This is a genomic window from Prauserella aidingensis (assembly GCF_024171865.1).
In the GTDB taxonomy this organism is placed as follows: Bacteria; Actinomycetota; Actinomycetes; order Mycobacteriales; family Pseudonocardiaceae; genus Prauserella; species Prauserella aidingensis.
This window is the reverse complement of the sequence record NZ_JAMTCN010000012.1, coordinates 1-57,671: the sequence shown is the minus strand read 5'-3', so window position 1 is coordinate 57,671 and position 57,671 is coordinate 1. Positions and strand designations below refer to the sequence as shown.

Annotated in this window: 47 protein-coding genes (1 of these 47 running past the window's edge); 28 read left to right on the top strand and 19 right to left on the bottom strand. The window is 70.9% G+C overall.

Annotated features, from left to right (window positions below; genetic code table 11):
- Positions 1-850, bottom strand: the 5' portion of a protein-coding gene (locus tag LY13_RS14020) for a CoA transferase (protein WP_253828865.1). It extends 377 nt beyond the left edge of the window; only the first 850 of its 1,227 coding nucleotides appear in the window; the start codon lies at positions 848-850; the stop codon falls past the left edge of the window.
- Positions 851-999: 149 nt separating this feature from the next.
- Between LY13_RS14020 and LY13_RS14015 the strand changes: the two genes are divergently transcribed.
- From LY13_RS14015 to LY13_RS14000, 4 genes are all read left to right on the top strand, one after another.
- Positions 1,000-1,722, top strand: a complete 723-nt coding sequence (locus tag LY13_RS14015) for a GntR family transcriptional regulator (protein WP_253828864.1) — start codon at positions 1,000-1,002, stop codon at positions 1,720-1,722.
- A gap of 48 nt (positions 1,723-1,770) precedes the next feature.
- Positions 1,771-1,986, top strand: coding sequence for a hypothetical protein (locus tag LY13_RS14010; RefSeq protein ID WP_253828863.1), 216 nt, complete (start codon positions 1,771-1,773; stop codon positions 1,984-1,986).
- Positions 1,987-2,113: 127 nt separating this feature from the next.
- A complete protein-coding gene (locus tag LY13_RS14005; RefSeq protein ID WP_253828862.1) occupies positions 2,114-4,498 on the top strand; it encodes a phosphoketolase family protein in 2,385 nt (794 codons plus the stop codon).
- Positions 4,495-5,604: an acetate/propionate family kinase gene (locus LY13_RS14000; RefSeq protein ID WP_253828861.1), complete on the top strand. Its 1,110-nt coding sequence runs from the start codon at positions 4,495-4,497 to the stop codon at positions 5,602-5,604. Before LY13_RS14005 ends, LY13_RS14000 begins: the two co-directional genes overlap by 4 nt.
- A gap of 133 nt (positions 5,605-5,737) precedes the next feature.
- Here the strand turns inward: LY13_RS14000 and LY13_RS13995 are convergent, their stop codons facing one another.
- Genes LY13_RS13995 through LY13_RS13975 form a run of 5 tightly spaced genes read right to left on the bottom strand, consistent with a single transcriptional unit; the run spans position 5,738 to position 10,848 of the window.
- Positions 5,738-6,814, bottom strand: a complete 1,077-nt coding sequence (locus LY13_RS13995) for a GNAT family N-acetyltransferase (protein ID WP_253828860.1) — start codon at positions 6,812-6,814, stop codon at positions 5,738-5,740.
- The gene (locus LY13_RS13990; protein WP_253828859.1) at positions 6,811-7,854 is read right to left on the bottom strand and encodes a GNAT family N-acetyltransferase; all 1,044 of its coding nucleotides are present in this window, start codon (positions 7,852-7,854) and stop codon (positions 6,811-6,813) included. Before LY13_RS13990 ends, LY13_RS13995 begins: the two co-directional genes overlap by 4 nt.
- Positions 7,851-8,999, bottom strand: coding sequence for a hypothetical protein (locus LY13_RS13985; protein WP_253828858.1), 1,149 nt, complete (start codon positions 8,997-8,999; stop codon positions 7,851-7,853). Before LY13_RS13985 ends, LY13_RS13990 begins: the two co-directional genes overlap by 4 nt.
- Positions 8,996-10,051, bottom strand: coding sequence for a GNAT family N-acetyltransferase (locus tag LY13_RS13980; RefSeq protein WP_253828857.1), 1,056 nt, complete (start codon positions 10,049-10,051; stop codon positions 8,996-8,998). Before LY13_RS13980 ends, LY13_RS13985 begins: the two co-directional genes overlap by 4 nt.
- Positions 10,048-10,848 carry a hypothetical protein gene (locus LY13_RS13975; protein WP_253828856.1) on the bottom strand — a complete coding sequence of 267 codons (801 nt, stop codon included), beginning with the start codon at positions 10,846-10,848 and terminating at the stop codon, positions 10,048-10,050. The genes LY13_RS13980 and LY13_RS13975 overlap by 4 nt, the downstream gene beginning before the upstream one ends.
- A gap of 272 nt (positions 10,849-11,120) precedes the next feature.
- Between LY13_RS13975 and LY13_RS13970 the strand changes: the two genes are divergently transcribed.
- The 5 genes from LY13_RS13970 to LY13_RS13950 are packed head-to-tail and all read left to right on the top strand — an operon-like array spanning position 11,121 to position 17,200.
- A complete protein-coding gene (locus LY13_RS13970; protein WP_253828855.1) occupies positions 11,121-12,122 on the top strand; it encodes a glycosyltransferase family 2 protein in 1,002 nt (333 codons plus the stop codon).
- On the top strand, positions 12,119-13,336 hold the full coding sequence (locus LY13_RS13965; protein ID WP_253828854.1) for an ATP-grasp domain-containing protein: 1,218 nt from the start codon (positions 12,119-12,121) through the stop codon (positions 13,334-13,336). The genes LY13_RS13970 and LY13_RS13965 overlap by 4 nt, the downstream gene beginning before the upstream one ends.
- 11 nt (positions 13,337-13,347) lie before the next feature.
- On the top strand, positions 13,348-14,631 hold the full coding sequence (locus LY13_RS13960) for a hypothetical protein (protein ID WP_253828853.1): 1,284 nt from the start codon (positions 13,348-13,350) through the stop codon (positions 14,629-14,631).
- Between the two features lie 17 nt (positions 14,632-14,648).
- Positions 14,649-16,466: a carbamoyltransferase family protein gene (locus LY13_RS13955; protein ID WP_253828852.1), complete on the top strand. Its 1,818-nt coding sequence runs from the start codon at positions 14,649-14,651 to the stop codon at positions 16,464-16,466.
- A complete protein-coding gene (locus LY13_RS13950) occupies positions 16,463-17,200 on the top strand; it encodes a hypothetical protein (RefSeq protein ID WP_372493830.1) in 738 nt (245 codons plus the stop codon). The genes LY13_RS13955 and LY13_RS13950 overlap by 4 nt, the downstream gene beginning before the upstream one ends.
- Before the next feature lie 121 nt (positions 17,201-17,321).
- On the opposite strand, the gene LY13_RS13945 is transcribed toward LY13_RS13950, so the two are convergent.
- The 3 genes from LY13_RS13945 to LY13_RS13935 are packed head-to-tail and all read right to left on the bottom strand — an operon-like array spanning position 17,322 to position 20,287.
- Positions 17,322-18,953, bottom strand: coding sequence for an FAD-dependent monooxygenase (locus LY13_RS13945; RefSeq protein ID WP_253828851.1), 1,632 nt, complete (start codon positions 18,951-18,953; stop codon positions 17,322-17,324).
- Between the two features lie 39 nt (positions 18,954-18,992).
- A complete protein-coding gene (locus tag LY13_RS13940; protein ID WP_253828850.1) occupies positions 18,993-19,703 on the bottom strand; it encodes an alpha/beta hydrolase in 711 nt (236 codons plus the stop codon).
- Between the two features lie 17 nt (positions 19,704-19,720).
- Positions 19,721-20,287 (bottom strand): VOC family protein, encoded by a 567-nt coding sequence (locus LY13_RS13935; RefSeq protein WP_253828849.1) that lies wholly within the window; start codon positions 20,285-20,287, stop codon positions 19,721-19,723.
- Positions 20,288-20,649: 362 nt separating this feature from the next.
- Here LY13_RS13935 and LY13_RS13930 point away from each other — a divergent pair, with 362 nt between their 5' ends.
- The 4 genes from LY13_RS13930 to LY13_RS13915 all read left to right on the top strand — a co-directional run bounded on the left by LY13_RS13930 (position 20,650) and on the right by LY13_RS13915 (position 25,279).
- Positions 20,650-21,459 (top strand): IclR family transcriptional regulator domain-containing protein, encoded by an 810-nt coding sequence (locus tag LY13_RS13930; RefSeq protein WP_253828848.1) that lies wholly within the window; start codon positions 20,650-20,652, stop codon positions 21,457-21,459.
- A gap of 88 nt (positions 21,460-21,547) precedes the next feature.
- On the top strand, positions 21,548-22,717 hold the full coding sequence (locus tag LY13_RS13925) for a CaiB/BaiF CoA transferase family protein (protein ID WP_253828847.1): 1,170 nt from the start codon (positions 21,548-21,550) through the stop codon (positions 22,715-22,717).
- Entirely contained in the window at positions 22,714-23,526 is an 813-nt protein-coding gene (locus tag LY13_RS13920) for a citryl-CoA lyase (RefSeq protein ID WP_253828846.1), read from the top strand. Before LY13_RS13925 ends, LY13_RS13920 begins: the two co-directional genes overlap by 4 nt.
- 202 nt (positions 23,527-23,728) lie before the next feature.
- Complete coding sequence (locus LY13_RS13915; RefSeq protein ID WP_253828845.1) at positions 23,729-25,279, top strand: amidase; 1,551 nt, start codon at positions 23,729-23,731, stop codon at positions 25,277-25,279.
- 24 nt (positions 25,280-25,303) lie between these two features.
- Here LY13_RS13915 and LY13_RS13910 read toward each other — a convergent pair whose 3' ends face one another.
- Genes LY13_RS13910 through LY13_RS13890 form a run of 5 tightly spaced genes read right to left on the bottom strand, consistent with a single transcriptional unit; the run spans position 25,304 to position 30,738 of the window.
- The gene (locus tag LY13_RS13910) at positions 25,304-26,110 is read right to left on the bottom strand and encodes an SDR family NAD(P)-dependent oxidoreductase (RefSeq protein WP_253828844.1); all 807 of its coding nucleotides are present in this window, start codon (positions 26,108-26,110) and stop codon (positions 25,304-25,306) included.
- Entirely contained in the window at positions 26,107-27,108 is a 1,002-nt protein-coding gene (locus LY13_RS13905) for a PCC domain-containing protein (protein WP_253828843.1), read from the bottom strand. The genes LY13_RS13910 and LY13_RS13905 overlap by 4 nt, the downstream gene beginning before the upstream one ends.
- On the bottom strand, positions 27,105-28,658 hold the full coding sequence (locus LY13_RS13900) for an AMP-binding protein (protein ID WP_253828842.1): 1,554 nt from the start codon (positions 28,656-28,658) through the stop codon (positions 27,105-27,107). Before LY13_RS13900 ends, LY13_RS13905 begins: the two co-directional genes overlap by 4 nt.
- Positions 28,655-29,827 carry an acetyl-CoA acetyltransferase gene (locus LY13_RS13895; RefSeq protein ID WP_253828841.1) on the bottom strand — a complete coding sequence of 391 codons (1,173 nt, stop codon included), beginning with the start codon at positions 29,825-29,827 and terminating at the stop codon, positions 28,655-28,657. The genes LY13_RS13900 and LY13_RS13895 overlap by 4 nt, the downstream gene beginning before the upstream one ends.
- Positions 29,824-30,738 (bottom strand): IclR family transcriptional regulator, encoded by a 915-nt coding sequence (locus LY13_RS13890; RefSeq protein ID WP_253828840.1) that lies wholly within the window; start codon positions 30,736-30,738, stop codon positions 29,824-29,826. Before LY13_RS13890 ends, LY13_RS13895 begins: the two co-directional genes overlap by 4 nt.
- A 140-nt stretch (positions 30,739-30,878) precedes the next feature.
- Between LY13_RS13890 and LY13_RS13885 the strand changes: the two genes are divergently transcribed.
- The 4 genes from LY13_RS13885 to LY13_RS13870 are packed head-to-tail and all read left to right on the top strand — an operon-like array spanning position 30,879 to position 34,627.
- A complete protein-coding gene (locus LY13_RS13885; RefSeq protein ID WP_253828839.1) occupies positions 30,879-31,886 on the top strand; it encodes a DctP family TRAP transporter solute-binding subunit in 1,008 nt (335 codons plus the stop codon).
- A gap of 3 nt (positions 31,887-31,889) precedes the next feature.
- Positions 31,890-32,402, top strand: a complete 513-nt coding sequence (locus LY13_RS13880) for a TRAP transporter small permease (protein ID WP_253828838.1) — start codon at positions 31,890-31,892, stop codon at positions 32,400-32,402.
- Positions 32,399-33,847 carry a TRAP transporter large permease gene (locus LY13_RS13875; protein WP_253828837.1) on the top strand — a complete coding sequence of 483 codons (1,449 nt, stop codon included), beginning with the start codon at positions 32,399-32,401 and terminating at the stop codon, positions 33,845-33,847. Before LY13_RS13880 ends, LY13_RS13875 begins: the two co-directional genes overlap by 4 nt.
- Positions 33,848-33,862: 15 nt before the next feature.
- Positions 33,863-34,627, top strand: coding sequence for an SDR family NAD(P)-dependent oxidoreductase (locus tag LY13_RS13870; protein ID WP_253828836.1), 765 nt, complete (start codon positions 33,863-33,865; stop codon positions 34,625-34,627).
- Between the two features lie 30 nt (positions 34,628-34,657).
- Here LY13_RS13870 and LY13_RS13865 read toward each other — a convergent pair whose 3' ends face one another.
- On the bottom strand, positions 34,658-35,449 hold the full coding sequence (locus LY13_RS13865) for an IclR family transcriptional regulator (protein ID WP_253828835.1): 792 nt from the start codon (positions 35,447-35,449) through the stop codon (positions 34,658-34,660).
- 150 nt (positions 35,450-35,599) lie between these two features.
- Between LY13_RS13865 and LY13_RS13860 the strand changes: the two genes are divergently transcribed.
- The 7 genes from LY13_RS13860 to LY13_RS13830 all read left to right on the top strand — a co-directional run bounded on the left by LY13_RS13860 (position 35,600) and on the right by LY13_RS13830 (position 43,498).
- Complete coding sequence (locus LY13_RS13860) at positions 35,600-37,075, top strand: mannitol dehydrogenase family protein (RefSeq protein ID WP_253828834.1); 1,476 nt, start codon at positions 35,600-35,602, stop codon at positions 37,073-37,075.
- 103 nt (positions 37,076-37,178) lie between these two features.
- Positions 37,179-38,183, top strand: a complete 1,005-nt coding sequence (locus tag LY13_RS13855; protein ID WP_253828833.1) for an L-idonate 5-dehydrogenase — start codon at positions 37,179-37,181, stop codon at positions 38,181-38,183.
- 49 nt (positions 38,184-38,232) lie between these two features.
- Positions 38,233-39,633, top strand: coding sequence for an MFS transporter (locus LY13_RS13850; protein WP_253828832.1), 1,401 nt, complete (start codon positions 38,233-38,235; stop codon positions 39,631-39,633).
- An 85-nt stretch (positions 39,634-39,718) separates the two neighbouring features.
- Entirely contained in the window at positions 39,719-40,963 is a 1,245-nt protein-coding gene (gene manD / locus LY13_RS13845; RefSeq protein ID WP_253828831.1) for a D-mannonate dehydratase ManD, read from the top strand.
- Positions 40,964-40,983: 20 nt separating this feature from the next.
- Positions 40,984-41,631 (top strand): bifunctional 4-hydroxy-2-oxoglutarate aldolase/2-dehydro-3-deoxy-phosphogluconate aldolase, encoded by a 648-nt coding sequence (locus LY13_RS13840; RefSeq protein ID WP_253828830.1) that lies wholly within the window; start codon positions 40,984-40,986, stop codon positions 41,629-41,631.
- On the top strand, positions 41,628-42,602 hold the full coding sequence (locus tag LY13_RS13835) for a sugar kinase (protein WP_253828829.1): 975 nt from the start codon (positions 41,628-41,630) through the stop codon (positions 42,600-42,602). The genes LY13_RS13840 and LY13_RS13835 overlap by 4 nt, the downstream gene beginning before the upstream one ends.
- A 140-nt stretch (positions 42,603-42,742) precedes the next feature.
- Complete coding sequence (locus LY13_RS13830; RefSeq protein WP_253828828.1) at positions 42,743-43,498, top strand: thioesterase II family protein; 756 nt, start codon at positions 42,743-42,745, stop codon at positions 43,496-43,498.
- 60 nt (positions 43,499-43,558) lie between these two features.
- Here the strand turns inward: LY13_RS13830 and LY13_RS13825 are convergent, their stop codons facing one another.
- The 3 genes from LY13_RS13825 to LY13_RS13815 all read right to left on the bottom strand — a co-directional run bounded on the left by LY13_RS13825 (position 43,559) and on the right by LY13_RS13815 (position 49,404).
- Positions 43,559-46,351: a helix-turn-helix transcriptional regulator gene (locus LY13_RS13825; RefSeq protein WP_253828827.1), complete on the bottom strand. Its 2,793-nt coding sequence runs from the start codon at positions 46,349-46,351 to the stop codon at positions 43,559-43,561.
- Between the two features lie 391 nt (positions 46,352-46,742).
- Positions 46,743-47,396: a response regulator transcription factor gene (locus tag LY13_RS13820; protein WP_253828826.1), complete on the bottom strand. Its 654-nt coding sequence runs from the start codon at positions 47,394-47,396 to the stop codon at positions 46,743-46,745.
- A gap of 127 nt (positions 47,397-47,523) precedes the next feature.
- Positions 47,524-49,404 carry a sensor histidine kinase gene (locus tag LY13_RS13815; protein WP_253828825.1) on the bottom strand — a complete coding sequence of 627 codons (1,881 nt, stop codon included), beginning with the start codon at positions 49,402-49,404 and terminating at the stop codon, positions 47,524-47,526.
- Between the two features lie 90 nt (positions 49,405-49,494).
- Between LY13_RS13815 and LY13_RS13810 the strand changes: the two genes are divergently transcribed.
- From LY13_RS13810 to LY13_RS13800, 3 genes are all read left to right on the top strand, one after another.
- Positions 49,495-50,451, top strand: coding sequence for an ABC transporter ATP-binding protein (locus tag LY13_RS13810; protein ID WP_253828824.1), 957 nt, complete (start codon positions 49,495-49,497; stop codon positions 50,449-50,451).
- Positions 50,448-51,287, top strand: coding sequence for an ABC transporter permease (locus tag LY13_RS13805; RefSeq protein WP_253828823.1), 840 nt, complete (start codon positions 50,448-50,450; stop codon positions 51,285-51,287). The genes LY13_RS13810 and LY13_RS13805 overlap by 4 nt, the downstream gene beginning before the upstream one ends.
- 69 nt (positions 51,288-51,356) lie before the next feature.
- Positions 51,357-51,509: a hypothetical protein gene (locus LY13_RS13800; RefSeq protein ID WP_253828822.1), complete on the top strand. Its 153-nt coding sequence runs from the start codon at positions 51,357-51,359 to the stop codon at positions 51,507-51,509.
- 158 nt (positions 51,510-51,667) lie between these two features.
- Here LY13_RS13800 and LY13_RS13795 read toward each other — a convergent pair whose 3' ends face one another.
- Positions 51,668-52,849, bottom strand: a complete 1,182-nt coding sequence (locus LY13_RS13795; protein WP_253828821.1) for a macrolide family glycosyltransferase — start codon at positions 52,847-52,849, stop codon at positions 51,668-51,670.
- Positions 52,850-53,136: 287 nt separating this feature from the next.
- Here LY13_RS13795 and LY13_RS13790 point away from each other — a divergent pair.
- The coding region (locus tag LY13_RS13790; RefSeq protein ID WP_253828820.1) for a type I polyketide synthase at positions 53,137-57,671 on the top strand (4,535 nt) is incomplete at its 3' end.

The following is a 57,671-nucleotide window of genomic DNA, read 5'->3' as shown; positions in this document are numbered from 1 at the left end:
CGGCCAGATCGGCGCTGAGCGCGGGTTCGAGCGCGGCGAAGACCTCCGTGGTGCCGGTGGCGGTGCAGAGCGCGCGCCACTGTCCGGTGGTGAGCGCGACGACGATGACCCGCCGGTCGTCGGCCGTGGCGAAGTCGACGCCGAAGCTGCCGTAGGTGTGGTTGCCGATGCGTTCCCGCGCGCGGCCGGCCCGGTGGGCTTCGGCGAGCCAGCCGAGGTCGCCGACGGCCGACAGGGCCACGTCGGACAGCGCGATGGTCGACGACGTCCCCTCGCCCGTGCGTGTGCGGCGGTGCAGCGCCGCGAGGATCGCGGTCACCGCGTACTGGCCGCACAGGAAGTCCCAGGCGGGCAGGGCGTGGTTGACCGGTGCGGCGTGATCGGGAGGGCCGGTGAGGTCGGGAACGCCCACGGCGGCGTTGACGGTGTAGTCGACGCCGGGTCTGCCGCCCGCCATGCCCTCGACGTGCACGTGGATCGCATCGGCCCGCCGGGCCGACAGCTCGTCGGACGTCAGCCGGGCGCGGCCCGCGACGTTGTCGAGGTAGATCCCGGCGTCGGGGCCCGGCTCGGTGGCCAGTGCGACGAGCAGGTCCCGGCCTTCGGGGGAGCGGTAGTCGAGGGCGAGGGACCGTTTGCCCTTGTTGAGGTTCGCCCAGTACAGGCTCGTGCCGTGGGCGTCGACCGGCCAGCGGTGGAAGTCGCCCCCGCCGCCGGGCGGGTCGACGCGCAGTACGTCGGCGCCGAGTCGGGCGAGTGCCATGCCTCCGGAGGGGCCCGCCACGAAACTCGCGCATTCGACCACGTGGAGTCCGTCGAGTGGCCGGGAGGCCGGGCCGGGTGCCGTCATGCCCGTGATCCGGTGTCGACCGGGCGCGGGGGCGCACTGGGCATGTGCTCGACCTCCAACGGTGCAGGCGGCGTGCTTTCCATTTTTTATAGCCCAAATATATGATCTGGGGAAGAGCGGAAGCTCGACGGATGTGAGTGAGGCGGGCCATGGCCAAGGCGGACACGTCGCGAGGGAAGACGTCGAGGGGAGAGCCTGCGGCGGGGGAGCGGACGCAGCGCACCCGGGGGAAGCGGTCACTGCCCGACCAGGTCGCGGCGCACGTGCGGGAGCTGATCATGTCCGGGCAGTTGCGGTTCCCCGAGTTCGTGCGGCTCGACCAGGTGGCGGGCGACCTGGGCATCAGCGTCACGCCGGTGCGCGAGGGGCTGTTGACGTTGCGCGCCGAGGGGTTGCTGCAGTTGGAACCGCGCCGCGGGTTCATGGTCGCCCCGCTGTCGGGAGACGACGTGCGCGACCTGTTCTGGGTGCAGGCCCAGTTGGAGGGCGAACTCGCGGCGCGTGCCACACCGCGGCTGTCCGACGACGATCTCGCCACTCTCGACGAGCTGCAGCGCGGGCTCGCTGGCGCGCTCGCCGACGGCAGGCTCGACGAGATCGAGGACCTCAACCACCGGTTCCACCACCTGCTCGCGATGGCGGGCCGGTCGCCGAAGCTGACCCGGTTTCTCGGCCAGGCCGTCAAGCACACGCCGTCGCGGTACTACGAGACGATCGACGGCTGGGTGCAGGCCTCCGTCGACGACCACTACCCGATCCTGGACGCACTCCACGCGCGTGACGCGGAGGCGGCGCGCACCGCGATGCAGGAGCACATCCGGCACGCCGGAGAGCTGCTCGGCAGGCACGTCGACCGTCGTCCCGAGGATTGACTCCGCGAACCCCTGTGGAACGGCCGTGATGGCCGTACGCTGGCCCGCATGAGGATCAGGAAGACGCTCGCCGCGCTGGCCGCGGTCAGCGCGCTGGGTGCGGTGGCCGCCTGCGACGAACCCGTCGAGGAGGACGGCAACCAGCAGGAGGAGAACGGCGGCGGCCAGTACGGCGACGACGAGGGCGGCGAAGGCGGCGAGAACGAAGGCGGTGACGAAGGCGGCGGTGACGAAGGTGAAGGCGGCGAGGGCGGCGACGACTGACGTCCCCGGCGAGGCGGGACGCGGCGGCCTCCGATCGGGCCACGCCTGCGGCCGTCCGGGTTGAGTCGCGGCAGCGTTCGGGTACCCGGCGGCGACCTGGCCGAACCCGACCGCGAGGGGACCCGACATGGCCGGACAGGCGATCGCGACCGATGTCCATCCGCTGCACGACGACGAGCTGACCGCACTGGACGCCTACTGGCGCGCGGCGAACTACCTGTCCGTGGGGCAGATCTACCTGCTCGACAACCCGTTGTTGCGGGAGCCGCTGCGCGTCGAGCACATCAAGCCGCGGCTGCTGGGGCATTGGGGTACCACGCCCGGTCTGAACTTCGTCTACGCGCATCTGAACCGGATGATCCGGCGGCGCGACAGCAACGTCATGTACGTCATCGGCCCCGGCCACGGCGGTCCCGGTCTGCTCGCGAACAGCTGGCTCGAAGGCACCTACCCCGAGGCCTATCCCGCGGTCGGGCAGGACGAGGACGGCATGCGCAGGCTGTTCCGCGAGTTCTCGTTCCCCGGCGGCGTGCCGAGTCACGTGGCGGCGGAAACGCCGGGGTCGATCCACGAGGGCGGTGAGCTCGGCTACTCGCTCGCCCACGCCTACGGCGCGGCGCTCGACAATCCGGATCTGCTGGTCGCGTGCGTCGTCGGGGACGGGGAGGCCGAGACCGGCCCACTGGCCACGAGCTGGCACATCAACAAGTTCCTGAACCCCGCCACCGACGGCGCGGTGCTGCCGATCCTGCACCTCAACGGCTACAAGATCGCCAACCCGGCGATCCTCGCGCGCATCCCGCGGGAGGAGCTCGATGCGTTGCTCCGCGGCTGCGGCTACGTGCCCTACTACGTCGAAGGCGACGATCCGGCGACGATGCATCGGGACATGGCCGCCGCGCTCGACCGCGTCGCGGGCGAGATCGAGCTGATTCAGCACGGTGCGAGACAGGGCGAACTCACCGGACGTCCACAGTGGCCGCTTCTGGTGCTGCGGACCCCCAAGGGCTGGACCGGTCCGTCCGAGGTGGACGGTGTGCCGGTCGAGGACACGTGGCGGTCGCACCAGGTCCCGTTGGCCGGGGTGCGGGACAATCCCGAGCACCGCGAGCAGCTCGAGTCGTGGCTGCGGTCGTACCGGCCCGACGAGCTGTTCGACGCACGCGGCACGCCCCGTCCCGAGCTGATCGCGCAGGCTCCCGCGGGCGATCGCCGCATGGGAGCGAATCCGCACGCCAACGGCGGGCGGCTGCTGAAACCGTTGCGGCTGCCGGACTTCCGTGACTACGGATCCGAGGTCACGACCCCGGGCGCGGCGACGTCCGAGCCGACGCGCGTGCTCGGCCGGTGGCTGCGTGACGTGATGCGCGACAACGACGACCGTCGCAACTTTCGGTTGTTCGGCCCGGACGAGACCGCGTCGAACCGGCTGGACGCGGTCTACGAGGTGACCGGGAAGCAGTGGCTCGGCGAGCTGCTGGACACCGACGAGCAGCTGGCCCGCGACGGTCGCGTCATCGAGATGTTGTCCGAGCACGTGTGCCAGGGTCTGCTCGAGGGGTATCTGCTCACGGGCAGGCACGGGGTGTTCTCGTGCTACGAGGCGTTCATCCACATCGTCGACTCGATGTTCAACCAGCACGCGAAGTGGCTCAAGACGAGCAAGCAGCTCGACTGGCGCCGGCCGGTCGCGTCGTTGAACTACCTGCTCACCTCGCACGTGTGGCGGCAGGACCACAACGGGTTCTCGCACCAGGACCCGGGCTTTATCGACCACGTGATGAACAAGAAGGCCGAGATCATCCGCGTGTATCTGCCGCCGGACACGAACACGTTGCTGTCGGTCGCGGACCACTGTCTGCGCAGCCGCGACTACGTCAACGTGGTGGTGGCGGGAAAGAACCAGACGCCGGAGTGGCTCGGCATGGACGACGCGGTGCTGCACTGCACCCGGGGCGCGGGCATCTGGGAGTGGGCCAGTTCCGACGACGGTGGAGAGCCGGACGTGGTGCTGGCGTGCGCCGGTGACGCGCCGACGTTGGAGGTGCTGGCCGCGACGTCGATCCTGCGGGAGCGGCTGCCCGACCTGAAGGTGCGCGTGGTCAACGTCGTCGACCTGATGCGGCTGCAACCGGCGGGCGAACATCCGCACGGGATGACGTCCGCGGAGTTCGACGCGTTGTTCACGACGGACCGGCCGGTGTTGTTCGCCTATCACGGCTATCCGTGGCTGATCCACCGGCTGACCTATCGGCGGAACAACCATCGGAACATCCACGTCCGCGGTTACAAGGAGGAGGGCACGACCACGACGCCGTTCGACATGCTCGTGCGCAACGACATGGACCGGTTCCGGCTGGTCATCGACGTGCTCGACCGGGTGCCGGGCCTCGGGACGCCGGCGGCGTGGCTGCGGCAGGACATGGCCGACACGCGCACGCGGCACGGTGCGTGGACGCGGGCCCGCGGCGACGACCTGCCCGAGGTGCGGGACTGGGTCTGGCCGTCGTGACGGGACGGCCGGACCACGTCCTGGTGGTCAACGCCGGGTCGTCGAGCCTGAAGGTGCGGCTGCTCGACGCCGCCGACGAGGTGGTCGACACTCTCGACCTCGACGACTGGGACGGGGAGGACACGGCGGAGCTGGAACGGTTCGTCCACGGGTTGTCCGCCGTGGACGCCGTGGGGCACCGGATAGTCCATGGTGGACGGCGCTTCCGTGAGCCGGTGCGGGTCGACGACGAGGTGCGCGACGAGGTCGCCGCGTTGGCCGAGCTGGCGCCGCTGCATCAGCCGCGCGGTGTGGCGGGCATCGACGCGTTGCGGCGGGTTCTGTCGGACACCCCCGCGGTGGCGTGTTTCGACACGGCGTTCCACGCCACGATCCCGGAGCCGGCCGCCACGTATGCGCTGCCCGCGGAGTGGAACCGCCGGTGGGGGCTGCGCCGGTACGGATTCCACGGCCTGTCCCATGCCTACGTCACGAGACGCGTGTCGCAGCTGGTCGGAACGCCCGCCGAGCGGCTGCGGATCGTGTCGTGTCACCTCGGGGCGGGTGCGTCGCTCGCCGCGGTGTCCGGTGGGCGGTCGGTCGACACGACGATGGGGTTCACGCCGCTGGCGGGCCTGGTCATGGCGACGCGCACCGGCAGCGTCGATCCGGGACTGGTGCTGTGGCTGCAGCAGGAGGCGGGTGTCGACGCCGAGTCCCTGTCGCATGCACTGGAGTTCGAGTCCGGACTCGCGGGACTCGCGGGCGGCACCGGGGACATGCGCGAGGTCATGTCCGGAATGGACTCCGGGGGCGACGCGTCGCGGTTGGCGTTCGAGGTTTACACCCACCGGCTGCGACGGGAGATCGCGGCGATGACGGGCAGCCTGGGTGGGATCGACGTGCTGGCGTTCACCGGCGGTGTGGGGGAGCACAACCCGCGCGTGCGTGCGGAGGTGGCAGGCGGGTTGGCCTACCTCGGTGTGGAGCTGGACGAGGCGGCCAACGAGGCCGTCGCCGAGGACGCCGACATCGCCGCGGCAGGCGCAGGCGTACGCACTCTCGTGGTCGGCGCGCGGGAGGATGTCGAGATCGCCGCCCACACCCGCCGCACGCTCGGTGCGTGACTCCGTGGCCGTCGACCCGCGGGGACGCGGCGTCACCGGCCGGTGCGGACGCCGACGGCGGGGCCGTGCTCGGTGCCCCCGCCGGCAGGCTCTCGCCACGGTCGGCCGCATCGCCGTTCCCGTGTTCGGTGGATCACCGCAGCGGGACGAGGGCGGCGTGCTGGGACACCGTCCTGGCGCCCAGTGTGTGTTTGAGGTCCACCATCTTCTTGCCCAGCACGAGGCCCCGTTTCCCGGAGGTCACCGCGAAGCGCACACCCTGGACGTACATGTCGAAGTAGACGTTCCGCCGTCCTCCGCGGTGGAGCGGCAGCACCGACCACGAGCGCATCACCGGCCACTCCGGATGGTCGAAGACGAGCGCCAGCGCGCGGAGCGCACCGGAGACCGGGTCGGTGTAGCGCACCCCGATGACGTCCGGTCTGCGCAACAGTGCCTCGAGGTAGCCGGTGAACATCGGCAGCGGCACGATCGGTACGTCGTGGTGTTTCTCCGCGTTGTACCGCAACAGCGCGGCGACCTCGCCGGGATCGGCGTCGGCCATCGACCCGACCCGAACCTCCAGGCGGGGATCGTCGGCGACGGCCCGCCGGATCTGCTCCAGGCTGCGCCGCCGGCTCGCGCGCAGGCCGGACCGCCACTGCTCCACGGACTCGAACCCGGCGGTGTCGAGCACGCTGATCGGCTCGGTGGCGCGCACGATGCGCAGCGGTGCACGCACGGCAGCGGCGTCGGCGTCACCGAGCTGCCGGGCCAGCAGCAGCCGGGCCCCCGTACCGAGGGTGCCGCGTATCGCGGGGGCGTAATCGGTGACCAGCCGCTGGGCCGCGCCGTCGGCGAACCACCAGCCCGCCGCGGAGGCGTTGTTCGGCGACCGGACGTCGAGCCCTCCGACACGTCCGCCGCGTGTCGTGCGCGCGAAACGGTGACGCCGGGTCGGCGGCCCGACCCACGCGGCCCACACGACGCCGCACGGGCCGTCGTCGCCGTGGAACACCGTGACGTACTGGGGTGTGCGGGCCGCCCACGCCTGCGCCGTCATCGCCTCCCACGACCAGTCGGCGTACAGCCCTGCGTCGGCCCGGAGACGTGGCCAGTAGGCGGGTTCGGGGTCGAACCGCGGGTCGAGCACCTCGTGGTCGGCGCTCGTCGCCGCATGGTCCGCCAGGCGGCGGGCGCGGTCCCGGTATTCGGTCGACGGCCCCGTCATCGGCACACCGGCCGCGGGACCATGACCGTCTGCAACGGTTGCGGCGCGAACCCGAGCGACCCCTTCACGTCCTGCATGCCGCGTCCCGACGAGATCGACGGCCTGTCGTTGTCGATCATGAAGCCGACCACCCTGGCGTAGGCGTCGAAGTACAGGTGCCGCTTGCCTCCCTTGTCCGGCGGCACGGCCGCCCAGTGCTGGTGCAGCGGCGTCACCACGTGGTCGAGCACGGTGGTGAACGCGAGCAGCCGCCCGGAGTCGGTGTCCCGGTACGTCAGCGTGGCCACGTCGGATCTGCGCACCAGTTCGTGCAGGTACTCGGCCGTCACGGCGCCACGGAGGTCGAGCGGCACTCTGCCGAACTTCGCCCGGTGCGTATGCAGGAGCGTGGCCAGTTCGGCCCCGGCGACGTCGTCCCTCGCACGTCCACATCGGATGGTCAACGACGGATCGGCGGCAATCTTGCGCCGCTGGCCGCGGATGCTGTGGCGCCTGCTGCGCGCGAGCGAGGTGACCCACTCGTCGACATCGGCGAACCCGTTCCGCAACAGGGTCGTGGGCACGGCGTCGCGCACCACTCTGCCCCGGCCGCCGACGTCGGGGAGCTCGGCGTCCCGGACGTACCGGTGGATCACGCCGCCGCAGCCGGGGCCGAGGAACGACACGACGGCCCGTTCGGCCGCGCGCGTGATCGCGCGCCGTGCCGCGGTGTCGAGCTCGGGCGCGAACACGCGGCCGGACGTGCCGGGCATCCACGGTTGGTGCACCTCGGCGAGGCGGGGCGCGAACCGCGCGATGCCGCCGACCGGCCTGCGGCGGTGCGGGTCCCCGGGGCGGGCCACGGTCACCGACAGCGCGGCGACCGGCTCACCCGCGTCACGGGCGACGACCAGCAGGTTCGGGCAGCGGGACGACGCGGTCTCGAGCTGCAGCATCCGGTACGACCACGGTGCCGGAAGGTGCCGGTCGGCGGCAAATCGAGCCCAGTCGGCCGGTTCCGGGTCGCGGCGCGGATCCAGGACGTCGATGTGCACCGTCATGTCGTGCTCCCCATGCGTTTCCGGTGGTGGCCCGTCGCGTCGCCGGCCGGAGTGCCGGTTCGTTGCAGCCGGTCGGCGAGAACCGGCCCGCCGCTCAGCAGCGGCCGCGGCGCCGCGACGGTGTGCAGTGCGCGCGTGCCGCGGAAGCCGAGCGCCGCCTTCTCGTCGAGCATCGCTCTGCCCGCGGTCAGTTCGGACACGCCACGCTCGATCGCCCGTGTGACGGCCTGTGCGTAGGCATGCCGGTGGAGGCCGGGCCTGCCGCCGTCGGCCCGGGACACGGCCGCCCAGTGGTGGAACGCGGCCGGGTGCCGCTCGTCGATCATCGTGGCGAACCCGAGCAGCCTGCCGGAGGGCGTGCGGTAGGTGCGGGTGAGGACGTTCGGCCTGCGCAGCAGCGCGTCCAGGTACGCGGGGGAGACGGGGCTGCGGGTGTCCATGTGCAGGCCCGCGAAGCGGGAACGCTGACCGCCCGCCCACGCCCGGGCGTCCTGCCGCGCCCGGTGTGCGTTGAGCAGCGCGGCGAGTTCGGTGGCGTCCAGATCGCGGCGTCCCGCTCCGATGTCGGTGCACACGCGCGGGTCCGCCTCGACCGCGTCGATGGTGCTCCGGACCTCGTCGTCGAGGCCGGCCCACCACTCGTCGACCGTGGCGGGCGGCCGGAGCACCGCGGCAGGGTCGATCTCCCGGCGCGCCCGCCCCGGCCCCGACATCGCGTCGGCCAGGTCGGCGGTCATGGCCCGGTAGAGGACGCCCAGCAGACCCGGGCCGATCCTGTCCGCCAACGCCCGTTCGAACTCGCGGATCGCGGCCCGCAGGTCGACACCGGAGCGGAAGACGGCGGCGGGATAACCGCTGTGCAGGGGGAGGTAGACCTCCGCCCACCGCGGCCGCCAGCGACCGAGCCGCCGCGGCGGCGGTCCGAAGCGGCTCGTGCGCCAACTGCGGCAGATCATGACCTGCAAGCCCCCGACGACGCGTCCGTCCTGGCGCACCACCGCGAGGACGGGCGGGTTGCGGGCGGTCCACGCCTCGAGCCGGAGGAGCGGGTAGCGCCACACCGGGTGCAGGCGCAGTGCGCCCGCGAAATCCGCCCAGCCCGGCGGTTCGGGATCCAACCGTGGGTCCACGATGTCGACGTTCACCGGCCCATCACCGGCCTCGGCGCGATGACGCCGTGGACGTCCCGCGGCGTGAACCCCAGCGACGTCTTGACGTCGAGTTTGCCCCGGCCCGAGGAGATCCGCGGCCTGCCGTGGGCGATGCACCAGCGCACGGCACGGACGTAGGCGTCGAAGTACAGACCCTGTCTGCCGCCCTCCTCGGGCGGCAGCGCCGCCCAGTGCTGCTTGACGACGACGTCGTGGTGATCGAGCAATGTGTTGAGGGCGAGGAGTCGTCCGTCGGTGTCGTGATAGGTGAGTGTGTGCACGTCGGGTCTGCGCACGAACGCCTCCACATACGGTGCCGCGATGGGTGAGCGCGTGTCGCCTGCCGGGGTCGGGAACCGCGCGCGATGGTCGTTGAGCAGGCCCGCCACGGCGGCCGCGTCGATGTCGGTGCGGCCTGGTCCGCCGCGGACGACGAGAGCCGGGTCGGCCTCGGCGCGCCGGTGCTGCCTGCGCAGCCCCGCGCGCCTGCTCTTGCTCAGCGACGCGAGCCACTCGTCGACCGAGGAGAAAGTGTTGTCGAGGACCGCGGACGGATCCGTGCGCCGGTGGATGCGGCCGCGGCCGATGAGCTCGGGCAGCAGGTCGGATCCGACCCCGCGGTAGAACAGCCCGGCCAGACCGGCACCGAGGCGGCGCGCGAGGGCGCGCTCGGCCGAGCGCACGGCCACGCGCAGGTGGTCGCCGGACACCCCGGGCCGCCGGACGACTCCGGGCAGGCCGCTGAGCCACGGCTGGGCGACCTCCGCCCACATCGGACCGCGGCGGGCGCGCCGGGGTGCGTAACGAGGAGTGCGGGTCGGCCGGCACACCAGTGCCGACAGCGCCACCACGATGCCGTCGGTGTCGTGCACGGTGACCAGTAGCGGGGGATTGCGCGTCAACCAGCCTTCGATGCGCAGCAGCTCCGGTTCCCACACGGCGTGCGGACCGGCGGTGCAGGCGAACTCGGACCACCCGTCGGGTGCGCCGTCGACGCGAGGATCACAGACACGGGCGTCGACAACGGTGTCGGAGCGGACCGTCATGTCTCGATCACGGGAGAGCCATGACGGGGACAGGCCTGCACCTCTCCCGGCACGCCGCCGCCGACGAGTACGTCGACCAGCCGCGGCGACGTGCGGTCGAGCACGGTGAACGCGAGCCCGCCCGTCGTCTCGCGCACGTAGACGTGCCTGCAGTCGACGTGCCATCGGCCGCAGTCGCGGAGCACGCCGAGGTAGCCGAGCAGCGGGTCGTGGAGCAGGCCGAAGGGACCGCCGGTGAGGCTGTCGATGCGGTGGTGCGGGACCCGGTCCGGCGGCGGCAGCTCGGTGGGCGGTTCGGCGGAGCGCAGTGCCGCGGACAGCGCGTCGAGGTTCTTGTCCTCACCGACGGCCAGTACCCGTTCGCCGCGTCGCAGCGTGTCGACGATCTCCCTCAGTACGGGCCCGTCGTCGAGGGGAGTGGCGGCGTCCGGGTGCAGCACGCAGCCACGGGACCCGGAGGGCAGTCCGGTGGGCGGGCGTGTGACGGCGGCGTCGACCACGACCACCAGGCGGTGCGAGCGCCGCTGGGTGGCGTGGGTGAGCAGGCCGGCGAGGCCGCGTGCCGGGTCGGGTTCGGTCGACCCGCCCGCGAGCGGTGCGGTGTCGACCAACCGGCGCTGCACCGTGTCGGCGGCGAGCGCACCGCCGTTGCTTCCCGTCCTGTCCGGAACGAGGACCGGGTCCGTGCGGCCGTGCAGCGCCCAGGTCTCGCGGTAGAGCGGGACCGTGGCGAAGGCCGAGGAGACGGCACGCAGATAGGCCGCCCGCCACAGCCTCGAGGCCAGCGAATTCCACATGGGTGGGCAGTGTGCCACCGAATGCCCGGATTCGGACCGCGAATTCCGGGATTGCGCCGAAAGGTCGTGCGCGTCCCCGTTTCGACTTCGGCCGAACGGGTCAATCCCAACTTTCCGTCTTGCTGTGGACATTTTGTCGGATATAACTCTCGGATCCGTTCCTGCTGGGGGCAGAGACTACTGACGAGTAGAAACGCGAGGGCATTCATGCCGTATTCGCCGAGACGGATTCTCGTGCGAGAAGCCGGTCCGGTCCTGGTGCGTGACCTGTGATGGAGCCGGACGCAGAGTGCGCGGACATCACGAGCGTCACGGTGGTGATTCCGTGTTATAACGAAGTGGACAATGTGCGTGCCTCCTACGAGGAAATCGTCGACGAGCTCGGGGACCTCGACCTCGAAGTGATCTATGTCGACGACGGGAGCACGGACGGCACGCTGAATATCATTCGCGGGCTCGCGGAACAAGACCCGCGGGTGGACTTCATTTCCTTCACGCGGAACTTCGGTTTCGAGGCCGCGTTTTCCGCCGGCTATCGCTACGCCGAACGGCCGTGGGTGCTGCACGTCGACGCGGACCAGCAGTTTCCCGCGGCCGAGGCAAGGGTGCTGATCGCCGAGGCCCGGCAAGGCTACGACGCCGTGTTCGGGGTGCGGACCAACCGCCAGGACCCGCTGCTCCGGCGGTGGGGCACCGCGGTGTTCCACTACCTCGCCCAGCGTGTGCTGAAGGTCGAGATACCCCGCGGCGCGACCGCGTTCCGCCTGGTCCGGACGGACCTCGCACGCCGCGTGGTCGACCTGGAGATCGGCACGCCGTACTTCATGGCGACCGTGCCGCAACTGACCAGCAGGTACACGACCGTTGCCGTCGGCCACCGCGCACGGGAGCGCGGCGAGTCCAAGGTCGGGTTCCGGTTCCTCGCCTCGCATGCGGTGGAACTGTTCGTCGGTTTCACCCGCAGGTTGCCGGGAGTCGCCGCCGGGCTCGCACTGGGCACCGCGGCGTTGTGTGGCGTGCTGGCCATCGGTGCCGCCACCGGGCTGCTCGGCGTCGCAGCGACCGCGACCGCGTTGTTCGCGGTGCTCGCGGTGATCACAGCGGTGCTGGCGGTGGGCGTCCGCTACCTGGTCACCGTCGGAGCCGGTCAGCCGCGGCCTCGCCGGTTCTACATCCGGGAGACGTCGCTGCGCGACCGGGTGGATCCCGCCGACCTCCTGCTCGACGAACGGCCGACGGCCCCGCGGCCGCGACGGGCGGAGGTGGCGTCGTGACGACACTGGTGGTGCTGGGCGGTGCCGACGGTTCGGTCGGCGTGTACCAGCGGGCGAGAACACTGGGCTACCGGACGATCTGCGTCGACATCCGGCCCACCGCGCCGGGTGTGCTGCATGCCGACGAGTTCGTCCAGCTGAGCGTGCGCGCACCGGAACGGATCGCGAGCACGCTCGCCGGGCGCGACGACATCGTGGGTGTGCTGTGTCCGGCCAGCGACGTCGGACTCCCCGCGCTCGCCTGGCTGACACGGCACTGGAACCTTCCCGCGCTGCTGCCGGATCTGGCGATGCGCGCCTCGGTCGACAAATCGGCCTTCCGGGAGCTGTGCGTGGAGCTGGGGCTGCCGGGCTACCGCGCGGTCAGTGGCGCGCCGGACGACGACCTCGTCAAGCGTGCGCGGGAACTGCGGTTTCCCGCGCTGGTCAAACCGGTCGACTCGTCGGGAAGCAGGGGCGTCGTCGCGTGTGCCGGACCGGGGTCGTTGCGGTCGGCGTTCGCCGAGGCGGTGGCGTTCTCTCCCGAGGGCAAGCTCGTCGTCGAGGAGTACCTCACGGGCGAACATCTGACCGTCGAGGTCCTCATGCGGCGGAGCCGGGTCGCGTTCCATGCCGTCACCGAGCGGACCATCACGCCGCCGCCGTACTTCGTGACGACGGCCCACCTCGTACCGGCGGAGCTTTCGTCCGAAGTGGATGCCGAACTCGTGCGCATGCTCGAAGCGATCTGCGAGCGGATCGAGTACCCCGACGGCCCGTTGACGCTCGACGCGGTGCTGGGGCGCGACGGCACGTTGTACCTGGTCGAAATGGGCGCACGGATGGGCGGAAACGGCCTCGCCGAGCTCGTCGAGTCGTGCTACGGCGTCGACATCATGGCGGCGACCATGGCCACGGCCGTGGGCGAGGAGCCGGTGCTGACGCCGCGCGACCCCGTGCCGACGATGGTGCAGGTGTTCGGCGCAGACCGGGCGGGCAGGCTCGCCGAGGTGACGGGCCTCGACGAGGTCCGCGCCCACCCGGCGGTGGTCGACCTCCGGCTGTTCGCGGAGGAGGGTACGTTCGTGCGCGCCTACGAACAAGCGGGCTACAAGCTGGGCTACGCCGTTCTGCAGGCGTCCACGATGGACGAGTTGCGCGACGCGGCCGAGGCGGTGCGGGGAGCGCTCAAGTTCCGCCTCGACGACGTCGCACAGGCGGTGCCGCGGCCGTGACGGGTGCCGCGGTGGGCGCTGTGCCCCGCCGGCTGATGATGCTCCGGCTGCTCCTCGGCCGGGGCTCGTTCCGCGCCAGCGTGCAGCTGATGCAGGTCGTGTTGGCGGTCGTGTGGGGCACGATCGCGTACGGCCCGTTCGCCAACGCCCTCGGTGCGTGCGCGTGGCTCGTGTTCCTGCCCAACGCGGCGGAGAAGAGCGCCCTGAAGCTGGCGCCGCGGGTGCGCGCCACCCGGGCGACGGTGGTCGCCCTGGCAGTGCGGTTCGCCGTCGCACCGGTTCTCGTGTTCGCGGCGGCGCTGCTCGTGACCGCCGTGGCGGCACCGGAGTCGGCACTGCTGCCGTATCTGGCCGCGGCCTGCTGGCACACGTGCTCCGGGATGCTGATGACCGTCTCGGGCCTGCACCGCCTCCGCGGACGGGCCGCCCTCGACGCGTGGGCCTTCACGGCGGGCGCCGTTCTGGTACTCGGCGTGACGCTGGCCACCTGGCTGGCGGACTGGTCGCCTCGCACGGTGCTGCTGGTACTGCCCGCGGGACTGGCCGTCGTCGCGCTGACCGCCGTCGCCCTGTTGCCCCGTGACTGGAGTCGGCCGGAACCGTTGCGGCGACGCCGACTCGTGCTCGCCTACGGTCGCACGACGTGGCTGCTCGGTGTGCCGGAACTGCTGGACGCGCTGACCGTGGCGGTCGTGTTCTTCGTGCTCGCCGCCGTGGGCCGGGTGGCCGACAGCGGCCCCTTCTACCTCGCGATGCTCGGCGCGAGCGCGTTCTGCTCGATCGTGCGCTACCAGTTGCGGATCCATCAGCCCGGTGTCTCGCTCCGGCAGCGGGGCAGCGGCGCGGTGACGGGCCGGTCGCGGGCCATGGCGATCCTGCGGGCGGTCGTCGTGGGCGGTGTCGCGTTCGCGGTGCTGTTCGCCGCCGCGCTCTCGATCCCAGTCAGCCGTGACGCGCTGCTCGCCGACACGGGCCTCGCCATGTGGGCGGCGCTCGGGACGCTCACCGCCGTCGAGGTCGTCGCCGCCGTCGCGGTGATGTACGGGATCTTCCTCATCGAGAACACGGGGGGCCCGCTGCTGGGCGTGAGTTTCCGGGGAGCGCTGTGGCGGCTGGTGGCGACGACGGTGTGTGCCCTGTGCCTGGTGCCGCCGTTCGGTGCCGCGGGCGGGTTCGCCGCCGTCGTGGTCGCGCTGGCGGTCGAGGCGGCCGCGTTGCACCACATGGTGCGCAGACGTCATTCCGGGCCCCTGCCCACCCGGCCGTCGCGGGCCGGTCTGTCATCCACCACGTAACACCACGGAGCGAGAACATGTACGTACTCGGTATCAGCAGGGTTCACGACTCGGCGGCGGCTCTGGTCCACGACGGCACGATCGTCGCCTTCGCCGAGGAGGAGCGGTTCACCCGCGTCAAGCACGACGGCGGGCTGCCCGCGAACGCGATCAAGTTCTGCCTCGACCAGGCGGGCATCACCCTCGCCGAGGTCGACCACGTCGCGTACTACTGGCAGCGTTGGAAGGAGGCGATCCACGCGGCGAAGGTGTTCGCGCGGTACTTCCCGGGAACGCTGGACGTCTTCCGCAACCCGGACGGCGCGTCGGGCGGCCGGGCCGCCGGGATGCTGAAGACACTCCGCAGCGGGGGCGGCACGGGCGTCGACGACTACCACGTCGGCGGTGCCGTGCTGGCACACATCAAGCGCACCTACACGCTCGAGCGCGACATCAAGGAGGCCGTCGGCCATACGGGACCCGTGCACTTCCGGGTGCACCTGGTGGACCACCACCGCGCCCACGCGGGAAGCGCCTACTACATCTGCCCGTGGGACGAATCGGCCGTGCTCACGCTCGACGGCATCGGCAGCGACGGAGCCTCCACCCTGCTGGCCCACGGTCGCGGCGACACGATCAGGGAACTGCGGCGCATCAAGTTCCCCCATTCGCTGGGCGCGATGTACGCCGGCGTCACCGGGTACCTCGGGTTCTACCCGACCCGAGACGAGGGCAAGGTCATGGGCCTGGCCCCGCTGGGCAGGGACACCTACGTCGACGCGTTCCGCGAACTCGTGCACCTCGACCCGGACGGCGGGTTCGAACTCGACCTGAGCTGGTTCGAGCACCACCGCACCGGCAAACACGTGATGTCGCAGAAGTTCCACGACCTGTTCGGTCCGGCACGGCCGAAGACCCGCGTGACGGCCGACAATCCGGTGCCCCAGCACTACTGCGACGTGGCCTACGCGCTGCAGGTGACCCTCGAGGAGGCCGGACTGCACCTCGCCCGATGGCTGCAGGCCGAAACCGGGTCGACGCGGCTGAGCGTGGCGGGCGGCGTGGCACTCAACAGCGTGATGAACGGCCGCATCCTGCTGGAGACGCCGTTCGAGGACTTCTTCGCCCAGCCGGCGGCGGCCGACGACGGCTGTGCGGTCGGTGCGGCCCTGGACGTCAGCGTGGGCACCTACCGCCGCCCGCGGCCGCGCAGCGGATTCACCTACACCGGCCCGGAATACACCGAGACGGACATGGAACTGGCGCTCAAGGACGCGGGGCTGGACTACGAGCGGCACGACGACATCGCCGCCCACGCCGCCCAGCGGATCGCCGACGGGCTCATCATCGGCTGGTTCCAGGGCCGGATGGAGTGTGGCCCGCGCGCGCTCGGCAACCGTTCGCTCGTGGCCGACCCGCGCGATCCCGAGTCGAAGACCCGGATGAACGAGAAGGTCAAGCACCGGGAGGCGTTCCGCCCGTTCGCGCCGTCGTGTCTCGCCGAACGGGCCGGGGAGTTCTTCGCGAGCGGGTATCCGTCGCCGGTGATGCTGCTGGTGTTCGACGTGCTGGAACACCAGCGGGACGTCGTGCCCGCGATCACGCACGTCGACGGGACCGCACGGGTGCAGACCGTCTCGGAGGAGGACAATCCCCTCTACTATCGCATGATCCAGCACTTCGAACGGCTGACCGGAATCCCGATGGTGGTCAACACCTCGTTCAACGACAACGAGGAACCGATCGTCATGAGCCCGGCGGATGCCGTCGCGTGCTATCTGAAGACCGATGTGGACGCGCTCGCACTCGGCCCGTTCTGGGTGGAGAAGCCGCGGATGGAGGACGACGACGCATGACCGCGACGATGCCGGGATCCGGGCCGTCCGCTGCGGGCCGCAGGAGCGACGACGGCGGCCGGGGCTGGGTGGCCGCGTTGTATCGAGCGCGGGGCTGGCTGTGGGTGGTGCCCACGGTGCCCGCGGCCGTACTCGCACTGCTGATCATGGTGGTGCTGCCGCCCGACCAGACGCTCGACAACCTCGCCGAATGGGCCTTCAAGCTGAGCCCGTTCGCGTTCGCCGTCGTCGCCGTGGCGCTGCTGCCGAAGTGGCGGGTGGCTCCGGGGCTGCTGTTGCTCGGCGTGATCGGCTACATGGCCTACATCGACACCGAGATGGTCATGCGCATCCAGGAGTTCGGGCGCAATGCCGATCAGGACGGTGCGTTCGAACCGGTGTACCAGTTCGAGCTGTTCATCACGACGTTCATCGTGCTGCTGATGCTGTTGGCCTACCGGCTGGGCGGGGCCAGGACCGCCAACGTCCTCAAGACGGGTGTCGCGGCGATCCTGGTCGTCGTGTCGGGACTCAACGACCTGACGTTCTGGGCGCTCAACGACGTGTGGGCCGCGGGTTCGCGGCCGCCGGACCTGCCGTGGGCCTCGCACATCATCGTGTTCACGGGCGTGCCGAGTGTCGCCACCGCGGTGGTGTTCATGGTCGTCCACGTCGCGCTGGCCGCCGTCGTCGCCGCCCTCCCCGTCGGTCGGTGGGTGGACCGGGCACTGGGGGTCGAGCAGGTCCGCCGCTGAGCACGGTCCGCCGTCGGGCCTGCGGCCGGTCGACGTCACCGGGCGCCCTCCCCGACGGCGGACCGTGCCCGGCGTGGGGCGAGCACGTCGTCGGTGCGGCGTGGCTCGCCGTGGCCGGTCGTCACGCGGGCGTGAGGGTGCGCGCGGGTGTCAGCCACTGGCTCACGTACTCGGTGATCCGGTCGCCCTCCTCGGGCAGGCACGACAGTCCGAGGTACAGGTCGGGCCGGATCAGCACGAATCGACCGCGACCGTCCACGTCGTACCGTTCGGAGATCTCGCCGGTCTCGTCCGGGGTGCGGTGGTCGAAGTCGAACTCCTCGTCGCTGCATTCGCCGATCAGGTGGGAATGGACGTACCCGGGGAACAACGCGTCCAGCTCGTCCCGCAGGCGCCCGCCCTGCTCGACCGCGGCAGTGGGATCGCCGCCCGGCACGATCAGCAACGTGAACTGCGGGCGGCGGCACACGTCGTACACCCGCTTGGCCGGTTCGGTCGTGAGCGTGGCGTCGGGCGCCCGGTCGCCGGCGCGCGGCCCTCCGACCTCGGTGAGGTTCGCGGGGAGTCGCACGACGTCGCGATAGGTGTGCGCGAGTCCCGAGACCAGCCGGATCGTGTTGTGCTCCCAGCCGTCGGCCTGCGTGAGTTCCCACCGCTCCTCGGGATCGACCCCGAACCCCATCACGATCTCATGGGTGGCGAGCGCGCCCTGGCTCACCTGCTCACCGATCGGTTTGCGCTCCTGCTCGTAGGTGTCCAGGATCGCCTCGTCGGCGTCGCCCTGCAGGACGGCCGCGAGCTTCCAGCCCAGGTTGAACGCGTCCTGCATGCACCCGTTCATGCCCTGGCCGCCGGACGGCGAATGCACGTGCGAGGCGTCCCCGCAGATCAGCAGCCTGCCGTTGCGATAGCGCTCGGCGATGTTGTTGAGGATCTCCCACGAGGTCGCCCACACCGGTTCACCGACGGTGAAGCCGATCCCGATCCGGTCGGCAACCTCCTGGAACGCCTGTCGTTTGTCGTCGGCGTAGACGTATTCCTCGGTGGGTTCGCTCATGTAGATGCGCCAGTACTTCCCGGGAAGCTTGGTGCAGTTCATGAACAGATCCCTGGTGAAGTAGTAGTTCATCCACCGGTCGTCGAACGTCACGTTGCTCAACTCGACGTCCATCATCGCCATCGCCGCGACCCGCTCGCCGACGAAGTCGATTCCCTCGGCCTGCCGCACGAAACTGCGCACCCCGTCGCAGCCGACGACCCACGGAAAGGTCTGCGTCTCCGTCGTGCCGTCCGGCAGCGCGAACTCGGCCGTCACCTCGTCGTCGGAGGCGTCGACGCGCGTGACCTCGGTGCGGTACTCGGGCACCATCGAGTACGTCGTGTACAGGTGCTCGCGCAGCACCTGTTCGAAATCGTTCTGGTTGATCTTGTAGTAGAATGGGAACCGGGTCGGCAGGCTCCGGTAGTCGGTGCGCGGTTGCCGGTCCTCCGGCAGATGCGGGAAATGGTAGATGTTTCCCGGGCATTCCAGGCACACCTCTTCGAGCCGGTGGGCGACCCCGAGGTGTTCGAACATTTCCATCGACCGGGCGTGCACCGTCATCGCCCGGGTGGTGTGCGACGGTCCTCTGCGCTTCTCCACGATCCGGACGGGGATCCGCCTGCGCAGCAGTTCGTGCGCCAGGATCAGTCCGGTCGGGCCGGCCCCGACGATCAGCACCTGCGGCGATTCGGACAGGGGAGGCGTGTCCATTCTTCTCACGACCTTTCTCTTCACGACACTGGGAAGATGTCACGTCGTAGCGGCCCGCGTCCTGCGTTCCTGGGCGGTCAGCAGGGTGGCGAGCTCGTCGGGAACGGCGAGGAACGGGGAATGGCCGCAGTCGAGCTCGTACTGTTCGCCGGCCCTGGCTGCGCGCTCCCGCTGCCGGTCGACGCGGACTACCCGGTCCCGGCGGCACACGACGTAGGCCGTCGGGGTGGTGATCCAGGCCGGTTCGGCGAGCGGTTCGGCGGGGACCGCGCTCCGCATCGGGCGGAGCCGGGACACGGCGTCCGTGGCGACCTCGTCCGGGCAATCGTGGTAGAAGGCGTCGCGGGCGGCGGGCGTGGGGTGGACCCAGCCGTCGTCGCCGACCGTGACGGCCTCGCGCATTCCCTCGCCGTGCCAGCTCGGAGTGAGCGCGGTCTGCGACTCGCCGGGCAGGGGCAGTCGTGCTGCGACGAAGACGAGCCGCGACGCTCCGTGCGCCGCGTCGGCGACGACGACGCCGCTGTAGCTGTGGGCGACGACGACGAGCGGTCCGCTGCGGCGCAGCCGGTCGACGGCCGAGCGGACCGCCGCCACGTCGTCGGCGTACGAGGTCAGCGGCAACTCCAGCGCCTCACCCCGCACTCCGCGGGAGGCGAGGCCGTCGGAGACCCGGCGCCAGCACCATGCGCCGTGGTGGGCACCGTGTACCAGCAGGACGGCTCCGGGCGGGTGCGGGGTGGTGGCAGGCACTGTGACGGCGGAGCGGGTCAGCGCACGTCGTTGTTCGGGGTGTGGTCACCGCTCAGCCACCGCTTCAGGTCCTCGTGCGCGGTGCGGAGCCGGATGCTGTTCAGTTCGTCCATATTGGCCGAGTCGACGGTGAACTCGAGCAGCAGTCCGTTGGGGTCGCGGGTGTAGAGGGACCGGCAGTAGCCGTGGTCGAGCACGTACGTCTCGTCCGGGTTCCACCCTTCGGCCGAGAGCCGGGTCTCGATGGCCTGCTGGACACCTTCGGACACCTTCAGCGCGATGTGGACGAACGGCGACTTCGGCATCTTCGGGCCGAATTCCTTCTGGTCCTCGGGGTCGGCGAACTGGAAGAACGCCAGCGCGCTGTCGTCGCCGAGTCCGTAGAAGGTGTGGCAGTAGGTGCGCTCCTTACCGAAGAGGTCCTCGACCTCGGTCCACGTGGCGATCAGGGGCAGGCCGATCAGGTCCTCGTAGAAGGCTCGCGTGGCTTCCTGGTCGTCGGTCACGAACGCGTTGTGATGCAGGCGCGCCGGCAGCGAGTGGTGGTCGGGCTTGCCGGTGCGCTCGGAAACGGCCGGGGTCATGGTGACGGCTCCTTTGTCGCACTTCGTCGGACGAGTGTCCGCTCAACGGACACTAGGTCACTTTTGCTCCCGGGTGCGGCATTGTCAAGGCTTGGGCTGCACAGTCCGGGGCCCGCGGAGTGGGATCGTCAATCGTTCCCGTGATCAGCACGAATGCGCCTCGGCGTGGCAGCGGTGCCGGGGTGCTCGAGGTCGCAGCTGTCCGCTGTACGGTCGACTGACGGGAAATCCCTTGCCCGGTTTCGCGGTGGGACCGAGAAGTCGCAGTTCAGATCCGATTCGTCACCGCTACCTGCATGTCCGAACAGCGGACGAGTGGCTGCTACCGTGCGCCGGAACGAGAATCGGTCGAGGAGGTCGAGGTGGCGCGAGAAGGTACCGGTCCGGAGTTCATCGAAGCGCTGGCGCGCGGACTGGAGGTCATCGCCGCGTTCGAACCCGCGCGGCCGGAGATGTCCCTGACCGATGTCGCCTCGGCGACGGGACTGTCCCGGCCCACGGTGCGGCGGATCCTGCTGACGTTGCAGGAGCTGGGGTATGCGCGGCCGACCGACGGCAGGTTCGTGCTGACGCCCCGGGTGCTCGACCTCGGCATGGCGTACGTGTCGTCGATGGGCCTGTGGGAGGTCGCCCGGCCGCACATGCAGGAGCTCGTCGCGAAGGTCGACGAGTCGGTGTCGATCGCGCAGCTGGACGGCTCCGACATCGTGTACGTCGCGCGGGTCGCCATACCGAAGATCGTGGCGCTGCGGGTGGAACTGGGGACGCGGTTCCCGGCGCTGGCGACGTCGCTGGGCAAGGTGCTGCTCGCCGCGTTGCCCGCGGAGGAACTCGACCGCACGCTGGCCGAGCCCACGCGCTCCGGTCTCGTGCCGCGGTGGCAGCCCGGCGCCGAGGAGCGCGACGCCGTGCTGCGCGAGGTGCGGGCGCGCGGCTGGGCCGTCACCGACCAGGACCTGGCGCTGGGGATCCGGTCGGTCGCCGTGCCGCTGCGCGACGGCGAGGGGCGCGTGATCGCCGCCCTGAACGTCAACAGTCACGCGGCGGAGACCTCGATGGAGACGATCACGGAGGAGTACCTGCCCCTGTTGCTGCACACGGCAGGGGCGATCAGCGCCTATTTCGCCAGGGTGTCGGCACTGCCGCGGGTGGACGGTTCCGCTGCGGGCTGAACCCGCCTGCCTTCTTGACGCGCCCACCGAGTTCCCCCAGACTCCGAATACGGACAACCGTCCGTGGAGCGGACAACGGAGGCGATCTGTGGGAGCACCAACGGGAGCCGGTCAGGGTGGCGGTCCGCTGTCGGGCCTGCTCGTGGCGGATTTTTCACGCATCCTCGCGGGGCCGTACGCCACGATGCTGCTCGCGGACCTCGGGGCCGAGGTGATCAAGGTCGAGGGGCCGCAGGGTGACGACACGCGCAGCTGGACACCCCCGGTGCGGGACGGTGTGTCGACGTACTATCTCGGCGTGAACCGCGGCAAACGGTCGATCTCGCTCGACCTGCACGACGACCGCGACGCCCGTCTCGCCCGCGAACTGGCCGACCGGGCCGACGTGCTGATCGAGAACTTCAAACCCGGCGGGCTGGCCAAGTACGGGCTGGACTACGACACCGTCCGCGCCTCGAACGAGGGCATCATCTACACCTCGATCAGTGGTTTCGGCTCCGGCCCCGGCAAGGACGTGCCCGGCTACGACCTGATGGTTCAGGCGATCTCCGGTCTGATGAGCCTGACCGGAGATCCCGAGGGGCCGCCGTATCGCGCGGGGATCTCCGTCTTCGACGTGATGGCGGGAAACCACGCCGCGATCGGCATCCTGGCCGCCCTGCGGCACCGCGACGCGGGCGGCGGGGGGCAGCACGTCGAGGTCAATCTGCTGTCCTCGGCGTTGACGGGCCTGGTCAACCATTCGTCGGCGTACGTGGCGGGTGACACCGTGCCGTACCGCATGGGTAACGCGCATCCGAGCGTGTTCCCGTACGAGCCGCTGCCGACCGCGGACAACGACCTCATCATCACCGCGGCCAACGACAACCAGTTCCGGATCCTGTGCAAGGTCCTCGACATTCCCGAGGTGGCCGAGGATCCCCGGTTCGCCCGCAACGCCGACAGGACGAAGAACCGCGAGGAGCTGCGGCCGCTCCTGGTCGCCCAGCTGAAACAACGCCCCGCCCTGGAGTGGTTCGACCTCCTCGTGGAGGCCGGCGTGCCGAGCGGGCCGATCAACACGATCGACGGCGGGTTCGCGATGGCCGACCGGTTCGGGCTCGACCCGGTCGTGCACGTGGGCTCCGGGGACAAGGCGGTGCCGTCGACACGCAACCCGATCCGGTTCTCGGACACCCCCGCGACCTACGAGCTGCCACCGCCGGAACTGGACGAGCACGGTGACGACCTGCGCAGGTGGCTGGAGGAGCCGGCATGACCGAATCCGCTGCGGTGAACGGGTATCCGACCGCACTGGGCGCGTCCTCGCGCGAGTCGATCACGCTGCTCGGCGAGGACCTCGCCGCGGACGTGATGGGCACCGTGGGTTTCGGCGAGCTGGCGTTCCGGCTCGCCACGCAGCGTCGCCCGGAACCCGGTGAGACGAGACTGTTCGAGGCGGTGCTGGCCGCGCTCGCCGACCACGGCTTCACTCCGACGGCCATGGTGACGCGGTTGACGTATCTGTCGGCGCCGGACTCGGTCCAGGGCGCCCTGGCCGCCGGGTTGCTCGGCGGGGGATCGCGGTTTCTCGGCGTCACCGAGGATTGTGGACGGTTCCTGAACGACGTGCTCCGCGACGCCGAGCGGCCCGTCGACGACGAGGGCTGGGACGCGCTCGCCCTGACGACCGTGCGTGCCCGGCGCGAGTCCGGAGAGCTGGTGCCCGGTCTCGGTCACCACGTGCACAAGGACGGGGACCCGCGCACGCCCCGGTTGTTCGAGATCGCGCGCGAGGAGGGACTGTTCGGGCCTCATCTGCGGCTGTTCGAGGCGATCGGGCGGATGCATCCGCAGGTGCTCGGTAAGACGCTGCCGCTCAACGGCGCCGGTGTCTGCGGGGCGGCCCTCGCCGACCTCGACCTGCCGTTGCCGCTGTTGCGCGGGTTCGCGCTGCTGGCCCGCACCGCGGGCCTGGTCGGTCAGCTCGCCGAGGAACTGCGCCGCCCCGTCGCCGACGACATCTTCCGCTCCGTCGACCTCAACAACGTGCCGGTGGATCCCGAGCCGTACCACGGGGACCGGTGATCGTGCACCACGTCCAGGCAACCGTGGCGGCGAGACGGCGGCCACGTCCTGCCGCTCCGGCGTCCGTGACGTGGCTTTACTCCGGGTCCGGCGCCGCTTAGGGTCGGGCACGCGTTCGCGCATCCCGACCGGCCGGTTCGGCCTCCGTCCGCGATCCGCTCCGTACCGGGGCGGCCGCCGCGGCGAAAGGAAGGTGTTGTCGATGCCCTCGCCGTCTCCGTCCCCGTTGCCGCCGCCCGACCGGTCCCGGTTGGCAGCACTGAGCGAGCACTTCCGGTTCGGCCTGTCGCAGGCCCACCTCGACGAGTTCGGCCCGGCGGTGGCCGGCACCCTCGAGCATTCGGAGGCCGTCGAGGAGTTGTACCGGCGCAGCGCGCCCGAGCCGAAACAGCGGTCGTGGTCGTATCCCGGCGACGACAACCCGTGGGGCGCCTGGCACGTGACGACGTCCGTGCGGGAATCGGAGCAGGGGCCGCTCGCCGGGCGGACGGTGGCGATCAAGGACAACGTCGCCGTGTCCGGTGTGCCGATGATGAACGGTTCGCGCACCGTCGAAGGGTTCGTCCCGGCTCGTGATGCGACCGCGGTGACGCGGCTGCTCGGCGCGGGCGCGACGATCGCGGGCAAGTCGGTGTGCGAGGACCTGTGTTTCTCCGGCGGCAGTTTCACGTCGCAACCGGGTCCGGTGCGCAACCCGTGGGACGGAAGCCGCAACGCGGGCGGGTCGTCCAGCGGGAGCGCGGCGCTCGTCGCGAGCGGCGAGGTGGATCTCGCGCTGGGCGGCGACCAGGGCGGTTCGGTGCGGATGCCGAGTGCGTTCTGCGGCATCGTGGGGCACAAACCCACCCACGGTCTCGTGCCGTACACCGGTGCGTTCCCGATCGAGCGGACGATCGACCACCTCGGACCGATGACCCGGACGGTCGACGACGCCGCGCGCATGTTGGCCATCCTGGCCGGAGTGGACGGAGCCGACCCCCGGCAGCCGACGGAGATCTCCGGTGTGGACTACGTGTCGGCGCTCGGCGAGTCCGCGTCGGGCATGCGCGTGGGGGTCGTGTCGCAGGGCTTCGGCACGCCGGTGTCCGATCCCGGGGTCGACCGGGCCGTGCGGAACGGCGTGGAGGTGCTGCGTTCGGCGGGACTGTCCGCCGACGACGTGTCGATCCCGTGGCACACCGACGTGATGCACGTCTGGAACGTCATCGCCACCGAAGGTGCGGCGTACCAGATGCTCGACGGTAACGCGTTCGGCATGAACGTGGAGGACTTCTACGACCCCGAGCTGATCGCCCACTACGGCCGCGGCAGGCTGGAGCGCGGCGCCGAGCTGTCGAAGACGGTCAAACTCGTCGGCCTGTCGGGGCGTTACACGTTCGAGGAGGGCGGCGGCCGGTACTACGCGATGGCGCGCCACCTGGCGCGGGAGGCACGGGCGGCCTACGACGCCGCGCTGACGCGGTTCGACGTGCTGGTCATGCCGACCGTTCCCTATCCCGCGCGCACCCTGCCCGCCGCCGACGTCCCGCTCGGCGAGTACCTCGACACGGCGCTGTCGATGGTCGGAAACACCGCGCCGTTCAACACCACCGGTCACCCGGCGTGCAGCGTGCCCACCGAGCAGGTCGGCGGATTGCCCGCCGGGATGATGATCGTGGGGAGGCACTTCGAGGACGCCACCGTGTTGCGTGTGGCCCGCGCCTTCGAACAGGCCGTCGGCGGCTTCCCCGCCCCACCGGCGGGTCAGGGGTAGTCACGGGGCAGGGTCGGTCGCGGCTCAGCCGGGCGCGCAGGTCATCGCCAGGCCACCGTCGACGGGCAGGCACACCCCGTTGACGTAGGCGGCCTCGTCGGAGGCGAGGAACAGGCTCGCGTTGGCGACGTCCCACGGGGTGCCCATGCGTCCCGTGGGGCTCGCCGCGTCCCGGGCCGCCATGAGCTCGTCGAGCGATCCCGCCTGCGACGCCAACTGCTGGCGAACCAGGGGCGTCTCGATGAATCCCGGCGCGACCGAGTTGGCACGGATGCCGCGGTCGGCATACGTCAACGCCAGCGACACGGTCGCCTGGTTCACCGCGGCCTTCGCCGACATGTACGCCGGGTACTCGTAGCCGACGTGCCGCAGCGCCGCGAGCGACGAGACGTTGACGATCGCCCCGCCGCCACGCTCCAGCATCGCTGGTAGCACGTGTTTGCACGCCAGGAACACACCGTCCACATTGAGCGCGAATGCGCGGCGCCACTGCTCCAGACTCAACTCCATCGGGCCGCCCAGAACCGTGACACCGACGTTGTTGTGCAGGACGTCGGCGGGGCCGAACGTGTCAGCGGCGCGCGCGACGGCGTCGGCGACCTGATCCCCGTCGGTCACGTCGGCGGTGATCGCCGTCGCCTCGCCGCCCTCGGCGAGGATCGCCTCGACGGTCCGCTGCGCCGCCTCCCGGCTGACGTCGACCACGGCGACCGACGCTCCGTGCCGTGCGTAGGTCACGGCCGCGGCCTGGCCGTTGGTCGCGCCGTCGGTACCACCGCCTCCGCCGAACACGAGTGCCGTCCGTCCTGCGAGTCTCGGGGCGGTGGTCATGCCTGCGCCTCCTCGGTGGTGTGGGCGCCGCCGCGATCCGCCAGGGCGGCGTCGGCGCGTTCGACGTACAGCTCGAAGGTCACCGCGACCGGATTCTGCCCCGGCAGCACTCGTCCCGAATGGACGTCGCCGTTGCGGTCCACCAACGTCGCGGTGAGGATGGCGTCACCGGCCCGGACGGTGCCGGTCAGCGACGTGAACTCGGTAGCGGGCCAGTCCGCTTCCGTGATCCGCCCGGGACCGGTACGCAGGCGGGCACCGACCGCGCTGCCGAGGCTCGCGCGGACCACCGCCGAGTCGAATCCGGCACGCGCCGCAACGGTCCTCACCGCGTCGTGCAGGTCCTCGCCGGGCAGAATGCGCGCGGCGACGGCCTGCGTCGTGGCCGGTTCGGCCTGCGCGTGCGGGGCGAACGTGTGCGGAGTGAGCGCGTGCGGGGTGAACGCAGGCATCGACGTCTCCGGGCACGTGTCGCTGACGTACGCCGCGTCGTGGAGCAACCGCACCGTCGCCTCGATCGCCGCGTCGCCGACCGTCGTCTCCGGCAACAGGTGACCGCCGCGGACCCGGCCGTGCTCGTCCAGCCACGTGGCGTGGAGATGGGCGAACGCGCGGTCCTCGCGGGTGCCGACCGTCGCGGAACCGCCGAGCACGAAGCACGGCCCCGCGGGTTCGATCGTGTCGCTGTAGAACGCGGGCCGTTCCGCGCCGACGGCCGGGTGGACGTAGCGCAGCGTGCCGAACGACCCGTGTGCCAGCTCGGCACACGCCGCGCGGCACCCCGCGGCCTCGGTGATCCGCCACAGCTCGCCGACGACGTTCGCCCCGGGCGGCAGTTCGGCCCGCACCACCGTCACCCCCGTCGGGACCGCCGCGATGCGTTCCGGCGTGCGGGGTCCGGGGTGCTGCAGTGGAACCCCGGCCCGCCGCGCGGTCAACTGCTCGGCCGTTAACTGCTCGGCTGTCGAGTGCTGTGCCGCGGAGTGCTGTGCCGTCACGACGCCGCCAATCGTTGCTTGATCGTCCGTTTGACGACCTTGCCGTAGCCCGACTTCGGGATCTCGTCCCACCACACGAAGCGCTTCGGGATCTTGTACCGCGCGAGCGCATCGCCGAGCCACGACCGGAGCTCGTCCTCGTCGGCGCCGTGACCGCCGGAGGCGACACACACCGCGACGCCGACCTCGCCCCACTTCGGATCCGGCATCCCCACGACGGCGACCTCGGCCACCGCCGGATGGTGCAGCAGCCGTTCCTCGATCTCCCGTGGATACACATTGGACCCACCGGAGATGAACATGTCGGACGCCCTGCCCGTGACGTACACGTAGCCGTCGGCGTCGACCATGCCCAGGTCTCCGGTGCGGAACCAGCCGTCGCGGAACGACTCCGCGTCGGCCTCGTCGTTGCGCAGGTATCCCGGGAACACCGCGGGACCCGCCACGCAGATCTCGCCCTGGCCGCCGGTGGGCAGTTCGGTGCCGTCGGAATCCTGGATGCTGACCTGCATCCCGGTGCGCGGATAGCCGCAGGTGCCGTACTCCACGCCCTCGGGCGAGGGCCGGTCGTGCTCACCGGGAGGCAGCACGGTGATGTTGCCGGTGACCTCGCCCAGGCCGTAGTACTGGACGAGCACGTCGCCGAGCACCTCGCGGGCGCGCCGCTGGTCCGCCCGGTACATCGGCGCGCCCGCATAGATGACGTAGCGCAGCGAACCGAGGTCGTGGCGCGACGCCTCGGGTGCCTGGGTCAACGTCGTGAGGATGGTCGGCACGGTGAACGCGTTGGTGACCCGCTCGGCCTCGACGAGACTCCAGATCTCCGCGGGATCCAGCCGGGTGGACGTGGGCAGTACCGTCTTCGCTCCCCGCGCCACCTGCGGCAGCAGGTGCACGCCGGCACCGTGCGACAGCGGTGCCACGACGATCTGCGCGTCCTCGGCACCCAGGCCGGGCATCAGGTCGCAGAGATGGTTGTTGACGACGAATCCGAGCTGGTCGTGGGTCAGCACGACCGCCTTCGGCCTGCCGCTGGTGCCGGAGGTGAAGAAGTACCACGCGTGATCGCCGTTCCACACCGGTTCGTCCGGTTCGCGCTCGTCCTGGTCGGGTAGGCCGGCCACGGCGCCGTCGGCGTCGGCCGCGGCGCCGATCCACAGCGTGCCCCCGGTCAGGTCCGCGGCCTCGGCGACGGCAGTCGCGTGGCCGGCGTAGTCCACATGGCAGATCAGCGCGCTCGGCGTCGTCAGTTCGGCGAGCCCGGCGACCTCGGCGGGGGTCAGGCGGAAGTTGGCCGGGGCGAACACGGCGCCCGCACGCCACACGCCGAACATCACCGCGACGAACTCGAGGTGGTTGGGGGAGTGCACCAGCACGGCGTCCCCACGGCCGATGCCTCGGCGGCGGAGCTCGGCGGCGACCGCGGACGCGCGCGCGTCCACGTCCCGCCAGGCGAGGCGGGTGGAACCGGACACGACGGCCTCGCGGTCGGGCAGTCGGGTGGATGTGGCGGTCAGCAGGTGGGCCAGGTTCACGGCGCGCAGCGTCATCGCACCCGCTCCAGCACCGAGCAGTAGTTGGCGACCGCGACGCCGCCCATGTTGAACACCGCGGCGAGTTCGGCACCGGGGACCTGCATGTCGCCCGCCTCGCCCGTCAACTGCAACGCGGCCATGATGTGCTGCGACACCCCCGTCGCGCCGATGGGGTGCCCTTTCGACTTGAGCCCGCCCGACGGGTTGACCGGCAGCTCGCCGTCGCGTTCCGTGCGTCCGGAGTCGACGACGGTGGCACCCTTGCCCGGCTCGGCCAGACCGAACGCCTCGTACTGCACCAGCTCGGCGACGGTGAAGCAGTCGTGCGTCTCGATGAGGTCCAGATCGGACAGCGCGGCACCCGCCTCGTCCGTGGCTCCGGTGAACGCCGACCGGGCGCCCGCGAAGGCGAGCACGTCGTCCCGGCGACTCAGCGGCAGGTGGTCGTTGGCGTGGGCCCTGCCGCGCCAGCCCACGGCGCGGGGTGCGGTCGCCGCGACGTCCGCCGACGCCACGACGAGCGCGGCGGCGCCGTCGGAGACCAGCGAGCAGTCCGTGCGGCGGAGCGGATCGGCGACGAACGGGTTCCGGTCCGACACCTCGGCGCAGAACTCGAAGCCGAGGTCCTTGCGCAGGTGCGCGTACGGGTTGCCGACGCCGTTGCGGTGGTTCTTCGCGGCGATACGGGCGAGCGTGTCGCGGTGGTCGCCGTACCGCTCGAAGTAGTCACGGGCGATGCCGGCGAACACCCCGGCGAAGCTGCCTGCCTGCTCCTCCTCCTTGCGGTAGGAGGCGGTCAGCAGCGCGTCGTTCACGACCTCGGCCTCGGCGGCCGTCATCTTCTCCGCGCCGGCGACGAGCGCGATCCGGCCGCGGCCCGACTGCACGAAGTCGAGTGCCGTGAACAGGGCCGACGACCCGGTCGCGCAGGCGTTCTCGGTGTGCACCGCGGGCACGGTCGCCAGTTCGGGACGGCCCGCACCGACGAGGCCCGCCTCGAATCCCTGGCGGGAGAACCCGCCGTTGAACACGCCGACGAAGAGCCCGTCGACGTCTCCGGGCGCGACGCCCGCATGCTCGACGGCCGCGCCGGTGACGCCGGCCAGCAGCGCTTCGACGTCCGGTTCCGGCGCCTTGCCGAACCGGGAATGCGCCCAGCCGATGATCGCGGGGGTGGCTGTCATGGTCGTCCTCTCACGGGTCGGGACTCCTGGGAACGGGTGAGTGCGGCGTGGATCGATCGGGCCTCGGTGTGCAACAGCGCGGCGAGCTCGTCACGCCGTGGCGGGTCGAAGCGCTCGGCGATACCGGCGACGCTGAGGGCGGCGACCGGCCGGTCCGCGGCGTCGTGCACGGCGACGCCGAGTGCCCACGACCCGGCGATGACCCGGCCGTCGTTCAGTGCGTATCCGTCCTGACGCGACCGGTGCACGAGGTCGCGGAGCGTCTCGTCGTCGAATCCGGGGTAATGGCCCCGGGTCGTGGCCGTCGAGGCCAGTACGTCGTCGATGTCCTCATCGGACAGTGCGCTGAGGATCGCCAGGCTGCCCGCGCCGATGCCGAGCGGATGCCGGTCGCCGACGGCGAGTGCGTAGTTGCGGATCGGGCCGGGCCCCTCCTGCCTGCGCGTGCACACGCCGTAGCTGCCGTGGCGCACGGTCAGGAACGTCGTGTCGGTGGAGGTGTCGGCGACCCGGATGAGACTGTCGGTGCTCGCCTCTCCGAGGTCGTCGTCGCGGTGGCCCGCCAGTTCGCCGAGCACGCCCGCTTGCAGGCCGAGGCGGTAGCACGCCGTGTCGGGATCCTGTTCGACGTATCCCTCGGCGACGAGTGCGACGAGCACCCTGCGCACGCTCGCCTTGGGGCGTCCGCTGACACGCGTGAGTTCGGCGAGCGTGACCCCTTCCGGGCGGTCGCGTGCCAGCACGCCCACGAGGTTCAGCAGCACGAGAGCCCGCTGGATGCTCTGCGACCCGGACGGCCGGTCGGCCTCGTCGGCGGTGTGAGCGATGGTCCATGATGCGGACCTACGGGCCGCGCGTCCGTGGTCGGGAGGCGGCGCTGCGGGACGCTGCGCGTCGGCGTTGGCGCTCACACCAGCCATCATGGGTCGGCCGAACCGGTTTCGCAATGGTCCACATCGTGGACCACCGATCTCGAACGCACATTGACATCGCTGATCGGCTTCTCTCAATATCGGTGAGCCCCTCCGGGGCGGACGAGGAGAAACGGACAATGATGTCGAAGCGCCTTCGCGGCGCCGTCGCACTACTGGCCTGCCTGGTGCTCGGCGCATGCGGCTCGGTGACGGCCACGCCGAACGCACCGGTCTACACCTGGGACATGACCGTCACGGTCGGGGAGTCCTCCACCTGGTACAAAGCGGCGCAGCGGTTCGCCGAGACGCTGTCGCGCGAATCCGGCGGGCGGATGAAGCTCCGCGTGTTCACCGGCGAACAGTTGTCCGCGGGCGACCCTGCCGCAGGCGTCGAACAGCTGATGAACGGCGACAAGGACTTCTCCTACAACTCGACCATCATCTACGCGGGCATCGACCCGCGGTTCGGTGCGATCAACGCCCCGTTCCTGTACCGGGACTACGACGAGGCGGACCGTGCCCTGAACAGCGGCGCGGTCGAGGCCTACGAGAAGTTGTCCTCCGAATTCGGCGTGACGATGCTCGGTTTCGGTGAGAGCGGCTTCCGTCAGCTGACCAACAACGTCCGCCCGGTCGAGAAGCCCGCGGACCTGGCGGGGATCAAGGTCCGCATCCCCGGGATCGGGATGTTCACCGACATCTTCCGCGGGCTCGGCGCCAACCCGACGACGATGAACTTCTCCGAGGTGTTCACCTCGCTCCAACAGGGCACGATCGAGGGGCAGGAGAACCCGATGGACGTCATCTCGTCGGCGGGGCTCGCCGAGGTCCAGCGGCATCTGACGGTGTGGAACTACGTCTACGACCCCCTGATCCTCGGGATGAACCAGGACCTGTTCCGGTCGCTGAGCCCCGAGGACCGCGCGATCGTGGAACGGGCCGCGGCCGACGCGAACGCGTTCCAGATCGAGACGAATCGGGGACTCGAACAGCAGCAGATCGACGAGCAGTCGGCGCTGATGAACACGACCGAGCTCACCGACTCCCAGATCGCCCGTTTCCGCGCGGCGGTGCGGCCGCTGTACGACGCCTACGAATCCGTGTGGGGATCCGAGATGGTCCGCGCCGTGAGCCCGGAGCGCTGAGCGATGCAGAAGTCCACGCCGGAACGCGTGCTCACGACCGCGGAGAACGTGCTGGCCGCCGTTCCGTTCGCGATCGTCGCGGTGGTCGCGTTCGTCAACGTCATCAGCCGCTACTTCCTCAACGCCTCGCTGGCCTTCACCGCGGAGCTCACCGTGAACCTTGCGGTGTGGATGGTGATGATGGGCGCCGTGATCGGATTGCGGGAAGGCGCCCACCTGGGGTTCAGCGCACTCCACGAGAAGGCCACCGGCCTCGTGCGGCAGGCCATGACGGTGGTGATCACCATCGCGATCCTGACGTTCCTGGCCGTGTTGCTGTACTTCGGCGTCGACATGGTGGTCGGGCAGCTGGACAGCGGGAGGGCGACACCGTCGATCCGGGTGCCGCAATGGTTGTTCACCGCCGCCCTTCCGGTGGGTGCGCTGTTCGGTGCCTATCGCACCGTGCAGGCGGCCCGGGCCGGCTTCCGCAGGTCCACAGTGGATTCGCAGCCGAGTGAGGAGGCCGACCGGTGATCGGTGTCGTGCTGTTCGGCAGCTTCTTCGTGTTGCTGCTGCTGGGAGTTCCCGTCGCGTTCTCGCTCGGGGTGGCGGCCTGCGTCTCGCTGGTGGCCATGGGCGGTTTCGGGGAGCTGTCGATCGTGCCCAACGTGTTCACCGCCTCCGTGGCGTCGGAGACGTTGCTGGCGATCCCGTTCTTCATCCTCGCGGGCGTGATCATGGAGTACGCGGGCATCTCGCGCAGGCTCGTGGACTTCGCGCACGCCTGTGTGGGCGGACGCAAGCACGGGCTGGCGATCGTCGTCATCATCGCCGCGTTCTTCTTCTCCGCCATCTCGGGGTCGGGTCCCGCGACGGTGGCGGCCATCGGGTCGATCCTCATCCCGGCGCTGATCCGCCAGGGCTACGCGGCGCGGCACGCGACGTCCCTGCTCGCCAGTGCGGGTTCGATGGGCATCATCGTGCCGCCCAGTGTCGCCTTCATCATCTTCGCCGTGGTCGTCAGCGACTACGCGGGGGTGTCGATCGTGCGGCTGTTCGTCGCCGGCATCGTGCCCGGCATCCTGCTCGCGGCCGCACTCGTCGTGGCGAGCCTGCTGCTGCCGAGGACCCGGCCCGCGACGGTCACGGCCGGCGGTTCCGGCGGCTCCGGCGGCGACGCGGCCGAGGGGCGGACGGGCGGCGGGACCGCCGTGCTCGTCGGCGACGACGACGGCAACGAGGGTGGCAACGGCGAGCACGGCGACGGCGACGGCAAGCACGGCGACGGCAGCGACGGCGGCGAGCACGTCGGACCGCAGCGCTTCGCCGCGTCGTTCGGCAAGGCGATCCCGGGGCTACTCGTCCCGCTGATCATTCTCGGCGGCATCTACGGCGGCGTCGTCACGCCGACCGAATCGGCCGTGGTCGCGGCGGTCTACGCGTTGCTCGTCGGCCTGTTCGTGTACCGGGAGATCACGCCGCGGCAGCTGTACCGGATCCTCGTCACGGCGGCGGCGCAGTCGGCGGTCGTGATGCTGATCGTGGGCGCGGCCTCGGTGTTCGCCTACGTGGTGACGGTCAACGAGATCGCCGAGAACCTGTCCGACGCGTTGCTCGGGCTGACCGGCAACAGCGTGCTGATCGTGTTGCTGGCCATCGCGGTACTGCTGATCGTCGGCGCGTTCATCGACGCCGTGTCGGCGCTGTACCTGTTCGTCCCGATCATCGCGCCGGTACTGCTCGAAGCGGGCGTCGACGTGACGACCATCGGCGTGATGATGGTCGTGAACCTGGCGCTCGGGCTGGTCACCCCGCCCGTGGGCGTCAACCTGTTCGTGGCGGCCGGGATCGCCAAGGTGCCGCTGGCCGAGGTCGTGAAGGGTATCCGCCCGTTCTTCGCCGCAGGGTTGGTCGTGCTGCTGCTCGTCGCGTACGTGCCCGCGCTGTCGAACTGGCTCCCGGATCTGCTGGGCTTCTAGGGAAAGGGCGCGATCGTGAATCCGTTCGACCTCACCGGCCGGGTCGCCCTCGTCACCGGCGGCGCACGTGGGATCGGGCTGGCCGTGGCTCGCGGCCTGGCCGGGCAGGGCGCCCACGTGGTGGTGGTCGACCTCGCCGAGGCGGCGGCCGAGGTGACGGCCCTCGCTGCGGAGTTCCCGGAGCAGCGGGTGCGGTACCGCACGGTCGACGTGCGTGACGAGGACGCCGTGCGCGCGTCTGTGGACCGCACCGTCGAGGAGTTCGGGTCGCTCGACGTCCTGGTCAACAACGCGGGCACCGCGAGCCGCAGCGGGTTGGACACGCTCACAGCCGACGAGTGGTACCGCGACCTCGACACCAACCTGCGCGGAATGTTCCTGTACTGCCGCGCCGCCGAACCCCACATGGCGGCGCGGGGACACGGACGGATCGTCAACGTCAGCTCGATCTCCGGGATCATGGGAGGGCCGCGTTCGGGCGGTGACGGTGGCGGACGTTCCGGTCCCGCGTACGCGGCGTCGAAAGGCGGCGTGATCGCCCTGACCAAGTGGCTCGCCAAGGAACTCGGCGCCCACGGGATCACGTGCAACTCGGTCGCGCCGGGTCCGATCGCGACTTCACTGACCGCCGACGTCGCCTACGCGCTGGACGACCAGGTGATCAAGCGGATGGGAACGCCGGAGGAGGTCGCCGCGGCGGTGGGCTACCTGGCGGGACCGGGTGCGGGCTACGTGACGGGCCAGGTGCTGAAGGTGTGCGGCGGCGCGGCCATCGGCTGACCGCGGCCCACGGGCGCGCGGTGGCGGTCCTCAACCGGTGGCCGGGGCAAGTGTGTACTCCTCCGGCGCGAGGTCGGCGGCGAGCGCGCGGACGAGTGCGCCGACCTCGGCGAGTCGATCGGTGGTCATGCGGTCCGCGGGGCCGGTGACGCTGATCGCGACGTCCTGCCCGGTCGCGGACGTGAGTGCCACGCCGACGCACGCGATGCCGGGTTCGTTCTCCTCGTTCTCGACGGCCCACCCCAGGGCGCGCGCGGAGTCCACCGCAGCCCGGAACCGGTCCGCGAGCGTGGCGTGCCGTCCTTCGGGGTCGGCCTCCTCGACGTAGCTCGCCAGCAGCGAGTCGCTCGGGGGAGCGGTGGCGACGAGCGCGCGTCCCAGCGCGGTGCTCGCGATGTGCGCGCGCCTGCCGATGCGTGACCACACGCGCACGGAACGTTCGGGCTCGATCTTGTCGAGGTAGACGACGCGGCGCCCGTCGAGCATGCCCAGGTGGACGAGCTCCTCCGTGCGGCGGGACAGTTCGAGCAGCAGCGGCCGGAACAGCAGCGGCAGGTTCTCCTCCGCTCCGAAGGTCCGCACGATCCGCCGCAGTGCCTCGCCGAGGACGTAGTTGCGGTCGTCGCCGTCGCGCATGACGTACTCGCGGTGTGCGAGACCCCGGAGCAGGCGGTGGACCGATCCCTTGTTGATGCCGGTGCGGGCCGCGATTTCGCCCAGCGCCATGCCTTCCGGTCCGGCGTCGGCGACCGTCTCGAGCACGACGAGCGCGCGGTCGAGGCTCGTCACGGGCGGCGTTTCCGATGTGGGTTCGGTCTCCATGGCTCCATTGTCGCGGGGGCCGGTATTGCGTCGCGTTCAGTGCGAGTTTAGCTTATGGTCCGACATGCAAAACGACCGGTTCGCGATGTGAAACGCGACGAGGCGGGTCGGGAACGCACCGGACGCGAGTCGCGGAAGGACAAGGACGTCATGACACAGCCACTCGGGCGGAGCAGCGCGGTAGCGGGATCGCTCATCGGAGCGTCCGCACCGGACCGGACGGGCATCGTCCACCTCGGCCTGGGCAACTTCCACCGCGCACACGGCGCCGTCTACACCGCGCAGGCGATGGCCGCGGCCGGTGGCGACTGGGGCATTCGCGGGTTCGCGCACTCCTCGGACCGGGTCGTCGCGCCGATGCGCGCGCAGGACAACGTCTACTCGATCTTGCAGCTCACCGAGGGTGGCACGCGCGCAGGCCTCGTCGACGTCCACCGCGACACCGGAGTGGCGGCCCACGACCCGGAGGCCGTCGTTGCCGCGATCGCCGACCCCGCCCACCGGATCGTCTCGCTCACCGTGTCCGAGGTCGGCTACACGCGCGACCCGGCGACCGGCAGGCTGGCGCTCGACCACCCCGACGTCGCCGCGGACCTCGCAGGCGGGGCGACGCCGCGCACCGCGATGGGCATGATCGCGCGCGGTCTCGAACGGCGGGCGGTGTCCGGTGAGCCGCTGGCCGTGGTCTCGTGCGACAACCTGCAGTCCAACGGCGACGTCACGCGTGCCGTGATCGAGGAGTTCCTCGGCGCCGCGGGCGCGAGCGACGACGTACTGTCCTTCGTGTCCTCGTCGGTGTCGTTCCCGAACGGCATGGTCGACCGCATCGTGCCGAAGACGACCGACGAGCACTCGCGGCGCGTCGCGGACCTGCTGGGCGTCACCGACCGCTGTCCCGTGCCCGCCGAGGACTTCAGCATGTGGGTCCTCGAGGACGACTTCGCGGGCGGCCGTCCGGCGTGGGACCTGGCGGGCGTGACGTTCTCGACCGAGATCGAGGCGTACGAGATGGTGAAGCTGCGGCTCCTCAACGGATCGCACTCGCTCATCGCCTACCTCGGCATCCTCTGCGGCGCGCCCACGATCGACACGGCGTGGGGGCAGGACTTCGTCCGGGAGGCGGTGCTTGGCGGCATCGCCCACGACTACCTGCCGACCTTCACCCCGCCCACCGGATTCGACCCCGACGCGTACGTGTCCGAACTGGACGCCCGGTGGCGCAACCCGCTCATCGGCCATGCGACCACGCAGGTCGGCTCCGACGGTTCCGTCAAGCTGCTCCAGCGCATCCCCGACGCGGCGCTGTTCCACCTCCGGAAGGGCCGGATGCCCCACCACCTCGCCCTGTGCACCGCCGCGTGGCTCGCGTGCGTCGCCCCGCCCGCGGGCTTCACCCCGGACCCGCTCTCGGCACGGATCGCGGAACCGGCCCGCGAGCGGCTCGCCGCGGCCGTCGACGGTGCCGTGACGACCGGCGACCACGTGCACCGCGTCATGGCGGGCGGCTTCTTCCCCGAGGCGCTCGCCGAGCGGGACGACTTCACCGCCCGGGTCGTCGAGTTGCTGACCACCATCACCCGCGACGGCGTACGCGCCGCGGCCGCCGACGTGGCGGCCTCCCACTGATTCCGCCCGGACCACCGATCTCACCGGGACACCGATCCCGTCTCGACGTGACCGAGCCCGCCCGCCCCGCAGCCGCCCCGCCCGACCCAGGAGCTGATCACCGATGAAAGGCCTGTTCATCCACGGCGCCGAGGACATGCGCCTCGAGGACGTCGCCGCGCCCGAACCCGGTGACGGCGAGGTGCTGCTGCGCGTGCGGTACGTCGGTATCTGCGGTTCGGACCTGCACTACTACTTCCACGGCAAGAACGGCGAGAACCTCGTCCGCGAACCGTTCGCGCCGGGACACGAGTTCTCGGCGCTCGTCGAGGCCGATCCGAGCGGGGAGTGGGCACCGGGCACCCCGGTGACCGTGCATCCCGCCCGGTACGGCCACCCGGTCGCCGGGATCGAGGACCGGCCGCACCTGTGGCCCGGCGGTGATTACCTCGGTAGTGCCGCGGACTTCCCGCACCGGCAGGGTGCTGCCGCGGAGTACGTGCTCGTCGAGAAGTCCATGCTCCGCGGCCTGCCCGACGGGCTGTCGCTGCGGGACGCCGCGCTGGCCGAACCACTCGGTGTCGCGTTGCACGCCCTCACGATCGCAGGTGACGACCTGGCAGGCCGTGCCGTCGTGCTGGGGGCCGGACCGGTCGGTCTCCTCACCGTCGCGGCGCTCGTCGCACGCGGAGTCGAGCACGTCGCGGTCGGTGACGTGCAGGAATCCGCCCTCGACCGGGCCCGCTCACTCGGAGCCCGAGAGACCTTCCTCATCGGACGCGACGAGGTGCCGACGACCTCGTATCCCGTCGTGTTCGAGTGCTCGGGAGTGCCGGCGTCGCTCACCCAGGCGGTCGCGTCGGCGTCCCGGGGCGGCGTCGTGGTGCAGGTCGGCATGCTCGCCGACAGTGCGATCGGTGTGAACCTCGCGCCGCTGGTGTCCAAGGAACTGCACCTGCGCGGCACGTTCCGGTTCTCGACGGAGATCGACGACGCCGTCGAGCTCCTCGCCGCCCACCCCACCATCGCCGGGGTCGTCACGCACGTCCTGCCCGCCTCCGAGGCGGTCGCGGCGTTCGCCACGGCGCAGGACTCCGCCGCCTCCGGCAAGGTCCTCATCGAATTCTGACCCTTCCCCGCCCGTCACGTCCCCATTCGAAATCGCAGAAGGAACAACGATGTCCACTTCAGCACCGCCGCCCGACACGGGCACCGTCGCCGAGGGCCGCGCCGAACGCAGCACCGGCGATCTCACGCGTGCCGCCGTGTCCGGCTGGCTCGGCACCGCGCTCGAGTTCATGGACTTCCAGCTGTACTCGCTCGCAGCAGGTCTCGTGTTCGGCCAGCTCTTCTTCGTCGGCGACAGCGCCGCGCTCGCCGTCGTCGCCGCCATGGCGACGTACGCCGTCGGCTACGTCGCCCGCCCGGTGGGCGCCTGGTACTTCGGCAGGCTGGGCGACCGGGTGGGCCGCACGAAGGTCCTGTTCATCACGATCGCGCTCATGGGCGGTTCGACGACGCTCATCGGTGCGCTGCCCACGGTGCACGACATCGGCATCCTCGCGCCGATCCTGCTCGTGGTGCTGCGTCTCGGACAGGGTTTCGGTGCCGGTGCGGAGATCTCCGGTGCCGGCGTCATGCTCGCCGAGTACGCACCCCGCAGGCGGCGGGGAATCATCGCCTCGCTCGTCGCGCTCGGCACGAACTGCGGCACGCTCGGCGCCTCGGCGATCTGGGGCATCCTCGTCGCCGTCCTGTCCGAGGAGCAGCTGCTCGCGTGGGGCTGGCGCATCCCGTTCCTCGGCAGCGCCGTGATCCTGCTGCTGGCCGTGTGGATCCGGTTCCGGCTCAAGGAGAGCCCGGTGTTCGAGGAGAGCTCCCACGTGTCCGACGGCGTGGCGCTCACGGCCGACGAGGTCCGGGCGAAGGCGGAGCGGGAGAACGACACGCCGATGCTCGAGGCGCTCGAGCAGAAGAAGTGGCGCGCCATGGTGCCCGCGTTCCTGTTGCGGTTCGGGCAGGCGGGCAACTCCGGGATCCTGCAGACCTACATGGTCTCGTTCATCACCGTCACGCTCGCGATGTCGGCGTCGGTGGGCACGAGCGTCGTGATCGTCTCGTCGCTGTGCGCGTTCGTCACCGTACCCATCGTCGGGGCACTCGGTGACAAGTTCGGCCGCCGCCGCATGTACCAGGTGATGAGCGTGATCTCGCTCGCGCTCATCGTTCCGACGATGATGCTGATCGCCGGTGCCGACGTGCCGCAGGTCTTCGTCGGCTACATCGTCATGCACAACGTGTCGGTGATGGCACTGGCCTCGCTGGAGAACCTGACGCTGCCGGAGATCTTCGGTTCCCGGCACCGCTACGCCGCGACCGGCGTCATCCGGGAGATCGCCGCGATGATCGCCACCGGCATCGGTCCCGTCGTCGCGGCGGCGTGGGTCGCGGCGACCACCGGGTCGTGGATCCCGGTCGCCGTGCTGCTCGGGTTCTTCACGCTCTGCCCGCTCGTCGGCACGTTGCTGATGCCCGAGGTCGCAGGCCGCGACCTGCGGGACCCGCGGAACGCGGTCTGAGCCCGCGGTCCCCGGGTGCGCAGGCGCCCGGGGACCGCCTCCACCATCCACTGTCGACACCCAGCCCGGAAGGAAGCCCGCCCTCGTGAGCATCTCGACCGCCGACGTCATCGTCACCAGTCCGGGACGCAACTTCGTCACCCTCAAGATCGTCACGTCCGACGGCGTCGTCGGCTGGGGCGACGCGACGCTCAACGGGCGCGAACTGTCCGTGGCCTCGTACCTGCGGGACCACCTCGCGAGCACGCTCGTCGGCCGCGACGAGGACCGCATCGAGGACACCTGGCAGTACCTCTACCGCGGGGCGTACTGGCGGCGCGGCCCCGTCACGATGGCCGCGATCGCCGCCGTCGACATGGCGCTGTGGGACATCAAGGCCAAGAAGGCGGGCGTCCCGCTGTACCAACTGCTCGGCGGGGCGAGCCGGGACAAGCTCCGGGTGTACGCCCACGCCTCGGGCAACGACTACCCGGCGCTGGCGCGCGCGATCCGCGGCTACGTCGACGAGGGCTACACGGCGGTGCGGATCCAGACGGGCGTTCCCGGCCTCCAGCGGGTGTACGGGGTGTCCGACGCCGCGGAGCCGGGTGAGCGCTACGACTACGAACCCGCCCACCGCGCCGCCGACGGCAGCGCGGCGACCCGGCCCGAGGAGGAGGACTGGGACACGCCCGCCTACCTGCGGCACGTGCCCGCGATCTTCGAGAAGGTGCGTGAGGAGTTCGGCCCCGAACTGCGGCTCCTCCACGACGCTCATCACCGCATGTCGCCGATCGAGGCGGCGCGGCTGGCCAAGTCGCTCGAACCGTACGACCTGTTCTGGCTCGAGGACGCCACACCCGGCGAGGACCAGGAGGCGTTCCGCCTGGTCCGGCAGCACAGTACGACACCGCTGGCGACCGGCGAGGTCTTCAACTCGGTGCACGACTACCGGACGCTGATCACCGAGCGGCTCATCGACTACGTGCGGTCGGCGCCCACGCACACCGGCGGCGTCACCGGCATGAAGAAGCTGCTCGACTTCGCGGCGATCTACGGCATCCGCTCGGGCATCCACGGCCCGACCGACGTCTCGCCGATCGGCATGGCCGCCGCGCTGCACCTCGACCTGGCGATCCACAACTTCGGCATCCAGGAGTACATGCCGCACAGCGAGCTCACCCTCGAGGCGTTCCGCACCTCGTACACGTTCGACCGCGGCTTCCTGCACCCCGGTGAAACGCCGGGACTCGGCGTGGAGCTCGACGAACAGGTCGCGGCGCGCCACCCCTACACGGCCGCGTATCTTCCGGTGAACCGCCTGCTCGACGGCACCGTGCACGACTGGTGAGTCGGGAAAGGACACACGCGATGAGTGAACGTCGGGCACTGCCCCGGTGGACGGCCGAGTCGCGGCTCGTCGTCGTCCTCCGCGGTGAGCGTGCGAGCGACTACGTGCCGGTGATCGACACCCTCGTCGAAGCGGGGGTGCGGAGTGTCGAGCTCACGCTCACCACGCCGGGCACCCTCGACGCGCTGCCCGGGTTCGTCGAACGGTACGGCGACACGGCCGACGTCGGTGTCGGCACGGTCACCGGGACCGACGAGGTCGACGTCGCCGCCGACGGGGGAGCGCGCTATCTGGTCACCCCGGTCTCGGACCCGGCCGTCGTCGATCGGGCACTGGAACGGGACGTCGCCGTCGTGCCCGGCGGGCTCACCCCGACCGAACTGTGGTCCACGTGGCGCCGCGGGGTGCCCGCGGTGAAGCTGTTCCCCGCGGGACAGGTCGGCCCGGCGTACCTCAAGGACCTGCGCGGCCCGTTCCCGGACCTGGCGGTCGTACCGTCGGGTGGGGTGGACCTCGAGGCGGCGCACGCGTGGCTCGACGCGGGTGCCGCGGCCGTCAGCGTCGGTGGACCGTTGCTCGGCGACGCGCTCTCCGGCGGGGACCTCGCCGCGCTCTCCGCCCGGGCGCGGCGATTCGTCAACGTGTGTGCGGGGAGTGGGAACGCATGAGCGGCTCTCCGGTCCTCACGCTGGGCGAGACGATGGGCCTGATCACGGGCGGCAGGATCGGCTCGTTGGCCCACGTGTCGGAGGCGCACGTCGGAATCGGCGGCGCCGAGACGAACGTCGCGGTCGGTCTGAGCAGACTCGGCGTCCCGGTCACGTGGCTCGGTCGCGTCGGCGACGACTCGTTGGGCAGGCGGATCGTGCGCGAGGTGCGCGGCGAGGGCGTCGACGTGCGGGCCCACGTCGACCCCGACGAACCGACGGGGCTCATGCTCAAGGAACTCACGGGACAGGGCACCGCGCGGGTGTACTACTACCGCTCGGGCTCGGCCGGTTCCCGGCTGGCGCCTGCGGACGTGCCCGCCGGGCTGGTCGAGCGCGCGGGGTTGGTGCACCTGACCGGCATCACGCCGCTGTTGTCGGACTCGGCGCGGGAGACGTGCCGGTCGGTGGTGCGGCGTGCGCGGGACGCGGGCGTGCGCGTGAGCGTCGACGTGAACTACCGGTCGACGCTCGCACCGGCGGCGGTGGCGGCCGAGGTGCTCGGCGAACTGGTCGGGGAGGCCGATCTCGTCTTCGGTTCCCCCGAGGAACTCGCACACGTCGTGCCCGCGGGTGCCGTGGACGGCGACGGCACCGACGTCGGTGCCCTGGTGCGCGCACTCGACCCGGAGGCCGCGCGGGAGATCGTCGTCAAGCGCGGTGCCGACGGTGCGAGTGCCTACCGCGACGGAACCCTCGTCGACGCCCCGGGTCACCGCGTCGACGTGGTCGACACGGTCGGCGCGGGCGACGCGTTCGTGGCGGGGTACCTCAGCGGCGACAGCCACGGATGGAGCGTCGAGAAGAAGCTCGCCCGAGCCAACGCCTGCGGGGCGGTGATGTGCACGATGCCGGGTGACTGGGAGGCGGCGCCGACGCCCGCCGAGCTCGAGGCGTTCCTCGGCGCCGGAGGTGACCCGGTCCGGCGCTGAGCCCGCCACCGCCGACCCGCGTGGCGACGGACCCCTAGCGCGGAACGGTACCCCTTATTCGGGGCCGTGCGGGTTGCCCCGGATCGGCGGACTGCTCGACACTCGCTGGCGGCCGACCCGCCCGAAAGGACTGCCGAACCATGCCGAATGCGAACGCCTCCGACGGTTCCTGGATCCGGCGGTACCACCCGTCGGACAAGGCCTCCGCGCGGCTGGTCTGCCTGCCCCACGCCGGCGGGTCCGCGAGCTACTACTTTCCCGTGTCGGCGGCGCTGACGCCGGACGTCGAAGTGCTCGCCGTGCAGTACCCCGGAAGGCAGGACCGGCGCAGCGAGCCGTGTTTCACGACCATCACGGACCTCGCGGACGCTGTCGTCGCCGAACTCGATGCGTGGCGGGACCTTCCATTGGTCCTGTTCGGACACAGCATGGGCGCCACGCTCGGCTACGAGGTGGCGCGCAGGCTGGAACGTGCCGGCGGCCCGCCGCAGGCCCTGTTCGCGTCCGGACGGCGCGCTCCGTCGACACACCGGGACGAGCGGATCCACACGCTCGACGACGAGGGCATCGTCGACGAGCTCCGCAAGCTCGACGGTACCCACGGCGCCGTTCTCGACGACCCCGAGCTGCGCGAGATGTTCCTGCCGGTGATCCGCGGTGACTACACGGCGGTCGAGACCTACGTCCACGTACCGGGTACCGAGCTGAGCTGTCCGATCCACGTACTGCTGGGCGAGGACGACCCGCGTGCCTCGCTCGACGAGGCCGAGGCATGGGCCGGACACACGGACGGCGAGTTCTCCCTGACGACCTTCACGGGTGGGCACTTCTACCTGGACGACCATCGCGACGAGGTCGTCTCCCTGGTCACGGAACGGATCGCGCAGTTGGCCTGAGCTCACCGGCCCCGGCGGCCGACTGCTCCACCGGAGGCGGGCGCCGGGGCCTGCCGGCGCTCAGGCCGTGTCGGTGAGGCGTTCGGGAGTGCCGACCGAGAGCTCGGTGCGCCTGCTCACGTTGAGTTTGCGGTAGACCCGGGTGAGGTGCTGTTCGACCGTGCTCACCGTGATGAACAGTTTGTGCCCGATCTCGCGGTTCGTGTGACCGAGTGCGGCGAGTTCTGCGACCCGGCGTTCGGCGTCGCTCAGGGAGGACAGGCCGTCCCCGTCGGCCCGGCAGGGTTCCGCAGCGGACGTTCGGTCGTCCTGGTCGGGCAGCAACCGAGCACAGGTTCGTGCCGCCCCGCAGTCGCGGGCGAGGCTGAGCGCCTGCTGCGAGGCCATGCGCGATCTGCCGTGCTCGCCGAGTGCGTGGTGCGTCCGGCTCAGTTCGGTCAGTGCCAGCGCCAGCTCGAAGCGGTCGCCGGAGTCACGCAGCGTCTCCACGGCCTCCCCGATGACGTTCGGCCGCCGTGAGGGCTCGGTCGTTGCCGTCAGCAGGCGCAGGGTGATTCCCCGCATGCGCGCGGTGCCCGCTCGACCGAGCTGTTCGTCGAGCAGGCGCCTGGCCTCCCCGCCGCGTCCGAGGCGGAGCAGTGCTTCGGCGGCACCGCCGCGCCACGGCAGGAGGGCCGGCACATCCGTTTCCCAGCGGCGAGCGAGTTCACCGCACGTGGTGAAATCCGCCAGCGCGGCGCGCGGGCAGTCCGCCGCCAGGTAGTAGCGGCCGCGCGCATACAGGTAGCGAAGACCGAACCTGGTCCGGAACATCGCCTCGGGCACGGGCGTGCCGAGCGCGTCCGCGGCCTGGTCGAGTTTGCCCATCGCCGTGCGGGCGAGCAGCAACGTGGTCAACGGCGCACCGAGGACGACTCCCCAGCCTGCGGGATCGATGGCGTGCAGCGCGGTGGTGGCGTGGTCCTCGGCCGCGGCGAGGTCGCCCTGTCTGCGGTGCATTTCCGCGAGGACCGCGGAGAACAGCGCATGCCATGTCGCCGCTCCACGCCGCGCGGATTCGTCGGCGAAGGAGCGACACCGGTCCAGACCCAATTCCGGGCGGTCGGCGTACACCAGTGCCATCAGTGAGCACACGAGCGGCTCCGCGGATGAGCTGTCGAGACGCATCGTGCGCAGCACCTGCTCGGCATCGCGCATCGCCGATCCCCGGACGTCGTCGGTGGCCGCGGCGTCGCACATCGTGGCGAGCGCGCCGGCCGCCCAGTGCCGTTGTCGCTCGTCGAGCGGCAGCACCGTCTGCGGTCCCGAGCCGTCCACGGACTCCAGGAGAGGTGCACAGTCGAACGAGTCGGGGAAGCACTGCTGTGACACCCGGAGGTCCAGGACGGCCTTCCTGTTCGGCTGTTCGCTCGTCGCCAGCCGTGCGACCGTCGCTTCCGCCTCGGCCAGGTGGCCGTGCCAGAGCTGGAACCTGGCGAGAACTGCGAGGTGACGTGCGGACAGGCGGCCGTCGCGGGCGGCGTCGTCGAGCGGGGCGAGGTGCCGTGTCGCGACGGCTGCGGGGTTGGTACGCCACTTCAGCATCGCCTGGCGGATCACGATCTCGTCGAGGTCGTGCGGGTCGGTGCAGCCGTGCCGGGCCAGGTCGAGACATGCGGCGGCCCTGTCGACGTCATCGGCGGCCAGTGCGTGCTCGGCCTCGGACTTGAGGACGGGCACCGCCCACGGGGCGGTGGCGTCGCCCGCCACGAGAAGGCCGTCCGCGATCGCCGAAGGGTCGGCGTCCTCGTCGTACAGCAGTCGGGCCAGTTCGAGGTGCAGTTGCGCCCGATCCTCCGGCGTCGACCCATCGAGCACGGCCTCCGGTGTCGCGCAGTGGCGGAAACGACCGTGCTCCACCAGGCCCGTCGTCGCGAGCAGCTCCAGATACAACTGTGCCGAGCCCGAGCGGATGCCCAGTAACCTGCCGAGCCGGGACGGGGTGGCCCACGGCCCCAAGGCCGCCAGCGCCCGCGCGAACTCAGGGGCCCACTCGCCGGTCCGGTGCAGGCAGGCGAGTACGGCCCTGCCGAAGGCCTGGCCGGTCACCGGCTCGTCCGTGCCGGAGGCCGCGGTGGCCTCATGATGCCGGTCCTCGATCAGTGCCCGCAGGATCAGCGGGTTTCCCCCGCTGGTCCGGAGATAGGCGTCCGTCAGTCCTCGTCCCGTACGCTCGCCGAACTCTGCGACGAGGATCTCCGCGACGCCTTCCCGCGAGATCGGGTCGAGCTGAATGCGCCGGTAGTGCGGCTGGCGGGACAGCTCGACGTAGAACACCGGGTCCGTCTGGTAATGGGACTGCGACTCGGCCAACACCATGAGCAGATTCGCGGTGCGCATCCGACGTGCCAGGTGCAGCAGCACCTGGATCGACGCGGCGTCGGCGAAGTGGACGTCGTCCACCACGATCACGACGGGCCGCTGCTGCGCCACACCGAGCAGGATGCTGGCGAGCCCGTGCACGATGCGTGCCTGCGCGGCACAGAGCCGCGTCCGCTGCGCGTCGTCGGGGGCGCTGTCGAACCGGACGTCGTCCAGATATGCGGCGGCGTCCGTCTCGGCCTTCGGGGGCAGGTCCGGGTTCGTGAACAGTTGTGTCGCGACGCCGAAGCAGAGTGAGGTCTCGGCACTCGCGCCCGTCGCGTTGAGGACCAGGGCGTCCGTCTCCGCGGCCCGGTCGCTGAAGGCGTGCAACAACTCCGTCTTACCGAGACCGACTGCGCCCGTGGCGAGGACGACACGACCGCCGGTGGAGCCGCAGTCGTCGTGGAGTTTCCGGAGCTCGTCGAGTTTCGTTCGCCGTTCCGTTAGCACGTAGTAAGCCCCCAGGGACAGGAATGACCATGACGATCCTTGACACAGCGGAAGAACCACAGCCGGATCCGCGCTGAGGTCCGGACCGTGGTTTCACCGCGGCAGATCGATTGGGCAGCAGAAAACATAGCACGAAAGAGTGAAACCGATCAGGTGTCTCACTGCTTCGTTATCCGGTGCGGACCCGACGGACACGGCAATGTCGGGCAGGGTATGCCGGGTGTTCTTCCGGGAGGAGGAAAGGCCAGCTCAGCTCGTCGACGGGAGGAATACGCGGTTTCTCGGACATTCATCGGAAGGGCATCCGAGCCGCCACATGGTCGGCGGCCGGGTTCCCTACGATGGTTCGTACCATTGCGGATCGTCCTGTGATACGGCCGAAGGCGACCACTCAGCTTCGATTCCCGTCGAGATAGGCGAGCACCGCCAGAACGCGGCGATTGTCGTCGGGGGAGTCGGCGATGCCGAGCTTGGCGAAGATGCTGGTGGTGTACTTGCTGATCGCACCGTCGCTGAGGTGCAGTCGCTGCGCGATCGCGGCGTTGGACCGCCCCTCCGTCATCAGCTCGAGCACCTCCCGTTCGCGGGCGGTGAGCGAACCCAGCGGCTCCTGCCGGTTGCTGCTCGACAGCAGCGCGGAGATGACGTCGGGATCCAGGGCGGTGCCACCGGCCGCAACCCGGTTCAGTGCGTCGATGAACTGCTCCCCGCCGAGCACTCGATCCTTGAGCAGGTAGCCGATCGCTCCGCCGCCGTCGGCCAGCAGCTCGTGCGCGTACAGCTGCTCCACGTGCTGTGACAGCACGAGCACCGGTAGGCCGGGCGTCTCGCGCCGTGCCGCCAGCGCAGCGCGCAGTCCCTCGTCGGTGAACGTCGGGGGCAGACGCACGTCCACGATCGCCAGATCCGGCCGGTGGGTGCGCAGCGCGGCCGCCAGTTCGCCACCGGAGGCCACCGCTTCCACGATCTCGAAACCGCGTGCTTCGAGCATGTGGGTCAACCCCTCCCGCAGCAGCGGCAGGTCTTCGGCCAGCACGATGCGCACGGGCTCTCCGATTCACGAGCGGCTTGTCAACGGGCGGACGTCCGGCGGCCGGCGCTGGGCCCACCGGACGGCGGCGACTCGACCGCACGCAGGACGTCCGACAGCGAGAGCTTAACGCCGCCGCCGTTCACCTGTCCTGCCAGCTTTCGCACGGCACGCACAGCGACACGACGGTCGGACCGCCGGGAGGGCTGTCCACGGTCACGTCTCCGTCGAACACCGCCAACCGCCTGCGCATCGCGTTCAGCCCCGTGCCGCGGTCCGGATCGACGCCACCGTTTCCCGCGTCCTGCACGGACGCGTGGAGCAGGCCCGCCTCGAACCGCACATCCAGTGCCGCGGCGTGGGCCCCGGAGTGTTTCGCGACGTTGGTCAGGAGTTCACGCAACGCGAAGTAGACGGCCGACTCCACGGCTGCTTCCGCACGCCCCGGGTAGTCCACCGTCACCGTCACGTCCAGCGGGGAGTCGAGGGCCAGTGCCCGTACGGCGTCGGCCAGCCCACGCTCCGCCAACACGGGTGGATGGATCGTGCGCACGACGGTGCGCAGATCGGCCAGCGTGCCTGCCAGTCTGCCGCGGGCGTCGGCGAGCAGTTCCTTCGCCCGGTTCGGGGCGTTGTCCACGAGAGCTTCGGCGGTGTCGAGCTGCATTCCGAGTGCGACGAGACCGGCCTGCACCCCGTCGTGGAGGTCCTGCTCGATCCGGCGCAGCTCGGCCACCTGCGCCCGAGTCGCGTCGTCCCGCGAATCGGACAGTCTGCGCACCTGCCATGCCAGCGACGCCGCACCGGTCGGGCCGAGCAGTGCGGCGCCGGCGCGGCCGTATCCGTGCAGCGCGTGCGGTGCCAGGAGCAGTGCCGCGACAGTCATCACCGATCCGGCCACGGGACCCCACCACGACGGCCCCGGCGCCCCGAGCGCCGTCCATGCTGCGGCGGGGTCGTAGTCCAGCCACCACTGTGTCGGCAGGAGCCAGAGCCACGGCCACACCAGGCCGAAGGCGCCGTAGGCGGCCGCCGCGACCAGTAGCGCGGCGCCTGCGCCGGTCACCGGTTGGAGCGCGAGCCACACGAGGTCCCGCCAGGTGGCCGGATCGCGCAGCACCCACCGGTACCGCTGTGCCCGCACGACCGGTGCGGCCGAGTCGAACAGCGTCCGTCCGAGTACGTACAGCCCGTCACGCCGCGGCCGTGGCGGATCGGGCGGCGGCAGGTACGGCTCGGTGAGCTCGGTGCGCGCCCACCGGGCCACCAGCGGCCGCTGCGCGGTCACGGCGGGACGCACGAGCCGTTGCGCCCACGGCAGAGCCCACGCACCGGGCAGGAGCGACACGAGCACGACGGCCGTGAGGACGACACCCGGTACGGCGAACAGCGCCACCGCGACCAGCTCGATCAGCGCCACGACCCGTGTCCACAGTGCGCGGGACAGCGATGCCCGGCCGTGGCCCGCCGCGGGACCCAGCAGGCGTGCGGACCACCGGCCGTACAGCCGCAGCCCGGGCGGGCCGCACAGCAGGCCGGCGGGAACGGCCGCCAGTGTCCACGGCGAGTGCCACGACAGTGCGATTCCCGCGACGACCAGCGCCGAGGGCAGCAAGGCCGTAACGGCGACGACCGGGGCGGCCAGCAGGAACACCGAGTCGCGGCGAGTGGCCGGGTCGTTGCTCAACCAGGTCAGCCGGCGTTGCCAGGCGACCAGCCGGGGGGAGTCGTACAACCGGTTGCCGTAGCGGTACTGGCCCTGCGCGTTCGGCCGGGGCGGCTCCGGAGGCTCCCGGTACGGCGACGGCACCGGAATGCCGCACCAGCGTGCGACTCCGTGCCGGGTCAACGCGGTGAACCGGCGTGCGGCGAGGATGGCAGGCAGGTACCCGGCCATCGCGACCAACGACGACACCAGCAGGACGACCGGCCCCGGCAGGGCCAGCAGGCCCAGAGCCAGGCCGCGTCCGCAGGCCAGCGCGTACGACGCGGGCCGTGCGACGACGGCGGCCGCGACGCCCATCCCGACCAACCCCTTACGACGACCCCTATCTTTCGCCGGGGTGCTCCTATTTCCGAACTGCCGTCCGTGTCGAGAACGTACCTTGTCGGCGTGACCGAAGCCGTGGCAGTCGAAGACCTCCGCAAGAGCTATCCGCACTCACCGGTGGCCGCGGTCGACGGGCTCAGCTTCTCGGTGTCCGAGGGCGAGGTCTTCGGACTTCTGGGCCCGAACGGGGCGGGGAAGTCCACCACCGTCGGCGTACTGACGACCCGGGTGACACCCACCGGCGGCCACGCTCGCGTAGCGGGCGTCGACGTCGGCGCCGATCCTGCGAGAGCGCGCAAGGCTCTCGCAGTGGTGTCGCAGCGCAACAACCTCGACCGCGGGCTCGACGTGCGGCAGAACCTGGTCTTCCACGCCGCTTACCACGGGGTCGGCCGCGCCATTCGCGCCCGGTTGGCCAACGAGATCCTCGAACGCATGGGCCTCGCCGAGTACGCGGATTCCCGTGTGGACTTCATGTCCGGGGGACAGGCACAGCGGGTGATGATCGCCCGCGCGCTGATGCACCGTCCCCGGGTGTTGTTCCTGGACGAACCGTCGACCGGGCTGGACCCGCAGTCGCGGCTGTTCGTCCACGACAGGGTGGCCGAGCTTCGCGAGCAGGGCGTCACCGTGGTGCTGACCACGCACGACATGGACGAGGCCGAGAAGCTCTGCGACCGCATCGGCATCATCGACCACGGCAGGCTCATCGCTCTCGACTCCGCTCCGGCACTGACCAGGACGCTGCCGGGTAGCACCACGATCACCGTCACGGTGAGCCTGGGGCGGTCCACGGGCGAACAGGTTCAGGCGGCGCTCAGCGGTGTCGGCGACGTCGAGCGGGTCGAGAAACTCGCGGAAGGGCAGTACCGGCTCTACGCCGGTGCGGAGTCCGACGACGTGCTGCCGTCGGTGCTCAAGGCGTTGACGGAGTTGAACTGCCGGATCACCGACCTGTCGGTCGGCACGCCGAGCCTCGAGGACGTTTTCATCCATCTGACCGGCCGGGAGCTGCGTTGACCCTGATCGAAGACCGGCCCCCGGTGGAACCCGTCGAGGCCACCGTTCCGCCGCACACCGCGGCCGACACCCGCCGGGCGTTCCTGTCCGTGCTCGGCCGCGACGTGTTCGTCACCGGCAGAGAACTGCCGTCCTTTCTCGCGCAGGTGGTTCTTCAGCCACTGTTCACTTTGTTCATCCTCGGTACCGTCCTCGGCTCTCTCGGCTACGTCACCGGGGATTTCGGCCTGATCCTGCTCCCGGGTGTGATCGCGCTCGCCGGTTTCGTCGGTGCACTGCAGAACACCGCGCTGCCCCTGACGCTCGATTTCTCGTACACCAGGGAGATCGAGGACCGGCTGCTCGCTCCACTTCCCATGCACTGGGTGGCCGTGGAGAAAATGGTCTTCGGCGCCTTCCGGGGCCTGCTCTCCGCGCTGTTGATGATCCCGTTCGGGTACCTGTTGCTCGACGACGTGCACCTGCCGCTCGCGACACTTCCCGCGGTGCTCGGGGTCTGCGTGCTGGGGACATTGCTGGGTGCGGCGGTCGGCATGACGCTGGGAACGTTCGTGCCCCCGCACCGGATCGAGATCATGTTCGCCGTCATCCTCACGCCCGTGATGTTCACCGGTGCCACCCAGTTCCCGTGGCCCGCGCTGGACTCCCTGCTGTGGTTCCAGATCGTGAGTGCGCTGAACCCGCTGACGTACTTCAGCGAGGCGCTGCGCGGGCTGACGCTCGACGGGGCGGTGCCCGCCATGCCGTTGTGGGTGTCGTTGTCGGTGCTCGTGCTGACCCTGGCCGCATTCGGCGCCGCGGGTGTGCGGGGATTCCGGAACCGGGCCGCCGACTGATATGCCGTCCGCGGCGTGATCGTGCCGTGATAACTTTCGACCGCCGCACCGCCGATGAAAGGGACAGCAATGGGTGAGCGTTGGTTGGGACTGCTCGGTCTGCTCGGGTTTCTGGGGCTGCTGGGATTCTCGAACCCCTGGTTTTTCCTCTTCGCCTTCTTCTTCCTGGGTTTTCTGTTCTTCCTCATCAAGCCGAAGGGACAGTCGGAGGAAAAGGCCTGAGCCGTTGAGGTCGTGACAACAGCCCCCGGGGCCGACGGTCCCGGGGGCTGCGTTGTCTGCCCGCGGGACCGTGCACACGACCACCAAGCCGGGCACCGGTGCGTCCGGCACGGGCGCCGCTGTGCGAGAGGCGCCGCTGTGTCAGGGGCGACGCCGAGCTACAGGGCGTGTTCGATGATGTCCGCCGCCCGCGCGGCCCCACCTGCGGTGGCCATCTCCTCGCGGAACCGTGCGATGTCCCCGGCCATACGCTCGTCGGCCAGTGCGGCCCGGGTCTCCTTCACCACCGTCTCGCCGGTCACCGTCGCCGGGTCCACCAGACGGCCCACGCCCTGGTGTGCCAGCAGTTCCGAGGCGTACTCGTTCTCGACCATCTGCGGGACGAGCACCAGCGGAGTGCCGTAGTGCAGTGCCATCAGCGCGGTGCCGAATCCGCCGTGGTTGACGCATGCGTCGGCGTGGCTCAGCACGGAAGGGAACGGGAGCCAGTCGTGTGCGGTCACGTTGGGCGGCAGCGGGCCCAGGTCGGCGCTGAGGTGCCCGGTCGCGAGCATGACGCGTTCGGGCTCTCCGGCGAACGCCTCCGCGCAGGAACGGAAGAACTCCGGCCTGTCGTTGAAGGCCGAGCCGAGCGAGATCAGGACCAGTGGGCCGTCACCGGCAGGCGGGACGAAGGGTTCGGATTCCGCCGTGGCGTCGAGACACGGGCCGACGAACGCGAAGCGGTCGTCGAAGGTGTCGCCCGCCAGTTGTGCGGACCTGGGCAGGAACACGATGTTGCGCTCTGCGACCTCACCGAGGAACGCCGCCACGTCGGTGCCGGCCGGCCCGTTGTCGGCGAGCAGTTGCACCAGCCGCAGGTGGAACTCGACGAGGCTCGGATGGTTCGGATCGACCGGGTAGCGCTGTGCCGCCAGCGCGTCGATCGAGAACCGCTCGTGGTTGGCGAACGTGGGGCAGGTCCGCACGCCGGGAACGTCGAACTCACGGGTCAGCAGCTTCCCCGTGGCGAACATCGTCTGGTCGTGCACGACGAGGTGTGGCGGATCGGCGCGCAGGGCGCGGACCGCGGCGCTGTGGGCGGCCTCGTTCTCGCGAAGGTAGGTCAGCGGTACCTGTGCGAGCGTGTCCGGTGACATCTCGGCCGGTGCGGGGTTGCCGGCCACGTACGAGCTGTACGGCACGGGTGTCGCACCCGCGTCGGCGACCAGCCCGGCCAGCTCGTCGCCGACGACGTAGGTGACGCGGTGGCCCCGTGCGACGAGTTCCGACACCAGCGCCAGCGTGGGCCGCACGTGCCCGTGCCCGGTGATGCTGACGAAAGCGATGTGGGAACCCACGAATCCACCTCTGCGCAACGAAAATCCTGGTAACCGAGGTCCTACGCTAGCACCGCACGTGCTCGTGGAGGGATTCGCCGATACGACGCAAGCACACTGTTATCTCGGAACCGGCTGTCTCGAAGCGATGTCAAGGGCGTCCGCGACCCGGTTTAGGGGTGCGTAGGGGTGTGGGCGTGCCCGTCGCCGCTCGTAAGTTCTGCACACAGTTCTGTGCGGACGGCGGCCCTGCGGCCGTGTCGGTACGTGCGGTTCCCGGGTGGTCCTGCGAGAGGAGGGGCGGCGGTGTGAGAAGCGGTGCGTTTCCCGGCGGGGCCGTGGCCGTCGTGGGCCTGGCGTGCCGCCTGCCCGGTGCCGCGGGGCCGACCCGGTTCTGGGACTCGCTGCGCACGGGCACCGACGCCGTGCGGGACGTGCCCGTGGGCCGATGGGCGGACGCCGCTGTTCTCGGACGGTATCCCGAAGGCGTGCGCAGGGGTGGCTTCCTGTCCGAAGTGGACGCGTTCGACGCGGACTTCTTCGGTCTCTCACCGCGGGAGGCCGCGGCGCTCGATCCGCAGCAGCGGCTGGTGCTCGAACTCGCCTGGGAGGCGCTCGAGGACGGGGGCATCTCGCCGGAGACCGCCGCGCGGCGCCGGACAGGTGTGGTGTTCGGCGCGATGGCGGACGACTACGCGGCGATCAGCCGAGCGAATGCGGGTGCACACACGCTCACCGGCCTCGCTCGTGGCATGGTCGCCAACCGGGTGTCGCACGTGCTGGGACTCACCGGCCCGAGTCTGACGATCGACGCCGCCCAGGCGGGTTCCCTCGTCGCCGTTCACCAGGCGTGTGCGTCGCTGCATCGCGGCGACACCGACACGGTGCTGACCGGCGGTGTCCACCTGAATCTGACGGCGCTCGGCAGCGCGGTGACCGCCGAGTTCGGAGCGCTGTCGGCGAGCGGCCGTGCCTACGTGTTCGATGCTCGCGCGGACGGATACGTGCGCGGCGAGGGCGGCGTGGTCCTGGTGCTGCGGCGAGTCGAGGACGCGCTGGCGGCAGGCGACCGCGTGTACGCGGTGCTCGCGGGTGGTGCTCTCAACCACGACGGCGGCGGCGAGGGGCTGACCGTGCCGAGGGCGTCCGCTCAGGCGGACGCGATCCGCAGGGCACACGAGGATGCAGGTATCGACGAGTCCGATGTGGACTTCGTGGAACTGCACGGGACCGGGACTCGTGCAGGGGACCCGGTCGAGGCCGCCGGGCTCGGCGAGGTGTTCTCGGTGCGTGCGGAGCCGTTGCCGGTCGGTTCCGTGAAGACCAACATCGGCCACCTCGAAGGTGCCGCCGGTGCGGCCGGGCTGCTGAAGACCGTGCTGGCGGTGCACGGGGGTGATCTCCCACCGTCGCTCAACTTCGGCGAGCCCAACCCGGCGATCGACCTCGACGCGCTGAACCTGCGCGTGGTCACCGAACCGGAACCGCTCCGCCCGGAGGCGATCGCCGGCGTCAGCTCGTTCAGCATGGGCGGTGCCAACGCGCATCTCGTCGTGCGCGGGGTGGAGGAGGATTCCGCGGCTCACGCCGGCGGCAGTCACGGCCACCCCGACACGCTGGTGCTGAGCGCGAGGACGGCCTCGGCACTGCGTGCCCTGGCCGCGCGGCTGCGGGGCGAGCTCGACACCGTGTCGCTCGCCGACGCCGCCACGACCCTCGCCGAGGGACGCGCGCAACTGCCGCAGCGGGCCGTCGTCGTCGCCGCCGATCGCGAGACGGCCACGCGCGGGCTCGACGCGCTGGCCGAGGACCGCCCCGCGCCCTCGGTGGTCCGTACCGGGCAGGCGGACGGCCACGTGGGTTTCCTGTTGCCGGGGCAGGGTGGACAACGACTGGGGGCGGGCAGGGAACTGCTCACCGTCCCCGCCTTCGCCGACGCGTTCGGGGAGGTCGCCGCCGCCGTGGACCGGCACCTGCCGCGGCCGGGCGTACGCGACGTGCTGCACGGCGACGATCCGGCACTGCTGGACGACACGGCGTGGGCACAGCCCGCCCTGTTCGCCCTCCAGGTGAGCCTGGCGCGACTGCTCGAACACTGGGGTGTGCGACCGGACGTGCTGGTCGGCCACTCGGTCGGCGAGTTCGCCGCCGCCGAGATCGCCGGGGTGCTCACGCTGGACGAGGCGGCCGAACTCGTGGTGACCCGCGGCAGGCTCATGGCCGAGCTGCCCCGCGGTGGCGCCATGGGCGCCGTCGAAGCCGACGAGGACGAGATCACCGCCGACCTCGTGCCGGGCGTCGACCTCGCCGCCGTCAACGGTCCCGGCGCCGTCGTCGTCTCGGGGGACGAGGACCCGGTGGACGCCCTGCTCGCCCGCTGGGCCGCACGTGGCCGCCGCACGAGCAGGTTGCGGGTCAGTCACGCGTTCCACTCGCATCGCCTCGATCCAGTACTGGACCGTTTCCGCGCGGCCGCGGCGACCCTCACGCACCGCACTCCGTCGGTCGACGTCGTGTCGACGGTGACCGGCAGGTCGTGGGGCGTCCCCGACGCGGATTACTGGGCCGACCACGCTCGCCTGCCGGTGCGTTTCCACGACGCCGTCACGGCGGCCGTCTCCGCGGGCACGACGACGCTGCTCGAACTCGGCTCGGGCGGCGCCCTCACCGCGTCGGCCGGTCTCGACGGCGTGGCTACGGCACCGCTGTTGCGGGAGGGCAAGGACGAACGCATCACCGCCCGCGCCGCCGCCGCACTCGCCACCGTGCGCGGAACGGACTGGTCGCGGTTGTCCGGTGGCGGGCGCCGGGTGCAGCTGCCCACCTACCCGTTCGAACGGACGCGGCACTGGGCGGGCGAGGCCCGTTCCGTCACCGCCGATTCCGTTGACACCGCTTTCGTTGACGCAGCTTCCGCTGACGCGGTGCCGTCCGAACCGCCGCCGTCCGAGTCACCGCGGGCCGAGTCGCCCCAGTCCGAGCCACCGTCGCCTGCGCGAGCGGCTCCGGCGGTGAACGTGCTCGACCACGTGGCCGACGTGCTGGGTTACGACGACCCGGCGGCGATGGATACCGCACGGACGTTCCGGGACCTGGGTTTCGACTCGGTCATGCTGGAGGAGTTGCGCACCCGGTTGTCGGGCCTCGGCCGGGACATGCCGTCCACAGTGGTCTTCGACCATCCGACACCGCAGCTGCTCGCCGACTGGTGGGCATCCGGCGACGACGCCGAGCCCGGCCGTCCACGGGCGGAGATCGACCCGGGAGAGCCCGTCGCCGTGGTCGCCATGGCCTGCCGGGCGCCGGGCCACGTGGACACCCCCGAACAGCTGTGGGAGCTGGTCCGTGACGGCCGCGACGCCGTCGGTGACGCCCCGGACGACCGTGGCTGGACCCTGGACGGTGTGCGCGGCGGATTCCTGGCCGACGCCGCCGGTTTCGACGCCGACCTGTTCGGCATCTCGCCGCGCGAGGCGTCCGCCATGGAACCGCAGCAGCGAATCCTCCTGGAGCTGGCGTGGGAGGCCTTCGAACGTGCGGGCGGGGTTCCTGCCGGTACGACGGGTGTCTTCGTCGGCGCGATCCCGCAGGACTACGGGCCACGCGCGCACCGGGCCGGTGACGAGGGCGGGCACGTCCTCACCGGTACCACCACCAGCGTTGCCTCCGGGCGTATCGCCTACCAGTTCGGTCTCGGCGGTCCTGCGCTCACCGTCGACACGGCCTGCTCGTCGTCGCTGGTCGCGCTGCATCTGGCCGTGCGGTCGCTCCGCAGCGGTGAGGTCGACGCCGCGTTGGCCGGTGGTGCCACCGTGATGAGCAGCCCTGGCATGTTCGCCGAGTTCGCCAAACAGGGCGGGCTGGCGCCCGACGGGCGGTGCAAGGCGTTCTCCGCCGACGCCGACGGCACCGGCTGGGCCGAGGGCGCCGGACTGCTGGTGCTGCGCAGGCTCGCCGACGCCGACCGTGACGGCGACACCGTCCTCGCGGTGATCCGCGGGAGCGCGGTCAACCAGGACGGCACCTCGAACGGTTTGACCGCCCCGAGCGGCGTCGCACAACAGGGCGTCATCCGGTCCGCACTGGCCGACGCCGGTCTCGTTCCGTCCGATGTAGACCTCATCGAGGCGCACGGTACGGGCACCCGGCTGGGCGATCCGGTCGAGGCGGCCGCCCTGATGGCGACCTATGGTGCGGATCGCGCGGAGCCGGTGGCGCTCGGCTCGCTCAAGTCGAACATCGGCCACGCCCAGGCAGCCGCGGGCGTACTCGGCGTGATCAAGGCCGTGCAGGCCGTACGGCACGGCGTACTGCCCGGCACGCTGCACGCCGAGACCCCGACCCCACACGTCGACTGGTCGGGCGTGCGGCTGCTGTCCGCACCCGGCGACTGGTCGGGCGACCGGACACGGCGGGCGGCGGTGTCGTCGTTCGGCATCAGCGGAACCAACGCTCACCTCGTGCTGGAGCAGGCCGGTCGCGGCACCTCCGACGCCGCGGAGAACGGCGAGACCGATTCTTCGTCCGCAGGGTGGGGACCGGTGCTGTGGCCTGTGAGCGGACACACGCCGGAGGCACTGGACGCACAGATCGCACGGCTCGCGACGGTCGAAGGGGATGCTCTCCCCGTCGCACGCGCGCTGGCTGCCCGAACACCGTTGGCGTACCGCGCGGTCGGCCTCGGCACGACCGCCGCCGAAGCCCTGACCTCGTTGCAGTCCGGAATCGTGCGCGGCTCCGCGCGAACCGGTCGTGTGGCGTTCGTGTTTACGGGTCAGGGCAGTCAGCGTGTGGGTATGGGTCGTGGGTTGGCGTCGGTGTTTCCGGTGTTTGCGGAGGCGTG

What these genes read in the sequence shown, in the direction of transcription:
- LY13_RS14015 (WP_253828864.1), top strand. Translation starts at nt 1,000, where the DNA reads ATGGCCAAGGCGGACACGTCGCGAGGGAAGACGTCGAGGGGAGAGCCT.
- LY13_RS14010 (WP_253828863.1), top strand. Translation starts at nt 1,771, where the DNA reads ATGAGGATCAGGAAGACGCTCGCCGCGCTGGCCGCGGTCAGCGCGCTG.
- LY13_RS14005 (WP_253828862.1), top strand. Translation starts at nt 2,114, where the DNA reads ATGGCCGGACAGGCGATCGCGACCGATGTCCATCCGCTGCACGACGAC.
- LY13_RS13995 (WP_253828860.1), bottom strand. Translation starts at nt 6,814, where the DNA reads ATGACGGGGCCGTCGACCGAATACCGGGACCGCGCCCGCCGCCTGGCG.
- LY13_RS13990 (WP_253828859.1), bottom strand. Translation starts at nt 7,854, where the DNA reads ATGACGGTGCACATCGACGTCCTGGATCCGCGCCGCGACCCGGAACCG.
- LY13_RS13980 (WP_253828857.1), bottom strand. Translation starts at nt 10,051, where the DNA reads ATGACGGTCCGCTCCGACACCGTTGTCGACGCCCGTGTCTGTGATCCT.
- LY13_RS13975 (WP_253828856.1), bottom strand. Translation starts at nt 10,848, where the DNA reads ATGTGGAATTCGCTGGCCTCGAGGCTGTGGCGGGCGGCCTATCTGCGT.
- LY13_RS13970 (WP_253828855.1), top strand. Translation starts at nt 11,121, where the DNA reads ATGGAGCCGGACGCAGAGTGCGCGGACATCACGAGCGTCACGGTGGTG.
- LY13_RS13955 (WP_253828852.1), top strand. Translation starts at nt 14,649, where the DNA reads ATGTACGTACTCGGTATCAGCAGGGTTCACGACTCGGCGGCGGCTCTG.
- LY13_RS13950 (WP_372493830.1), top strand. Translation starts at nt 16,463, where the DNA reads ATGACCGCGACGATGCCGGGATCCGGGCCGTCCGCTGCGGGCCGCAGG.
- LY13_RS13945 (WP_253828851.1), bottom strand. Translation starts at nt 18,953, where the DNA reads ATGGACACGCCTCCCCTGTCCGAATCGCCGCAGGTGCTGATCGTCGGG.
- LY13_RS13935 (WP_253828849.1), bottom strand. Translation starts at nt 20,287, where the DNA reads ATGACCCCGGCCGTTTCCGAGCGCACCGGCAAGCCCGACCACCACTCG.
- LY13_RS13920 (WP_253828846.1), top strand. Translation starts at nt 22,714, where the DNA reads ATGACCGAATCCGCTGCGGTGAACGGGTATCCGACCGCACTGGGCGCG.
- LY13_RS13915 (WP_253828845.1), top strand. Translation starts at nt 23,729, where the DNA reads ATGCCCTCGCCGTCTCCGTCCCCGTTGCCGCCGCCCGACCGGTCCCGG.
- LY13_RS13910 (WP_253828844.1), bottom strand. Translation starts at nt 26,110, where the DNA reads ATGACCACCGCCCCGAGACTCGCAGGACGGACGGCACTCGTGTTCGGC.
- LY13_RS13900 (WP_253828842.1), bottom strand. Translation starts at nt 28,658, where the DNA reads ATGACGCTGCGCGCCGTGAACCTGGCCCACCTGCTGACCGCCACATCC.
- LY13_RS13895 (WP_253828841.1), bottom strand. Translation starts at nt 29,827, where the DNA reads ATGACAGCCACCCCCGCGATCATCGGCTGGGCGCATTCCCGGTTCGGC.
- LY13_RS13885 (WP_253828839.1), top strand. Translation starts at nt 30,879, where the DNA reads ATGATGTCGAAGCGCCTTCGCGGCGCCGTCGCACTACTGGCCTGCCTG.
- LY13_RS13880 (WP_253828838.1), top strand. Translation starts at nt 31,890, where the DNA reads ATGCAGAAGTCCACGCCGGAACGCGTGCTCACGACCGCGGAGAACGTG.
- LY13_RS13865 (WP_253828835.1), bottom strand. Translation starts at nt 35,449, where the DNA reads ATGGAGACCGAACCCACATCGGAAACGCCGCCCGTGACGAGCCTCGAC.
- LY13_RS13860 (WP_253828834.1), top strand. Translation starts at nt 35,600, where the DNA reads ATGACACAGCCACTCGGGCGGAGCAGCGCGGTAGCGGGATCGCTCATC.
- LY13_RS13855 (WP_253828833.1), top strand. Translation starts at nt 37,179, where the DNA reads ATGAAAGGCCTGTTCATCCACGGCGCCGAGGACATGCGCCTCGAGGAC.
- LY13_RS13850 (WP_253828832.1), top strand. Translation starts at nt 38,233, where the DNA reads ATGTCCACTTCAGCACCGCCGCCCGACACGGGCACCGTCGCCGAGGGC.
- LY13_RS13840 (WP_253828830.1), top strand. Translation starts at nt 40,984, where the DNA reads ATGAGTGAACGTCGGGCACTGCCCCGGTGGACGGCCGAGTCGCGGCTC.
- LY13_RS13835 (WP_253828829.1), top strand. Translation starts at nt 41,628, where the DNA reads ATGAGCGGCTCTCCGGTCCTCACGCTGGGCGAGACGATGGGCCTGATC.
- LY13_RS13830 (WP_253828828.1), top strand. Translation starts at nt 42,743, where the DNA reads ATGCCGAATGCGAACGCCTCCGACGGTTCCTGGATCCGGCGGTACCAC.
- LY13_RS13815 (WP_253828825.1), bottom strand. Translation starts at nt 49,404, where the DNA reads ATGGGCGTCGCGGCCGCCGTCGTCGCACGGCCCGCGTCGTACGCGCTG.
- LY13_RS13800 (WP_253828822.1), top strand. Translation starts at nt 51,357, where the DNA reads ATGGGTGAGCGTTGGTTGGGACTGCTCGGTCTGCTCGGGTTTCTGGGG.